This is a genomic window from Streptomyces hokutonensis, assembly GCF_042751305.1.
Lineage (GTDB): Bacteria > Actinomycetota > Actinomycetes > Streptomycetales > Streptomycetaceae > Streptomyces > Streptomyces hokutonensis_A.
In genome coordinates, this window is the sequence record NZ_JBHYWD010000001.1 from 456,289 (window position 1) to 513,597 (window position 57,309).

General features: G+C 70.4%; 51 protein-coding genes (1 of these 51 only partly in view). 35 read left to right on the top strand and 16 right to left on the bottom strand.

Going from position 1 to position 57,309, the window contains the following annotated elements; genetic code table 11:
- Window positions 1-215 precede the first annotated feature (215 nt).
- On the top strand, window positions 216-569 hold the full coding sequence (locus ACFXC1_RS02045) for a VOC family protein (RefSeq protein ID WP_381237453.1): 354 nt from the start codon (window positions 216-218) through the stop codon (window positions 567-569).
- A 42-nt stretch (window positions 570-611) separates the two neighbouring features.
- Here ACFXC1_RS02045 and gndA read toward each other — a convergent pair whose 3' ends face one another.
- A complete protein-coding gene (gndA, locus tag ACFXC1_RS02050) occupies window positions 612-2,051 on the bottom strand; it encodes an NADP-dependent phosphogluconate dehydrogenase (protein ID WP_381237456.1) in 1,440 nt (479 codons plus the stop codon).
- A 255-nt stretch (window positions 2,052-2,306) separates the two neighbouring features.
- Here gndA and ACFXC1_RS02055 point away from each other — a divergent pair, with 255 nt between their 5' ends.
- Complete coding sequence (locus ACFXC1_RS02055; protein ID WP_381237458.1) at window positions 2,307-3,503, top strand: transglycosylase family protein; 1,197 nt, start codon at window positions 2,307-2,309, stop codon at window positions 3,501-3,503.
- Here ACFXC1_RS02055 and ACFXC1_RS02060 read toward each other — a convergent pair.
- Window positions 3,493-4,617, bottom strand: coding sequence for a DMT family transporter (locus ACFXC1_RS02060; RefSeq protein WP_381237460.1), 1,125 nt, complete (start codon window positions 4,615-4,617; stop codon window positions 3,493-3,495). The genes ACFXC1_RS02055 and ACFXC1_RS02060 overlap by 11 nt on opposite strands.
- Before the next feature lie 210 nt (window positions 4,618-4,827).
- On the opposite strand from ACFXC1_RS02060, the gene ACFXC1_RS02065 reads away from it, so the two are divergent.
- The 8 genes from ACFXC1_RS02065 (at window position 4,828) to ACFXC1_RS02100 (ending at window position 16,521) form a co-directional block, all read left to right on the top strand.
- Complete coding sequence (locus ACFXC1_RS02065) at window positions 4,828-5,577, top strand: (2Fe-2S)-binding protein (protein ID WP_381239399.1); 750 nt, start codon at window positions 4,828-4,830, stop codon at window positions 5,575-5,577.
- 39 nt (window positions 5,578-5,616) lie between these two features.
- Complete coding sequence (gene glgA / locus ACFXC1_RS02070; RefSeq protein ID WP_381237462.1) at window positions 5,617-6,768, top strand: glycogen synthase; 1,152 nt, start codon at window positions 5,617-5,619, stop codon at window positions 6,766-6,768.
- Between the two features lie 51 nt (window positions 6,769-6,819).
- Window positions 6,820-8,040 (top strand): glucose-1-phosphate adenylyltransferase, encoded by a 1,221-nt coding sequence (glgC, locus tag ACFXC1_RS02075; protein ID WP_093623686.1) that lies wholly within the window; start codon window positions 6,820-6,822, stop codon window positions 8,038-8,040.
- A 151-nt stretch (window positions 8,041-8,191) separates the two neighbouring features.
- A complete protein-coding gene (locus tag ACFXC1_RS02080; RefSeq protein ID WP_381237463.1) occupies window positions 8,192-10,801 on the top strand; it encodes a PA14 domain-containing protein in 2,610 nt (869 codons plus the stop codon).
- 17 nt (window positions 10,802-10,818) lie between these two features.
- The gene (locus tag ACFXC1_RS02085) at window positions 10,819-13,134 is read left to right on the top strand and encodes a GH92 family glycosyl hydrolase (RefSeq protein ID WP_381237465.1); all 2,316 of its coding nucleotides are present in this window, start codon (window positions 10,819-10,821) and stop codon (window positions 13,132-13,134) included.
- Between the two features lie 155 nt (window positions 13,135-13,289).
- Window positions 13,290-14,615, top strand: coding sequence for a wax ester/triacylglycerol synthase family O-acyltransferase (locus tag ACFXC1_RS02090; protein ID WP_381237467.1), 1,326 nt, complete (start codon window positions 13,290-13,292; stop codon window positions 14,613-14,615).
- A 106-nt stretch (window positions 14,616-14,721) separates the two neighbouring features.
- A complete protein-coding gene (locus tag ACFXC1_RS02095) occupies window positions 14,722-16,215 on the top strand; it encodes an SDR family NAD(P)-dependent oxidoreductase (RefSeq protein WP_381237469.1) in 1,494 nt (497 codons plus the stop codon).
- Between the two features lie 72 nt (window positions 16,216-16,287).
- On the top strand, window positions 16,288-16,521 hold the full coding sequence (locus ACFXC1_RS02100) for a hypothetical protein (protein ID WP_381237472.1): 234 nt from the start codon (window positions 16,288-16,290) through the stop codon (window positions 16,519-16,521).
- A 15-nt stretch (window positions 16,522-16,536) separates the two neighbouring features.
- On the opposite strand, the gene ACFXC1_RS02105 is transcribed toward ACFXC1_RS02100, so the two are convergent.
- A complete protein-coding gene (locus ACFXC1_RS02105; RefSeq protein WP_381237474.1) occupies window positions 16,537-17,346 on the bottom strand; it encodes an SDR family oxidoreductase in 810 nt (269 codons plus the stop codon).
- A gap of 25 nt (window positions 17,347-17,371) precedes the next feature.
- A complete protein-coding gene (locus ACFXC1_RS02110; RefSeq protein ID WP_381237477.1) occupies window positions 17,372-17,947 on the bottom strand; it encodes a metal-dependent phosphohydrolase in 576 nt (191 codons plus the stop codon).
- A gap of 271 nt (window positions 17,948-18,218) precedes the next feature.
- Here ACFXC1_RS02110 and ACFXC1_RS02115 point away from each other — a divergent pair, with 271 nt between their 5' ends.
- A complete protein-coding gene (locus ACFXC1_RS02115) occupies window positions 18,219-18,593 on the top strand; it encodes a hypothetical protein (protein WP_381237480.1) in 375 nt (124 codons plus the stop codon).
- Between the two features lie 19 nt (window positions 18,594-18,612).
- Here ACFXC1_RS02115 and ACFXC1_RS02120 read toward each other — a convergent pair whose 3' ends face one another.
- Window positions 18,613-19,179: a class I SAM-dependent methyltransferase gene (locus ACFXC1_RS02120; protein ID WP_381237483.1), complete on the bottom strand. Its 567-nt coding sequence runs from the start codon at window positions 19,177-19,179 to the stop codon at window positions 18,613-18,615.
- Between the two features lie 131 nt (window positions 19,180-19,310).
- Between ACFXC1_RS02120 and ACFXC1_RS02125 the strand changes: the two genes are divergently transcribed.
- Both ACFXC1_RS02125 and ACFXC1_RS02130 read left to right on the top strand, forming a co-directional pair.
- Window positions 19,311-20,558, top strand: a complete 1,248-nt coding sequence (locus ACFXC1_RS02125; RefSeq protein WP_381237486.1) for a sensor histidine kinase — start codon at window positions 19,311-19,313, stop codon at window positions 20,556-20,558.
- Window positions 20,555-21,262: a response regulator gene (locus tag ACFXC1_RS02130; RefSeq protein ID WP_381237489.1), complete on the top strand. Its 708-nt coding sequence runs from the start codon at window positions 20,555-20,557 to the stop codon at window positions 21,260-21,262. The genes ACFXC1_RS02125 and ACFXC1_RS02130 overlap by 4 nt, the downstream gene beginning before the upstream one ends.
- A gap of 167 nt (window positions 21,263-21,429) precedes the next feature.
- Here ACFXC1_RS02130 and ACFXC1_RS02135 read toward each other — a convergent pair whose 3' ends face one another.
- Window positions 21,430-22,035, bottom strand: coding sequence for a chorismate-binding protein (locus ACFXC1_RS02135; protein ID WP_381237492.1), 606 nt, complete (start codon window positions 22,033-22,035; stop codon window positions 21,430-21,432).
- Between the two features lie 158 nt (window positions 22,036-22,193).
- Between ACFXC1_RS02135 and ACFXC1_RS02140 the strand changes: the two genes are divergently transcribed.
- Window positions 22,194-23,267: a ricin-type beta-trefoil lectin domain protein gene (locus ACFXC1_RS02140; protein ID WP_381237495.1), complete on the top strand. Its 1,074-nt coding sequence runs from the start codon at window positions 22,194-22,196 to the stop codon at window positions 23,265-23,267.
- 150 nt (window positions 23,268-23,417) lie between these two features.
- Here ACFXC1_RS02140 and ACFXC1_RS02145 read toward each other — a convergent pair whose 3' ends face one another.
- From ACFXC1_RS02145 to ACFXC1_RS02155, 3 genes are read right to left on the bottom strand one after another with little or no spacing between them, the layout of a single operon-like run.
- Window positions 23,418-24,530, bottom strand: coding sequence for a sensor histidine kinase (locus ACFXC1_RS02145; protein WP_381237498.1), 1,113 nt, complete (start codon window positions 24,528-24,530; stop codon window positions 23,418-23,420).
- Window positions 24,527-25,189, bottom strand: a complete 663-nt coding sequence (locus ACFXC1_RS02150) for a response regulator (protein WP_381237501.1) — start codon at window positions 25,187-25,189, stop codon at window positions 24,527-24,529. The genes ACFXC1_RS02145 and ACFXC1_RS02150 overlap by 4 nt, the downstream gene beginning before the upstream one ends.
- The gene (locus ACFXC1_RS02155; RefSeq protein ID WP_381237504.1) at window positions 25,186-25,323 is read right to left on the bottom strand and encodes a hypothetical protein; all 138 of its coding nucleotides are present in this window, start codon (window positions 25,321-25,323) and stop codon (window positions 25,186-25,188) included. Before ACFXC1_RS02155 ends, ACFXC1_RS02150 begins: the two co-directional genes overlap by 4 nt.
- Before the next feature lie 44 nt (window positions 25,324-25,367).
- On the opposite strand from ACFXC1_RS02155, the gene ACFXC1_RS02160 reads away from it, so the two are divergent.
- From ACFXC1_RS02160 to ACFXC1_RS02170, 3 genes are all read left to right on the top strand, one after another.
- Window positions 25,368-26,612, top strand: coding sequence for a DUF418 domain-containing protein (locus ACFXC1_RS02160; protein ID WP_381237507.1), 1,245 nt, complete (start codon window positions 25,368-25,370; stop codon window positions 26,610-26,612).
- Window positions 26,613-26,908: 296 nt separating this feature from the next.
- On the top strand, window positions 26,909-27,082 hold the full coding sequence (locus ACFXC1_RS02165) for a hypothetical protein (RefSeq protein WP_019068289.1): 174 nt from the start codon (window positions 26,909-26,911) through the stop codon (window positions 27,080-27,082).
- 66 nt (window positions 27,083-27,148) lie between these two features.
- Window positions 27,149-27,634, top strand: coding sequence for a GNAT family N-acetyltransferase (locus ACFXC1_RS02170; RefSeq protein ID WP_381237510.1), 486 nt, complete (start codon window positions 27,149-27,151; stop codon window positions 27,632-27,634).
- A gap of 9 nt (window positions 27,635-27,643) precedes the next feature.
- Here the strand turns inward: ACFXC1_RS02170 and ACFXC1_RS02175 are convergent, their stop codons facing one another.
- Window positions 27,644-28,987: an amidase gene (locus ACFXC1_RS02175; RefSeq protein WP_381237513.1), complete on the bottom strand. Its 1,344-nt coding sequence runs from the start codon at window positions 28,985-28,987 to the stop codon at window positions 27,644-27,646.
- A 280-nt stretch (window positions 28,988-29,267) separates the two neighbouring features.
- On the opposite strand from ACFXC1_RS02175, the gene ACFXC1_RS02180 reads away from it, so the two are divergent.
- Window positions 29,268-31,127 (top strand): family 20 glycosylhydrolase, encoded by a 1,860-nt coding sequence (locus ACFXC1_RS02180; protein WP_381237516.1) that lies wholly within the window; start codon window positions 29,268-29,270, stop codon window positions 31,125-31,127.
- Between the two features lie 19 nt (window positions 31,128-31,146).
- A complete protein-coding gene (locus ACFXC1_RS02185) occupies window positions 31,147-32,691 on the top strand; it encodes an alpha-L-fucosidase (RefSeq protein ID WP_381237519.1) in 1,545 nt (514 codons plus the stop codon).
- A 4-nt stretch (window positions 32,692-32,695) separates the two neighbouring features.
- Here the strand turns inward: ACFXC1_RS02185 and ACFXC1_RS02190 are convergent, their stop codons facing one another.
- Together ACFXC1_RS02190 and ACFXC1_RS02195 are read right to left on the bottom strand one after the other, a co-directional pair.
- Complete coding sequence (locus tag ACFXC1_RS02190; protein ID WP_381237522.1) at window positions 32,696-33,601, bottom strand: helix-turn-helix domain-containing protein; 906 nt, start codon at window positions 33,599-33,601, stop codon at window positions 32,696-32,698.
- A gap of 159 nt (window positions 33,602-33,760) precedes the next feature.
- The gene (locus tag ACFXC1_RS02195) at window positions 33,761-34,012 is read right to left on the bottom strand and encodes a DUF397 domain-containing protein (RefSeq protein ID WP_381237525.1); all 252 of its coding nucleotides are present in this window, start codon (window positions 34,010-34,012) and stop codon (window positions 33,761-33,763) included.
- Between the two features lie 210 nt (window positions 34,013-34,222).
- Here ACFXC1_RS02195 and ACFXC1_RS02200 point away from each other — a divergent pair, with 210 nt between their 5' ends.
- On the top strand, window positions 34,223-34,771 hold the full coding sequence (locus ACFXC1_RS02200; RefSeq protein WP_381237528.1) for an ATP-binding protein: 549 nt from the start codon (window positions 34,223-34,225) through the stop codon (window positions 34,769-34,771).
- Between the two features lie 65 nt (window positions 34,772-34,836).
- On the opposite strand, the gene ACFXC1_RS02205 is transcribed toward ACFXC1_RS02200, so the two are convergent.
- Together ACFXC1_RS02205 and ACFXC1_RS02210 are read right to left on the bottom strand one after the other, a co-directional pair.
- Window positions 34,837-35,643 (bottom strand): SAM-dependent methyltransferase, encoded by an 807-nt coding sequence (locus ACFXC1_RS02205; RefSeq protein WP_381237531.1) that lies wholly within the window; start codon window positions 35,641-35,643, stop codon window positions 34,837-34,839.
- Between the two features lie 70 nt (window positions 35,644-35,713).
- The gene (locus tag ACFXC1_RS02210; protein WP_381239402.1) at window positions 35,714-36,721 is read right to left on the bottom strand and encodes a LacI family DNA-binding transcriptional regulator; all 1,008 of its coding nucleotides are present in this window, start codon (window positions 36,719-36,721) and stop codon (window positions 35,714-35,716) included.
- 272 nt (window positions 36,722-36,993) lie between these two features.
- Between ACFXC1_RS02210 and ACFXC1_RS02215 the strand changes: the two genes are divergently transcribed.
- From ACFXC1_RS02215 to ACFXC1_RS02245, 7 genes are read left to right on the top strand one after another with little or no spacing between them, the layout of a single operon-like run.
- On the top strand, window positions 36,994-38,286 hold the full coding sequence (locus tag ACFXC1_RS02215) for an ABC transporter substrate-binding protein (protein WP_381237534.1): 1,293 nt from the start codon (window positions 36,994-36,996) through the stop codon (window positions 38,284-38,286).
- Window positions 38,287-38,292: 6 nt separating this feature from the next.
- Window positions 38,293-39,186 (top strand): carbohydrate ABC transporter permease, encoded by an 894-nt coding sequence (locus ACFXC1_RS02220; RefSeq protein ID WP_381237536.1) that lies wholly within the window; start codon window positions 38,293-38,295, stop codon window positions 39,184-39,186.
- On the top strand, window positions 39,183-40,085 hold the full coding sequence (locus ACFXC1_RS02225) for a carbohydrate ABC transporter permease (RefSeq protein ID WP_381237539.1): 903 nt from the start codon (window positions 39,183-39,185) through the stop codon (window positions 40,083-40,085). Before ACFXC1_RS02220 ends, ACFXC1_RS02225 begins: the two co-directional genes overlap by 4 nt.
- Window positions 40,086-40,128: 43 nt before the next feature.
- The gene (locus ACFXC1_RS02230; RefSeq protein ID WP_381237542.1) at window positions 40,129-41,385 is read left to right on the top strand and encodes a glycoside hydrolase 5 family protein; all 1,257 of its coding nucleotides are present in this window, start codon (window positions 40,129-40,131) and stop codon (window positions 41,383-41,385) included.
- A complete protein-coding gene (locus ACFXC1_RS02235; RefSeq protein WP_381237545.1) occupies window positions 41,382-43,400 on the top strand; it encodes an endo-beta-N-acetylglucosaminidase in 2,019 nt (672 codons plus the stop codon). The genes ACFXC1_RS02230 and ACFXC1_RS02235 overlap by 4 nt, the downstream gene beginning before the upstream one ends.
- A 42-nt stretch (window positions 43,401-43,442) precedes the next feature.
- Complete coding sequence (locus tag ACFXC1_RS02240) at window positions 43,443-46,457, top strand: alpha-mannosidase (protein ID WP_381237548.1); 3,015 nt, start codon at window positions 43,443-43,445, stop codon at window positions 46,455-46,457.
- Between the two features lie 47 nt (window positions 46,458-46,504).
- A complete protein-coding gene (locus ACFXC1_RS02245; RefSeq protein ID WP_381237551.1) occupies window positions 46,505-46,972 on the top strand; it encodes a DUF4231 domain-containing protein in 468 nt (155 codons plus the stop codon).
- A 339-nt stretch (window positions 46,973-47,311) separates the two neighbouring features.
- Here ACFXC1_RS02245 and ACFXC1_RS02250 read toward each other — a convergent pair whose 3' ends face one another.
- Complete coding sequence (locus tag ACFXC1_RS02250) at window positions 47,312-48,013, bottom strand: FadR/GntR family transcriptional regulator (protein WP_381237553.1); 702 nt, start codon at window positions 48,011-48,013, stop codon at window positions 47,312-47,314.
- Window positions 48,014-48,176: 163 nt separating this feature from the next.
- Between ACFXC1_RS02250 and ACFXC1_RS02255 the strand changes: the two genes are divergently transcribed.
- Genes ACFXC1_RS02255 through ACFXC1_RS02290 form a run of 8 tightly spaced genes read left to right on the top strand, consistent with a single transcriptional unit; the run spans window position 48,177 to window position 56,047 of the window.
- A complete protein-coding gene (locus ACFXC1_RS02255) occupies window positions 48,177-49,250 on the top strand; it encodes a sugar ABC transporter substrate-binding protein (protein ID WP_381237556.1) in 1,074 nt (357 codons plus the stop codon).
- Window positions 49,247-50,740: a sugar ABC transporter ATP-binding protein gene (locus ACFXC1_RS02260; protein ID WP_381237559.1), complete on the top strand. Its 1,494-nt coding sequence runs from the start codon at window positions 49,247-49,249 to the stop codon at window positions 50,738-50,740. Before ACFXC1_RS02255 ends, ACFXC1_RS02260 begins: the two co-directional genes overlap by 4 nt.
- The gene (locus ACFXC1_RS02265) at window positions 50,733-51,761 is read left to right on the top strand and encodes an ABC transporter permease (protein WP_019068310.1); all 1,029 of its coding nucleotides are present in this window, start codon (window positions 50,733-50,735) and stop codon (window positions 51,759-51,761) included. Before ACFXC1_RS02260 ends, ACFXC1_RS02265 begins: the two co-directional genes overlap by 8 nt.
- Before the next feature lie 60 nt (window positions 51,762-51,821).
- Window positions 51,822-53,162, top strand: a complete 1,341-nt coding sequence (locus tag ACFXC1_RS02270) for an L-fuconate dehydratase (RefSeq protein ID WP_381237563.1) — start codon at window positions 51,822-51,824, stop codon at window positions 53,160-53,162.
- Window positions 53,159-53,914 (top strand): SDR family NAD(P)-dependent oxidoreductase, encoded by a 756-nt coding sequence (locus tag ACFXC1_RS02275; protein WP_381237566.1) that lies wholly within the window; start codon window positions 53,159-53,161, stop codon window positions 53,912-53,914. Before ACFXC1_RS02270 ends, ACFXC1_RS02275 begins: the two co-directional genes overlap by 4 nt.
- Complete coding sequence (locus tag ACFXC1_RS02280) at window positions 53,911-54,900, top strand: aldo/keto reductase (protein WP_381237569.1); 990 nt, start codon at window positions 53,911-53,913, stop codon at window positions 54,898-54,900. The genes ACFXC1_RS02275 and ACFXC1_RS02280 overlap by 4 nt, the downstream gene beginning before the upstream one ends.
- On the top strand, window positions 54,897-55,211 hold the full coding sequence (locus tag ACFXC1_RS02285; RefSeq protein ID WP_381237572.1) for an L-rhamnose mutarotase: 315 nt from the start codon (window positions 54,897-54,899) through the stop codon (window positions 55,209-55,211). Before ACFXC1_RS02280 ends, ACFXC1_RS02285 begins: the two co-directional genes overlap by 4 nt.
- On the top strand, window positions 55,208-56,047 hold the full coding sequence (locus tag ACFXC1_RS02290) for an amidohydrolase family protein (protein WP_381237574.1): 840 nt from the start codon (window positions 55,208-55,210) through the stop codon (window positions 56,045-56,047). The genes ACFXC1_RS02285 and ACFXC1_RS02290 overlap by 4 nt, the downstream gene beginning before the upstream one ends.
- On the opposite strand, the gene ACFXC1_RS02295 is transcribed toward ACFXC1_RS02290, so the two are convergent.
- On the bottom strand, window positions 56,035-57,309 hold the 3' portion of the coding sequence (locus ACFXC1_RS02295) for a lipase maturation factor family protein (RefSeq protein WP_381237576.1). Its footprint extends 153 nt past the window's final position; 1,275 of the gene's 1,428 nt are visible here — the last part of the coding sequence; the start codon falls outside the window, past its right edge — the gene reads right to left on this strand; the stop codon is at window positions 56,035-56,037. The genes ACFXC1_RS02290 and ACFXC1_RS02295 overlap by 13 nt on opposite strands.

Here is a 57,309-nt window from a genome sequence, read left to right on the forward strand (position 1 = left end):
GGTCCCACCCCGTCCGACCCCGGAGCCCTCTCCATCGCCCATCCCGCCGGGCCCGGAACCCGTGCCGAACCCGGAGCCGGGACCGCCGCTCACCTGAAGCCGGCCGCATGAAGCCGGGCACCCGCAGGTCGCCCGGCCGGTCGGTCATGACGCCCGGCCCGACTGAGCCCGCCTGAGCCCGCCGTCCCGGCCACCCTCCTGGCAGGATGGCTGACATGGAACGTGTGCTTGGAATCGGCGGACACTTCATGCGGGCCGGCGACCCGGCGGCCCTGACCACCTGGTACCGCGACTGCCTCGGCCTGGACGTCGACGAGCACGGGTTGTGGCAGCAGGAGGCCGGGCCGACGGTGTTCGCGGCCTTTCCGGCCGACACCGACTACTTCGGGTCCCGGACCCAGCAGACCATGCTGAACTTCCGGGTCCGTGACCTCGACGCGATGCTCGCGCAACTGCGCGCCAAGGGCGCGGACGTGGACGCGGAGACACAGGACATGGACGGTGTCGGACGGTTCGGCTGGGTCACCGATCCCGAGGGCAACCGGATCGAACTGTGGCAGCCCGCCTGACCGGATCCCCGGCAGGCGGGCTCGGCACAGCAGTAGACGGGGTCAGCCCGAGACCTCCGAGCGGTCACCGCCCCAGAGGGTGTGGAACGAGCCGTCCCGGTCCACCCGGCGGTACGTGTGCGCCCCGAAGAAGTCCCGCTGTCCCTGCGTGAGCGCCGCGGGCAGCCGCTCGGCGCGCAGTGCGTCGTAGTAGGCGAGGGCCGCGGAGAAACCGGGCGTCGGGACGCCCTGGCGGGTCGCCGCGACGACTACTTCGCGCCAGTCGTCCTGCGCCGCCGCGATCTCCTGCGCGAAGGTCTCGTCGGACAGCAGGCTCGGCAGGTCCGCGCGGGCGTCGTACGCGGCACGGATACGGTCCAGGAAGGCCGCGCGGATGATGCAGCCGCCGCGCCAGATCGAGGAGACCGCGCCGAGGTCGACGTTCCAGTCGTACTCCTCGCTGCCCGCCGCGATCTCGTGGAAGCCCTGCGTGTACGACACGATCTTCGACGCGTACAGCGCCTGCTCGACCCGGTCCGCGAAGGCCCCCGCCTCGGCCTCGCCCAGCGGGGTCGCCGTCGGTCCGGCCAGACCCCGTGAGGCCTCGCGCAGTGCCGCGTGGCCGGAGATCGAGCGGGCGAAGACCGCCTCCGCGATCCCGGAGACCGGGACGCCGAGGTCGAGGGCGATCTGGACCGTCCAGCGTCCCGTGCCCTTCTGCTCGGCCTGGTCGACGACCACGTCCACGAACGGCTTGCCGGTGGCCGCGTCCACGTGGGACAGCACCTCGGCGGTGATCTCGATCAGGTAGGAGTCGAGCCGACCCGTGTTCCAGGTGCGGAAGATGTCGGCGATCTGCGCGGGGGAGTACCCGGCGACATCGCGCAGCAGCTGGTACGCCTCGCCGATCAGCTGCATGTCGGCGTACTCGATGCCGTTGTGCACCATCTTCACGAAGTGCCCGGCGCCGTCGGGACCCACATGGGTTACACAGGGCGCCCCGTCCTCCGCCTTCGCGGAGATCTTCTCCAGCATCGGACCGAGCGAGTCGTACGACTCCTTCGGGCCACCGGGCATGATGCTCGGCCCGTTCAGCGCGCCCTCCTCGCCGCCGGAGACGCCCATGCCGACGAAGTGGATGCCCTGTTCGCGCAGGTCGCGCTCGCGGCGGCGGGTGTCCGCGAAGTGCGCGTTGCCACCGTCGATGATCATGTCGCCGGGTTCGAGGAGCGGGGCGAACTCCTGGATCACCGCGTCCGTCGGCTCACCGGCCTTGACCATGATGACCAGCCGGCGCGGACGCTCCAGCGCGGTCACGAAGTCCTTGGCCGTCTCCGCCGCGATGAAGTCGCCCTCGCCGCCGAACTCCTCCACCAGGGCGTGGGTGCGGGACGCGGTCCGGTTGTGCACGGCGACCGTATAGCCGTTGCGCGCGAAGTTCCGGGCGAGGTTGCGGCCCATGACCGCGAGGCCCGTGACGCCGATCTGCGCTGAAGTGCTCATTCGGTTGGCTCCTAAAGATCAGGAAGATCAAGCCCAAAGATCAGGAAGGTCCTGAACATCGGTGGTACCGGTCGTGCTCGCCAGTATTGCCGCTCGGTCCATCCTGGCCTGCCGGTACCCCGCCCGCACGCGCTCACCGCAACCGGAGCGGCCCGCTCGCCACTTGAGCCACAGGGCGGCCGGTTGCCGTCTTGTCATGGCCTGTTCGTGGCGCTTACTTTTGGCCCTCCTGACATATGTCGAGGGGGATTCTCCATGGCCGTACGCGGCCGGCACCGCCGGTATCAGCCGAACAGGATCAACCGTTCCTCGCTCCTCACGGTCACGGCGGGCGGTGCGGGCATCGCGATCCCTCTCGTCGGTGCCGGTGCGGGCAGCGCCCAGGCGGCCGATGTGAGCACCTGGAACAAGGTCGCAGCCTGCGAGTCCAGCGGTGACTGGAGCATCAACACCGGCAACGGGTACTACGGCGGGCTCCAGTTCACCCAGTCCACCTGGGAGGCCTACGGCGGCAGGGCGTACGCGAGCCGCGCGGATCTGGCCACCCGGGACCAGCAGATCGCCGTCGCGGAGAAGGTGCTCAAGGGGCAGGGCCCCGGCGCCTGGCCGGTGTGCTCGGTGCGTGCCGGGCTCACCCGGGGCGGCGGCACCCCCGACATCCATGTCGGGGGCACGAAGACCGGCAGCACCAAGGCCGGCAGCACCAAGGCCGAGGACGCCAAGACGCAGACCGTCAAGCGGTCCGTGAAGGACGTACAGCCGCAGACCACACCGCAGTCCCGCGCGGGCACCGTCGAGATGTACACGGTCGTGCGTGGCGACACCCTCTCCGGGATCGCCGAGACCGAGCGCGTCGACGGCGGCTGGCACGGGCTCTACGCCGCGAACCGCACGACCGTCGGCGACGACCCGGACCTGATCCTGCCGGGCCAGCGGCTGAGCCTGCACGCCAAGGCCGAGGCGAAGACCCGTACGACGACGAAACCGGCCACCAAGGCAGCCACCAGGACCGAGACGAAGAAGACCACCACCAAGAAGTCGACGAGTCGCTCCCTCGTCGCCCCCGTCAACGCCCCCATCGGCACGGCGTACCACGCGGAGGGCTCCGCCTGGTCGAAGGGCTACCACACCGGCGTCGACTTCCTTGTCCCCACCGGCACTTCGGTCAAGGCCATCGAGGCAGGGCAGGTGGTCACCGCGGGCTGGGGCGGCTCGTACGGCTATCAAGTGGTGATCCGGCACGCCGACGGGCGGTACTCGCAGTACGCCCACCTGTCCGCGATCTCGGTGCGGGACGGGCAGTCCGTCGGCGCCGGGCAGCGCATCGGGCGGTCGGGGTCCACCGGCAACACCACGGGCCCGCATCTGCACTTCGAGGTGCGGACGGGGCCCGGCTTCGGTACCGACATCGACCCGCTCGCCTATCTGCGGGCCGGTGGCGTCACGATTTGACTCGTGTGCGATGCCGGTCGTGGACCGGCATCATCACGTACAGCCCGGCGTGGAACGGGCCGAAGTAGCTCGGCGCTTCGGCCGAGCCGGCCGGTTCCAGGGTCCCGTAACCCTCGTCGGCCGGGATCGCCGCCGGCGTCGGGACGAGAACGTCCCCGGCCGTGACGCCCAGGTCCACGTCGACGTTCGCGCTCACGTCGACGGGCTGTCCAGGGAGGGCGTCGAGCAACTCCTCGATGGGCGACGGCGCGACGGGAGCCGCCGTGGTGGACGGTGCGTGCTCGCTCTCCAGCCGCTCCGTGGTCAGCAGGATCAGGCCACCGGCGGCGACCACTCCGGCGCTCAGGGCGAGCAGGGTGCCCGTCGTGCCGTAGCGGAAGGTTTCGCCGAACATCGTGATGCCGACGACGGCCGCCACCACCGGGTTCACGACCGTCAGGATCGCCAGCGGAGCCGCGAGGCCCGCGCCCCGGTAGGAGGCCTGCGAGAGCATCAGACCGCCGACCGCGAACACGGCGATCACGGCGAGGAAGGGGATGTCGGTCGCCGATATCGCGCCGTTGTCCCAGTCGACCGTCACCGTCTTCGTGAACACCGAGGACATGCCGAACGCTATGCCGGACGCGGTCGCCAGCAGCACGCTGCGCACCGCCGGGTGCCGGTGTGCCGCGCGGCCCGCGATCATCAGGGTCGCGACCACCGCGCCGGTGAACACCGCCACGGACACCCGCTGGGCGGTGCTCAGCGAGTGGCTGTCGGAGGCGCCGACAAGGGAGAGCAGACCGGCGAGACCGATCGTCGCCATGATGGCGCCGCGCCAGGCGGTGGAACCGGCCTTGCGGCCGACGAAGAGGGCCGCCATCGGCAGCGCGAACACGATGGTCAGCGCGCCCAGCGGCTGCACCAGGCTCAGCGGGCCGTAGGCCAGCGCCACCACGTGCAGCAGACCTCCGGTGCCGTTCAGCGCGACCGCCGCCCACCAGCTCGGGCGGCGCAGCGGCGCGTACTCCTGGTCGGGGGAGGACACCGCGACCCGCTCCTGCACGATCGCTCCACCCGCGTAGGCCACGGCGGAGACGAGCGACAGCACGATGGACAACGCGAGGGCGCTCATCGGCAGCTCCTCTGCGTCAGGCGGGGGCCTCTGGCACCACGCGGCGAACGGTCGGCTTTCATACAGAACACGATGCCGGTCGATGTTCTTCCCGTCGTCGTACCTGAGCACCGATTGGGTAGTACTGCCGATGGAGTACGAAACCCCCCTTGTCCTCCCCAAGGTGGGTGACATCAGGGGGACACCCCCTGGGTGGAACCCCTAGAAGCCTTGGTACTACTGCTGTTCGTGGACCTCGACCCCGAACTCGCCGCGCTCCGCCCCCTCGGCGGCTTCTTCGTACTACGCACGGGCGCAGCCCCGGACGGCCCGCTGCCGACGCTCGCGACGACCTACGAAAACCCGGTGTCGGATGTTTACAGAAATTCCCTGACTTTCCGTGTCCATGACGTCGCGGAACGTCTCCAGGCCCCCGAGCTGCGCATTGCCGCCTCGATCGCCCAACAGGCCCTCGCGGCCCGCCTGTGGTCGGCGGCGCTCGGCTGCGCCGCCCTCTACGGCCGTATCCCGGACCTCGACCCGCACCTGCTGCACTGGGACGCGGGCAGCAGTGCCCCGGACGACCTGTGGCTGGCCGAGGTCCGCCCGCTGCCCGTCGACGCCCTGGCGGACGTCCTGCTCCACGGCCACCTGGAACCCCTGACCGCCGCCCTGGTCGCCCGCCACCGCATGTCCGCGGGCCTCCTGTGGGGCAACGCGGCCTCCGCGCTCGCGGGCGCGGCCCGTGAACTCGACCGCTGGGCACGCGCGCGTGGCCGTACGGAAGTGGCCACGCGCGCGCGTGCCCTCACGGCGGAACTCCTCGCCCACCCCCTCCTCGCCGGCACCGGAATCCTCACCGGAACCGCCTTCCGGCGCCGCAGCTGCTGCCTCTACTACCGGGTCCCCGGGGGCGGGGTCTGCGGCGACTGCTGCTTCACACAGCCGCCCGGCCCTTCCGCGAAAGCCGCTTCTGGGTGACCATGAGTGCAATCAGCCGCCGAGATCAAGGGGTTACGGGTGCGAGTGGGACTGCTGACCCGGGAGTACCCGCCGGATGTGTACGGCGGCGCGGGCGTCCATGTGGAGTTCCTGGCCCGGGAGTTGAGGCCCCTGGTCGACCTGGACGTGCACTGCTGGGGCGAGGGCCGCACGGAGGGCGTCGTGCGCCACCGCTCCTGGCCGACCCTGGACGGCGCCAACGACGCCCTGCGCACCTTCTCCGTGGACCTCTCCATGGCCGCCGCCCTCGAAGGCCGCGAACTCGTCCACTCCCACACCTGGTACGCCAACCTCGCCGGCCACTTCGCCAAGCTCCTCTACGGCGTCCCGCACATCATGACCGCCCACTCCCTGGAGCCACTGCGCCCCTGGAAGGCCGAGCAGCTCGGCGGCGGATACGCCCTCTCCAGCTGGGCCGAGCGCACCGCGATCGAGGCCGCGGACGCCGTGGTGGCGGTATCGGGAGCCATGCGCGAGGACATCCTCAGCTGCTACCCGTCACTGGACCCGGCCACCGTGCGGGTCATCCACAACGGCATCGACACCACGCTCTACCAACCCGACCACGGCACCGACGTGCTCACCCGGCTCGGCATCGACCCCGACCGCCCCTACGTGCTGTTCGTCGGCCGCATCACCCGCCAGAAGGGCGTGCCCCATCTGCTGCGCGCGGTGCGCGGTCTCGATCCGGCCGCGCAGGTCTTGCTGTGCGCGGGCGCGCCCGACACGCCGGAGATCGACCGGGAGTTCCGCGACCTCTTCGAGGAGCTGAGCCGGGTCCGCGAGGGCGTGCACTGGATTCCCCAGATGCTGCCCCGCCCGGAGGTCATCCAGCTCCTCACCCACGCCACCGTCTTCGCCTGCCCCTCGGTCTACGAGCCCCTCGGGATCGTGAACCTGGAGGCGATGGCCTGCGGTACCGCCGTGGTCGCCTCCCGGGTCGGGGGCATCCCCGAGGTGGTGGCGGACGGCGAGACCGGCCTGCTGGTGTCCGTCGAGGAAAACTTCGAGGAGAACCTGGCGACGGCCCTCGACTCCGTGCTCGCCGACCCGGAGACTGCGAAGCGCATGGGCGAGGCGGGGCGGAAGCGCGCGGTGGGCGAGTTCGGCTGGGACGCCGTGGCGCTGCGCACCGCGCGGCTCTACGCGGAGATCCTCAAACAGGCTTAGTGTGCGCTGCTCAGGGGCAGGCTGGGATCAACCAGGGTGAGGGGAGCGGCCATGCGTCGTGGTGGTCCTTCGGTGCTCGGAATCGTGCTCGCGGGCGGTGAGGGCAAGCGACTGATGCCCCTGACCGCGGACCGTGCGAAACCGGCGGTCACGTTCGGCGGGACGTACCGCCTCGTGGACTTCGTGCTGTCCAATCTCGTCAACGCCGACGTCCTGCGCATCTGCGTCCTCACGCAGTACAAGTCGCACTCGCTGGACCGCCACATCACCACCACCTGGCGCATGTCCAGCCTGCTCGGCAACTACGTCACACCGGTCCCGGCCCAGCAGCGCCTGGGCCCGCGCTGGTACCTCGGCAGCGCGGACGCGATCCTCCAGTCGCTGAACCTGATCTACGACGAGCGTCCCGAGTACGTCGCGGTCTTCGGCGCCGACCACGTCTACCGCATGGACCCCCGGCAGATGCTCGCCCAGCACATCGACAGCGGCGCGGGCGTCACCGTGGCCGGAATCCGCGTCCCGCGCGCGGAGTCCTCGCAGTTCGGCGTGATCACGCCGGGCTCGGACGGCCAGACGGTCGAGCGCTTCCTGGAGAAGCCCGCCGACCCGCCGGGCCTGGTCGACGACCCCGAGTGCGTCTACGCCTCGATGGGCAACTACATCTTCACCACCAAGACCCTGATCGAGGCCCTCCAGCGGGACGCCGAGGACATCGGCTCGGTGCACGACATGGGCGGCTCGATCCTGCCCGCGCTCACCGACCGGGGCGAGGCCGCGCTCTACGACTTCAGCGCCAACCACGTCCCCGGCGAGACCACCCGCGACCAGGGGTACTGGCGCGACGTGGGCACCCTGGACGCCTACTACGACGCCCACATGGACCTCATCGCCGAGCGCCCCGCCTTCAACCTCTACAACCGCAACTGGCCCATCTACACCCACTCCGGCCAGCTCTCCCCGGCCCGCTTCAACGCCGGCGGCATGGCCAGCGAGTCGATCATCAGCTCCGGGTGCCTCATCCGCGGCCAGGTCACGCGCTCGGTGCTCTCCCCGGGCGTGGTGGTCGACCCGGGAGCGGTCGTCCAGGGCTCGATCCTGCACGACAACGTCCACATCGGGCGGGGTGCGGTGGTCCGCGGCGCCGTCCTGGACAAGAACGTCGAGGTGCCGCCGGGCGCGACGATAGGCGTCAACCCGGAGCGCGACGCCGACCTGTACACGGTCTCCAAGGGCGGGGTCATCGCCCTCGGGAAGGGCCAACTGGTCACGTAGTCACGTAGTTGCGAACACCGGCCCCGGTGCGTCCCGACCGCACCGGGGCTTTGCCTTGTCGTGACGCAGGCTTGTCATGTCCCTGGACGGAAGGCGGAATCCGTGTTGTCATGCCAACTGCTGCCCATGACAACGTTGTTATGGAGGTTCCGTGCGCATCAGACGTCTCAGAGACCGACTCGCGTTACTGCTCGCGCTGGCACTCGGCATCGCCGCTCTGGCCGCCGTCCCCACCGCGACCGCCGCCGCCGACCCCGTCGAGATCCACGGCCTGAAGGGCGAGTACTACACCCAGTCCGCCCCCGGCGCCTTCGACTTCGCCGACCTCAAGGCCACGGGAGTCGACCCCAACCTCGACTTCGACAACCTCGAACCCCGACTCGCCTTCACCACCGGCCAGTCCGACGACGTCAGCATCCGCTGGACCGGAAAGATCGTCCCGACGAAGTCCGGCCCCCACACCTTCTCGATCATCGGCGACAACGGCTTCCGCCTCTGGATCGGAGGACAGCTCGTCATCGACCACTGGGTCGACGACTGGGACCGCGAACAGACCGCCGCCCCCGTCGAGTTGACCGCCGGCACGGCCTACGACATCAAGGTCGAGTACTTCGAGCACTACGGCGGCTCCAACCTCCACCTCCGCTGGACCGAACCCGGCGGCACCAAGGTCCCCGTCCCGCAGTCGGCCTTCCGCCTCCCCGACGGCTACGACTACGACGGCGCCCTCGCCGCCAAGGTCACCAGCACCGGCCGCACCCTCAAGCTCGACTTCGCCCAGCCCCTCGCCGCACCCCCGGCCGACCTCACCGACCACCTCGAAGCGGTGATCGGCGGCGCCAAGTGGCCCCTGGGGACGGCCGAGTTGGACCCGGCCGACCCGCGAACCCTGCTCGTGCCCCTCACCGAGCCGGTGGTCGGCAACAAAACCGGCACCGCGACCGGCACCGCGGACATCCGCTACGACGGCGAGGCGGGGCTTGCCACGGCCGATGGCAACGTTATCAACGCCTTCTGGAGTACTGGCCCGAACCGCTCCACCTACGAACTGCGCACCCAGTGGGCCGACCAGGTGGGCCCGCGCAACGCCCTCCCCGAGTACCCGCGCCCCCAGCTCACCCGCACCGACTGGCGCAACCTCAACGGGAGTTGGCAGTTCGCGGCGGCCGCAGCGGGCGAGTCCCCGCCCGTCGGCCGGACACTCGCCGAGCGCATCCTCGTCCCGTACCCCGTCGAGTCCCAGCTCTCCGGTCTCGAACGGCACGAGGACCGCATGTGGTACCGCCGCACCTTCACCGTCCCCGCCGACTGGAAGATCGGCTCGGGCAAGCGGCTGATGCTCAACTTCGGTGCCGTCGACTGGCGGGCCGAGGTCTACGTCAACGGCACGAAGGTCACCGAACACCAGGGCGGCTACGACAAGTTCAGCGCCGACGTCACCGACGCCCTGAAGCCCGGCCGCACCCAGGAGCTGATCGTCGGCGTCTACGACCCCACCGACGCGGCGAACGGCGAGAACCCCCCGATCGGCAAGCAACGCCTCGACCCGAGCGGCATCTGGTACACCCCGACCTCCGGCATCTGGCAGACGGTCTGGATGGAGCCGGTCGCCCCCGACCACGTCGACTCCCTCAAGCTCACCCCGGACGTCGCCAGGAGCCAACTCTCCGTCGAGGCGAAGGGAGTTCGGGACGGCGTACCGATCACGGCGACGGCGTACGACGGCAAGCGCGAGGTCGCGACAGCACACGGCCGCACCGGCGCCCCACTCACCCTGACCATCAAGAACCCCCAACTCTGGTCGCCCGACAACCCGTTCCTCTACGACCTGAAGGTCACCGTCGGCAAGGACCGCGTCGGCAGCTACTTCGGGATGCGTTCGATCGCCGTCGAGAAGGTCGACGGCGTCCCGCGCACGGTCCTCAACGGGAAGCCGGTCTTCATGATGGCCACCCTCGACCAGGGCTTCTGGCCGGACGGCCTCTACACCGCGCCGACCGACGAGGCACTCGCCCACGACCTCAAGGTGCACAAGGAGTTGGGCTTCAACGCGGTGCGCAAGCACATCAAGGTCGAGCCCGACCGCTGGTTCTACTGGGCCGACCGGCTCGGCCTCATGGTGTGGCAGGACATGCCCGCGATGACCGCCGGGGTGACCCCGTCGCCCACCGCCCGCGCCGAGTACGAGCGCGAGCTGAAGCGGATGATCGACCAGCACATCAGCAGCCCGTCGATCGTCATGTGGGTGACGTTCAACGAGGGTTGGGGCCAGTACGACGAGGCCCGTATCGCCGACCAGGCGAAGGCCTGGGACCCGACGCGGCTCGTCAACAGCATGTCCGGCATCAACCTGGGCGTGGACGGCGGTACCGGCGACATCATCGACGAGCACGGCTATCCCAGCCCCGCCCTGCCACCCCATCCGGACGGCCAACGCGCCCTGGTGAGTGGCGAGTACGGAGGTCTCGGGCTCGCGGTGCCCGGCCACGCCTGGTCGGTCCAGCAGTCGTACGTGGACGTCGACCCGGCCGCCTACACCGACGACTACCTCGCCAAGCTCGCCGAGGTGCACGCGCTGACCTGCCAGGGGAGCAACGGCGCGGTCTACACCCAGATCTCCGATGTCGAGGGTGAGTTGAACGGCCTGATGACGTACGACAGGCGGGTGCTGAAGCCCGACGCGCAACGGGTGAAGGCCGCTCAGCAGGCCCTGATCCGCGACGCCTCGCAGGCGACCCCCGCAGGGTGCCCCACCACCTGAACTCCCTTGGAGGACCCATGAGATGGACCCGGCGCCTGCGGTTGTGCATGGCGGGGGCGGTGGCAGTGTCCGCGCTGTTCGCCGCCCCCGCCGCAGCCGAGGCCTCTGCCGATGGTCAACTCACCGACCTGGTCAACCCGTTCATCGGCACCGAGAACGACGGGAACACCTATCCCGGTGCCGCCGTGCCCTTCGGCATGGTGCAGTTCTCGCCGGACACCGGCCACAACACCGGTTACGACTACTCCCGGAACCACATCCGCGGCTTCTCCCTCGTGCACCTCTCCGGCGTCGGCTGCGGGCTCGGCGGCGACCTGCCCGTACTGCCCACGACCGGTGAGGTGACACAGACGGACTACGCCCAGTACGCGGCCGAGTTCAGCCACGACGACGAACACGCGAGCCCCGGCTACTACCAAGTCGGTCTGAAAACCGGCATCGAGGCCGAACTGACCGCGACTGCCCGCACCGGCGTCCAGCGCTACACCTTCCCGGCCACCGACAAGGCCAACGTCCTGCTCAACGCGGCCCAGTCGCTGCACTCCGGCGTCTCCTCGAAGGTGGAGGTCCTCGACAACCGGACCGTGCGCACCACCATCACGGGCCGCGGCTTCTGCCAGGACACCAAGCCCTACACCGTCTACACCATCACCCGCTTCGACCGGCCTTTCGCCACCTACGGCACCTGGAACGGTCCAACGGTGACCGCCGGTTCCAGGACCGGGAGCGGCGGCGCGTACGTCCGCTTCGACACGAGCAAGGACCGTACGGTCGAGGCGACGACCGCCCTGTCGTACGTCGACGCGCACGGCGCGGCGGTCAACCTCCGTGCGGAGGGCGGGAGTTCGTTCGACGCGGTGCGCCACCGCGCCCAGCGGGCCTGGGAGGACCGGCTCGACGACGTGCGCGCGCAGGGTGGTTCCGACGGTCTGCGCCGGACCTTCTACTCGTCCCTGTACCGGTCCTTCCTCGCGCCCAACATCGGCAGCGACGCAGACGGCCGCTACACCGGCTGGGACCAACAGGTGCACCGGGCAAGGGACTTCACGTACTACCAGAACTGGTCCCTGTGGGACACCTACCGCACCCAGTCCCAGCTCCTCGCCCTGCTCGCACCCCGCGAGGCCCGGGACATGGCGATCTCGGTGATCAAGATCGACGAGGAGAGCGGCTGGCTGCCCAAGTGGGGCTACGGCACGGTCGAGACGAACATCATGACCGGCGACCCGGTCACACCGTTCCTGACCAACGCCTACCAGCAGGGCCTGTTGAAGGGCTACGAGGAGCGTGCCTACCGGGCGTTGAAGCAGAACGCCGACGGCGTGCCGCCCACCGAATCGGCGGCGGTCGGGCGGGAAGCCAACAAGGAGTACATCGCCGAAGGCTTCGCGCCGTACATCAAGGACCGCCCGCACGCGAAGCCCGGTGACTCCGACTACGACCACGGGGCCTCGGCCACCCTGGAGTACGCCCTCTCGGACGCGATGCTCGCGCAGATGGCCCGTGAGCTGGGCCATGGGGCCGATGCCGCACGCTATGCGGCCCGCGCACAGAGCTACCGGAACATCTTCGACCCCTCCACCGGCTTCTTCCGCGCCCGGGACGCCTCCGGCGCCTTCGTCGGTCCGGCAGACCCGGCGCAGAGCGAGGGCTTCCACGAGGGCACGTCGTGGCAGTACCAGTGGCTGGTGCCGCAGGACCTGCCCGGCATGGTCGACCTCATCGGCGGGCAACAGGCGGCCAACGCCCGGCTGGACTCCTTCTTCGCCTACGACCAATTGCTCGCCGACCCCGCGAAGACCGCCCGCGAGGTGTGGGTCAACGGGCCGTACGACTACTACAACGCGGACAGGTACAACCCGCAGAACGAGCCCGACCTCATCGCCCCGTACACCTATCTGTCGACCGGACAGCCCTGGAAGACGACCGATGTCGTGCATGCCGCGCTGACCCTGTTCACGGACGGGCCGACCGGTATGACCGGCAACGACGACCTCGGCACTATGTCCGCCTGGAACGTGCTGTCGTCGATCGGGATCTTCCCGGTCCAGCCCGGCTACGACACCTGGGGCCTGTCCACGCCCGTCTTCGAACGGGTCGACCTGACCCTGGACCGCCGCTACTACCCGCACGGCGCGCTCACCATCGAGGCGCCCGGCACCTCGGCCGGCGACCGCTACATCCAGGCGGCCCGGACGGACGGGACGTCGTACGACCGCACCTATCTGACCACCGGGCTGCTGAGGTCCGTAAGGTCGCTGGACTTCACGGTCGGCCCGCACCCGTCGGAGTGGGGTACGTCACCCCAGGCGGGACCACCGGCACTGAAGTGATCTCAGGCGCCACTGGAGTCCCGCCCCTCCCGCAGGGGCGGGACCTGGGCGAGTCGTTACCTGCTGTTAACTGTGCGTAGCTTGATCGTACTTGACCGTAATCGCTTGTCGGCGCTTGACTGCTTGCTCACCCCTAGTCGACGCGAGGCAAGCCTTTGACTTCTGACCTGCTCGCTCCTCTCGACCTGGCGTTCTGGAACATCGAGTCCGACCGGAACCCGATGCACCTGGGCGCGCTCGGCGTCTTCTCCGCGCACTCGCCGACCGCGGGAGCCCACGCCGCCGACCTCCTCGCCGCCCGCGCCGCCGCCGTCCCCGGGCTGCGCATGCGCATCCGGGACGTGTGGCAGCCGCTGTCCCTGTCCTTCGGGAGCGCCACCCGCGAGGAGGACCCCGACTTCGACCCGCTGCACCACGTCCGGCTGCACGCCCCGACCGCCGACTTCCAGGAGGTCGCGGGCCGGCTGATGGAACGCCCGCTGGAGCGCAGCCGGCCCCCGTGGGAGGCGCATGTGCTGCCCGGCGAGGACGGTGTCTCCTTCGCCGTGCTGTTCAAGTTCCACCACGCCCTGGCCGACGGACTGCGGGCGCTGACCCTCGCCGCCGCGATCCTCGACCCGATGGACATGCCCGAGCGGCGGCCCCGCCCCGAGGAGCCCGCGCGCGGCCTGCTGCCCGATGTGCGCAAGCTGCCCGGGCTGCTGCGGGGTGCCCTGTCCGACGTCGGGCGGGCCCTCGACATCGGGGCGTCCGTCGCCCGCTCGACCCTCGACGTCCGCTCGTCGGCGGCACTGGCCTCCGAGCCGTCGGGCACCCGCCGTACCGCCGGAGTCGTCGTCGACCTCGACGACGTGCACCGGATCCGCAAGACCGTCGGCGGCACTGTCAACGACGTGCTCATCGCCGTCGTCGCGGGCGCCCTGCGCCGCTGGCTCGACGAACGCGGCGACGGCAGCGAGGGCGTCGCGCCCCGCGCCCTGATCCCCGTCTCCAAACGGCGCCCGCGCAGCGCGCAACCACAGGGCAACCGGCTCTCCGGGTACCTGATACGGCTGCCCGTCGACGACCCGGACCCCTTGGCCCGGCTCGACTCCGTGCGCGCGGCCATGGACCGCAACAAGGACGCCGGACCCAACCGGGGCGCCGGCGCCGTCGCCCTGCTGGCCGACCACGTACCGGCGCTCGGCCACCGGCTCGGCGGACCGTTCGCCGCGCAGGCCGCCCGGCTCTGGTTCGACATCCTCGTCACCAGCGTCCCTCTGCCCAGCATCGGTCTCAAGCTCGGCGGCAACCCGGTCACCGCGGTCTTCCCGTACGCCCCGCTGGCCAGTGGTCAGTCCCTCGCGGTCGCGGTCTCCACCTTCCGCGGACACGTGCACTACGGGCTCGTCGCAGACGCCGAGGCCGTACCGGATCTCGATGTGTTCGCCCGTGCCCTCACCGAGGAGGTGGAGACACTCATCACCGCCTGCGGGTCGTGACGCGGAACGAGTTTGGTGCTGCGGCCCGGCGCTCCGTAAAATTCCCTGTTCGACGGCCGGTGCGCTCTGAGCGCCGCCGCGGACGACCCAAGGAAACGGCAGCGCGATGACGGTGACAGAGAACGGCTCCACGACCCCGGACGAGGTCGTGTACGGGCCCGGCATCGACCCCGAGCGGCTGGCCGTCTGCCTCAGCGTGCTCGACGAACTGGAGAAGATCGACGTCGACCACCCCGACGCGATCACCGTGCGCCGCGCCACCGCGGGCATCTACCGCAGCGTCAAGCAGCGCCGCCGCCAGGAGCGCCGGGCCGCGAAGACCGCGCACGACAAGGCCGTCACCGAGTCCACCGCGACCGGCTCCGCCCAGCGCATCGACGACGAGACCGAGGGCCTGCTCCCGTCGTCGGTGACGGAGGAGGGCCGGATCGCCGGGATACTGCAGCGCCCGCGCTCCTGCTACACCTGCAAGACCCGGTACGTGGAAGTCGACTACTTCTACCACCAGCTCTGTCCCGACTGCGCTCGCATGAACCGCGAGAAGCGTGACGTCCACGCCGACCTCACCGGCAAGCGCGCCCTGCTCACCGGCGGTCGCGCCAAGATCGGCATGTACATCGCGCTGAGGCTGCTGCGCGACGGCGCCCACACGACCATCACCACGCGCTTCCCCAAGGACGCCATCCGCCGCTTCAAGGCCATGGACGACTCCGCGGACTGGCTGCACCGCCTGGAGGTCGTCGGCATCGACCTGCGCGACCCGGCCCAGGCCGTTGCCCTCGCCGACCGGATGGCAGAGGCGGGCCCGCTCGACATCCTGATCAACAACGCGACGCAGACCGTACGGCGGCTGCCCTCCGCCTACGCGGCCCTCGTCGACGGCGAGAGCGCCCCGCTGCCCGCCGGTGAGCTGCCCGCCCACCACGTCATCGGCGCCTTCGGGTCCGGCGCGGTCGACGGCCTCGCCGCGCTGCCCGTCGGGATCTCCGGCCTCGACGCCCAGCAGGTCGCCGACCTCGCCCTGGTCGCGGGCAACGCCAGCGTCGCCCGGCACCTCGACGGCACCGCGATCGACGCCGGCGGTCTGGTCCCCGACGTGGTCGACACCAACACCTGGGTGCAGACCATCGAGCAGATCTCCCCGGTGGAGCTGCTGGAGACCCAACTCTGCAACTACACCGCGCCGTTCATCCTGATCAGCAAGCTCCGCCCGGCCATGGCCGCCGCCGCCAAGGCCGCGGCCAGCGAGCGCGCGTACATCGTCAACGTCTCCGCGATGGAGGGCGTCTTCGGCCGCGGCTACAAGGGCGCCGGTCACCCGAACACCAACGCCGCCAAGGCCGCGATGAACATGGTGACCCGGACCAGCGGCCAGGAGATGTTCCAGACCGACGGCATCCTCATGACCTCCGTCGACACCGGCTGGATCACCGACGAACGCCCCCACTACGACAAGCTCCGCCTCGCCGAGGAGGGCTTCCACGCCCCGCTCGACCTGGTCGACGGAGCGGCCCGGGTTTACGATCCCATTGTGCGCGGCGAGCAGGGCGAGGACCTGTACGGCGTCTTCCTGAAGGACTACGCGCCCGGCAAGTGGTAACCCGCCACCCCGGATCCGAGTCCCGGTGACCGCCGGGTCCCGGCCCTGGTGAGCACCGCGCGAGGAGTTCCCATGGCCAGTGCACACGGCATCGATCCGAGGGCCTTCGAAGACCCGCGCAACCACTACCCGACCGACGAACAGTTCTACGCGAGCGACCGACCGGCACACCCCGTGCTGCCGGAGGACCGCCCGCGCGGCGGCGGGCCCACGACCACGATCAAGCACCGCGGGACCTGGGCCACCGTCGCACTCGTCGCCGGGATCGTCCTGCTGGTCCTCGTGGGGATCGCCCTGTTCCCGTGATCCTCACGGAGACCGCTACGGCCGGGGCGGCACCGCCGACCTCAGCCGGTCGTGGACGGCGTACCCGCCCGACGTGTACGCCGCCCGCACCCGTGTCCCGCCGTCCACCAGCAGATCCGCCCCGGTGATCCACCCGGCCTGGTCGGAGGCCAGCCACAGCACGGCCCGTGCGATGTCGGCCGGTTCCCCGATCCGGCCGAGCGGCAGCCCTGCGGCGACCTCCGCCTCGCCCGGCTCCCATACGAAGCGCGCCATCTCGGTGCGGACGAGTCCGGGGGAGACGGAGTTGACCCGCACCCCGGGCGCCAGTTCCCCCGCGAGCTGCTGCGTGAGGTGAAGGAGCGCCGCCTTGCTGGTGGAGTACGCCCCCACGTTCGGCCCGACATGCCCGGCACCCTCCGTACACACGTTCACCACCGAGCCGCCGTGCTCCCGCATCCACGCCCGCCACGCGCACTGGGTCAACCGCAGCGGCGCCTCGACGTTCACCGCGAACGCCGTCCGCCAGGCATCCGGATCGGCCTCCATCAGCGGGCCGTACGGCTGGTTCGTCGCCGCGTTGTTGACGACCACGTCGATCCGCCCGAACGCGCGCAGCGCGAACTCGGCCAACTCCCGAGGGTGTTCGGGGTCGCCGACATCACCGGCCAGTCCGACCCCGCCCAACTCCTCGGCGGCGCGCGCCACTTCACCGGCGTCCCGCGCGCTCACGCACACCAGTGCCCCGGCTCCGGCGAACGCCTCGGCGACCGCGCGCCCGATCCCGCGCGTGCCGCCGGTGACCAGGACGGCCCGGCCCCGCAGATCGTACGACGACGACGTCATCGCCGTACGATCTCATGACGGACCGTCAGTCGACAGCCCCCAGACGGGAGTTGGGCAGCCATGAGTTCCGGGCGGCCACTATGCCCAGGACCGTGCGCCAGTCCTCCAGGACCCCCGCGTCGAGGCCGACGACCTTGGCCGCGTCGTCGGCCTGGCGGAGGGTGATCGCGTCGTCGGCGAGCGGATCGTGCTCGAAGGCGGCGGCCTCGGAGTGGGACATGGGGCCGCCCTGGGCACGAAGGGTCAGGGTGCTCTGCGCGGACAGGTCGTGGTCCGGTGAGACGGTGGCCAGGTAGCGCTTCGCGGGCACATGCAGCCGGACCAGGTGGGCGACGCGGTCGCCGAGCAGGGCGTGGACGGCGTCCGCCGCGTGGCCGGCGTGTCCGGCGTCGTCCCCGGGTTGCAGGAGATGCCCGATGTCGTGGACCAGGCCTGCGATCTGGAGTTCCTTGTCGGCGGGGCGACTTCGGCGCAGTAGCGCGGCCGTCTGCAGTGCGTGGTCGTGCAGGTCGACCGGATCGCCGCTCCGGTCGGGGGTGTCCCAGGCGCCCCGGCAGGCGTACAGCAGGTCCATCAGCTCCTCGACGCTGCGCAACTCCATGCGTCAGTCCTCCCGCGAGACAGCCTGTGCGGAACGCCAGGAGATCATGCGGAGCTTTCGGAGCGGCCAACGGGACCTGAACTGCGCGACGCCTTCAGTGACGCCGGTCTTGTCCGCGCCGGCGCGGGCGCCGGCGGCGCGGAGATCGTCACCGGGCTGATCGGGCACGCCCGGTCGCTGGGCAACGGCGTGGTCGCGCACCTGGGCATCTCGATGGGCGGATACTTCTCGGCCCGATCGGGTCTCGGGCGGTGAGGTCGACGCCGCAGTGGTGCTGGGCGGGCCGGTCGAGGCGGCGTTCACCGAAGTGCGGACGTACGCCTTCGGGATGGACGGGATCCTCGGCAACACGATGGGCTTCGACGCGCCGCCCACCCCCGACGAACTGGCCCTGCACCGGGCGGAGTCCTCCCTCCGCCCGCTGCTCGACCAGGACAGCAACAGCCCCATGCCGGTGGTCGACGGCGCCGACGACGTCCATGTGCCCCAGCACGACACCCTCGTCTTCCGGGGGCGCCGCGACACCGTCGTGAACCTCGTTCCCGACACCGGACACTGCGCGGTGAGCAAACTGCCCGAGGTGTTCCCGACCATCATTGTCTGGCTGGACCGTGCGCTGGCCGGTACCACGGAGACGGGCCGGTGAGCGGCGGTGTCCCGCCCGGTCACGACTTCTGGGTGGCCCGGTGTACGAACGCGGGTGGAAGGTTCGCCCACACCACGGGCGACCGTTCCAACTCGCCGAAGCGGAGGGCCAGTTCGGCGGTGAAGTGACGGGCGGGCGGGGTCCAGGACGCGTGCAGATAGGCGAAGGTGGTGAACCGGCCTCCGGGCGTGAGGACTTCGGCCACGGCGTCCAGGATGAGCTCGCGCTGTTCCCGGGGCATGACCGTCCAGGGGAGCCCGGAGACCACCGCATCGGCCGGTTCGCCTGCCACGGCCGCCAGTTCGGCGGCCGAACCCCGTACCACGGTCAGGCGTGTGTCGCGCCGGGTCGCCGACAGCCGTGCCGCGAGCACCGGGTTGAGCTCGATCGCGACGAGCCGTGCGGCGGGTGCGAGCCGGGCGAGGATCGCGTCGGTGAACACCCCGGTTCCCGGGCCGAGTTCGACCACGAGCCGGGCCTCCTCCAGACCGATGCCCTCGGTCATCGCGGAGGCGAGCCGTCGTGAACTGGCCGCCACGGCACCGGTCATGAGGGGCCGTCTGAGGAATTCGGTGGTGATCGACATGGCGGCCATGCTGGAAGCGCCAGGCGTGGCCGCACGTCGTGTCCCCGGCCGGTGCGTGTACGACCGTGGGAGGACCCCATGACGCCCGCCGGGACGATGTGGGGGAGCAGCTCCGGCCGTAGCGTGAAGTAGTGCTTCGGCTGATCGAAACCCTGTCCCGCCTGCGGCGGAGCCACCCGTGGCTGGCGGACGCCCTGCTGGTCGTGCTGGTGGCGGTTCCGCCGGTGATCCGCCCGGAGCCGGGGTGGCGGCCGGTGTGGGTTCAGGTGGTCGTCTACGTCGCCCTGGTACTGCCCCTGTTGTGGCGCCGCCGCCGGCCGGTGCTGGTCGCGGCCCTGGTGACGGCGGCGTTCTGGGCGCAGTTCCTCGGACACGTGTGGGGGCAGGAGCCGGGGCGCGGCGCCGTCGCCCTGGCCGCGGTCCTGGCCACCCTCACCGTGCGCGGCCTGCGCCGCGCTGCCGCGGTGACGGTGGTCTGCGCCGCCGCCTGCGTGCTGCTGTGGATCCCCGCGTGGCAGCGGGACTACGGCGGCCAGGGTGCCCGGGGGGAGTGGCTCACTCCGCTCGCGGTGGGGCTTCTGCTGGCCGGGGCCTGGGTGTTCGGCGAGTACGTCCGGGCCCGGCGCGCCTACGTCGCCGAGTTCGAACGGCGGGCCGCGCTCGCCGAGTCGGAGCGCCTCGCCCTGGCCAAGGTCGCCGTCGCCGAGGAGCGGGCGCGCATCGCCCGTGAGATCCACGACGTCCTCGCGCACAGCGTGAGCGTGATGGTGCTGAACGCCGAGGGCGGCAGGCTGATGCGGCACGTCGACCCCGCCGTCGTCGACCGCACCCTCGGCGTCATCAGCGCGACCGGTCGCGAGGCCCTGGGTGAACTGCGCCGACTGCTGGAGGTGTTGCGCACCCCCGACGCGGACGCCCCCGCCGACGACTCCGTCACCGGGCCCGGCGAACACCTCTCGGCCGATCTGCGGCGGCTGGTCGAACGCCTCAACTCGGGCGGCAGACGCGCCCAGTTGGACCTTCGCGGACAACGGGACGGCCTTCCGGCGGATCTCACCGCGCAGACGTACCGCATCGTGCAGGAGGCGCTCACCAACGTCGTCAAGCACGCCCCGCCGGACGCCACGGTCCACGTACGGGTCGACACCGGCAGCCAGGGGCCCGGGCGGCTCGTGCGCGTCAGGGTGGAGAACTCGGCCGGAGCCGATGGCCAATGTCCGGCTCCGCTGCTCCCGTCCGGTCGTGGACTCACCGGCATGCGCGAGCGCACCGCCCTGTACGGCGGCCGCGTCGACGCCGGCCCCACGCCCGACGGCGGCTACCGCGTCGTAGCGATCCTGCGCCCGGCCGAGCCCGAGCCCACCGCGGCAACCGCATGACCGACCTCACTCCGATCCCGCATCGCACCGCGCCATCGTCGTCCTCGTCCCGCGTGCTGATCTGCGACGACCAGGAGCTGATCCGGATGGGGCTGCGCATGGTCGTCGACAGCCAGCCCGATCTCACCGTGGTGGGCGAGGCCGCCGACGGTGACGCGGCGATCGCGGGGGTGGCCGCCCTGGAGCCGGACCTCGTCCTGATGGACGTCCGCATGCCCGGCCTGGACGGCCTCGCCGCGACCGAAATCCTCTGCGCGCTCCCCGATGGGCCGCGCATCCTCCTTGTCACCACCTTCGACCTCGACGAGTACGCCTACGCGGCGCTGCGGGCCGGCGCGAACGGCTTCCTCGTCAAGGACGCCCCTGCCGAGGAGATCCTGGTGACCGTCCGCGCGGTGCTTCGGGGCGACACCATGGTGGCGCCCTCGCTGACCAGGCGACTGGTCGAACGTTTCGTCCTGCACGCCCCCGCGACCGCCCCCGCGCAGCGCGACCGCCTGGCGGCTCTCACCGAGCGCGAACGGGAAGTCCTCGCCCTGGTCGCCAAGGGACTTGCCAACGGCGAGATCGCGGACCGTCTCTTCGTCGGGGAGACGACCGTCAAGACCCACCTCGGCCGGATCCTGACCAAACTCGGCCTCCGGGACCGTATCCACGCGGTGATCTTCGCCTACGAGAGCGGGCTGGTACGGGTCGGGGACTGAGCGGTCACGCACCGAGACGGCTCCGCGTACGGCAGCACCCAGACCGCGTACCTGTGCGCCGACACACCAGGACCGCGCGACACCGAGTTCTCACGTGCGCTCCCGTACGACCGACGCGTACCGCAGTGCCGGCGCGGAACCCGTAACGCGGCCGCGCGGACTGTCCGTCAGGCTGCAGGGTCTGCCGTGAACCCCGTTGTGGCGGCGGGGTTCTGCCCGCTCGCCGGGACGAGATGGTGGGCGACGCTGCGCAACTTCTCGCAGGTTTCCTCGTGTTCGCGTTCGGGCCGGGACTGCCGTACGACGCCGGCCCCGGCCTGGATCCAGCACCGTCCGTCCTGTAGGAAGACGCTGCGCAGCACGAGGGCGGCGTCGAGGGTGCCGTCGGCGTCGCAGGTCAGGACCGCGCCCGCGTACAGGCCCCGGGGCCTTCCCTCGAGGGTCCGGATCAGGGGATATGCCGGAGCCTTGGGGATACCGGTCGCGGTGACCGCGGGGAAGAGGGTCGCGAACGCGTCCCAGGGGCCGAGGCCGGGTCGGAGACGGCCGGTGACGGTGGAGGCCGGATGCTGCACGGTGCCGCGGTCGAGGACCGTCATGTATTCGCTGACACCGGTGTCGTCGCACACCGTGTCGAGCTCTTCCAGTGCGAGCCTGACCGAGATCGCATGCTTGTGGATCTCCTTGGGGTCGTCGAGGCACACCGAACTCCGCGAACCGCCGGCACCGGACGGCCCCCGCGTGTCGCCCTTTGCGTAGGCGGTCGTGGGCACGACAGAATCGCCATCGAGCGTGAGGACGGTGATCGCCGGCGCCCGCTCAAGGCCGTCGCGGACCAGCGCGGGCGACCACGGACGACCACGACGTCCTCGACACTTCGACGTCGTAGCGGCCGCGCAGGAATCCCCGACCCCAGTACCGGAAGGACGACATGACGGCCTCCTCCGAGGACCCGACGGCGGAGGCCGCCACGGCCGCCCGGACCGATCAGCCCGACACCGCGCCGCTGCCCCTGCCGCGCCGGTCGAGGGGACCGTCGGCGATCGCCGAGGCCGCCGCCGCGCTGGGACCCGCTCCCGCCTCGGGGGAGGGGCCCGTGTCCCCGCCGCCCATGTCCGCGGCGGCGGCCGAGTTCGCGGCATTCACCGAGCGCGCGCCGGACACCGGGACATCAGGGAGACGTACCGACTTCTTCGCCGGGGATTTGACCGACCGTCGAGCCGACATCACGACTGCTCCGAGCCGGTCCGTTTCCCGGCTCGCACAGCGCCGCAGGGTGCTGCTCGCCGTCGCCGCTACCGCCGTCGTCCTGCTGACCGGTGCCCTCTTCCTCATGGACGGCGACGACGGCAAGGGGCCTTCGGCGGCCGGCAGCGGTTCGGCCACCGTCCGGGGCAGCGGACAGAACGAGGACGTGACCGACTCGTCCGACTCCGCCTCGCCGTCGGGCGAATCCTCCGCGCTCGAAGCCGACTCCACCCGGCAGCCGACCCCGACGGCCGGTTCATCGGCATCAGGGAAGAACACCGCTGGTGCCAAGGCCACTTCGAAGGGCGGCGCCAAGAACGGCGGTGCGCCGTCCGGGAGTTCCTCGCCGGCCGCCGACTCCGCCGCCGCTGCCCAGGGCGTACTGATCCGGGGGCACGGCTCCAGTCGGTGTATCGACGTGACCGGAGGCAAGCCGGTGGACCACACCCGCCTGCAGATCTGGGACTGCACGGGCGCCGCCCGGCAGAAGTGGCGGTTCGGATCGGACGGAACGGTCCGCTCCCTGGGCAAGTGCATGGACGTCGACGGCGGTTCACGCACGGACGGCGCGTGGATCAAGCTCGTCACCTGCAACGGCACCGGGGCCCAGCAGTTCCGGCTCACCGCCGCGCACGATCTGGTCAACGTCCAGGCCGACAAGTGCGTCGACGTCACCGACGCGGGGACCGCCAACGGCGCGGAGCTGCAACTCTGGAGCTGCACCGGCGGGGACAACCAGAAATGGAGCACCGGCTGACGGCACGCCCCGTGGGTGTGTTGTCCGGAGAGGTCGGCTGACATGGATACGCGGGGGCCTGTAGCAGCGCGGACATGGTTCTCGAGCCCCGGACCACCGGCGGTACCTCGCCGAGCGGATCGGCCCCCGGAGCCCGGCCGAACAGCCGCCTCAGGACGCGTCCCGCACCGGGAACTCCAGCCGCAGTTCGTAGCCGCCGTCGAGTGTTGGTCCCGCGCTGACGCTGCCGCCGAGCAGTTCGGCGCGCTGCCGCAGGCCGACCAGACCGTGGTGGGAGCCCGGGAGGGGGAGCGCGGGGCGTTGCGGGGCGGAGTTGACGACCACGACGTGCACGGTCCCGTCCTCCTGCCCGATCCTGATCGTGGCCCTGGAACCGGGGGCGTGCTTGCGTATGTTGGTCAGCGCTTCCTGGACGGTGCGGTAGACGGCGCGCTGCACCGAGGGCGGGAGTTCCTGGGGCAGTTCGGCCCGCAGTTCGGCCTCGATGCCGCTGCCGTCGACCAGTTGCGGCAGATCGGCGAGCAACGGCTGCGGAGTCAGTTCGGTGGGGCGGCTGCCGGCCGCGCGCAACACGCCGACCATGTGCCGCAGTTCGTCCAGCGTCTGCACGGCGAGCCGCCGGATGTCGGCCGCGGCCTCCTTCACCTCCGGGTCCCGGTTGCCCACTTGAAGCGCGCCTGCCCGTACGGCGATCAGGCTGACCTGGTGGGAGACGACGTCGTGCATCTCCCGGGCCAGTTGGGCGCGTTCCTTGGCCAGCACGTTCTGGGCGAGCAACCGGCGTTCGTGCTCGCGCGCCTCGGTGATCTCGGAGAGGCGCAGACCGAGTTCGCGCCGGGCCTGGACGAGCTGACCGAGGAAGACGGGGGCCGTCGCCGTAGCCAGGCTGTAGGTGATCGTGATGAGGGTCGGGGCGTCCGTCGGGTCGGCGAACTCGGGTACCGGCCACGACCATGCGGTGGTGTCGCCGACCGTGAACACCGCCGCGCAGCAGGCCAGCAGGACGCGACGGCGGGAGAGCGAGGCCAGCGTGTACAGCGCGGCGAGGGTCGCGAGCACCGAGTCCGTGACGAACGTGGCCGGCAGCGCCAGCAGGTACGTCAGCAGCGGCAGCCGGTGACGCAGTACGAGGGAGAAGGCGCCCAGCAGGGCGCAGGCCATGGCGATGCGGTCGCCGGGGTCGACGTGGACCCAGACGTCCAGCAGTGCGGCGGCGAGCAGCGCGGCGTCGAGCCAAGGCGCGGTCGGGCGGCGGGGAGTCATCGGCCCTCCGGCGGCGATTCCCTGAGCAGGCCGGCACGGTCGGCGAGCAGCGCCGCCTGGACCCGGCTGCCCACCTCCAACTTGGCCAGCACGGCGCTCACATGGTCCTTGACCGTCGCGGAACTGAGGTGCATCCGCTCGGCGATCCCGGTGTTGGACAGCCCCTCGGCGACCAGGACGAGCACGGCCCGTTCGCGCTCGGTCAGCCGGCCGATGCCGAGGGCGGCCGGGCCGCGCGGATCGGCTTCCAGATAGCCGCCGACGACGGTGCGGGTGACCTTGGCCGACAGGACGACCCCGCCGTCGGCCAAGGAACGTATGAGATACGGCAGTTGCTCCGGATCGGTGTCCTTCAGCAGAAAGCCGGACGCGCCGGATCGCAGGGCCGCCGCCACGTACTGGTCCATGTCGAAGGTCGTGAGCATGGCGACCACCGGCGGCTCCGGCAGCCGGCGCAGCTCGGCCAGCACGGTGAGCCCGTCCACATCCGGCATCCGGATGTCGAGCAGCACGACGTCCGGACACGTCTCCCGCACGGTGCGGACCGCCGCGCCGCCGGACACGGCCGCCACCACCTCGATGTCGTCCGCGGCATCGAGGATGTGCCGGAAGCCCGTACGGACCATGGCCTCGTCGTCGACCACCAGAACCCGGATCATCCGTGCACCGCTCCCCGCCCGATCACTGCCGGATCGCTACGACGCCGGGATCCGCCCACCGGTTCCACGAGTGCTTCCGCGCGCCGCCGGTCGGCGGCGGTGCCCCGCCGGTCGGCGGGGTCAACTACGGTCACCTGCGGGATGGTTGGGAAGCCCGCCGCGCCCGATCCTGAAACGCATGACACAACCAGCGCCGCCGGTCTTACCTCATCCGCCCCCGGCACCGCCCTCGCACACACCGGACCCTCCGCCGCCCTCGCGCACCCCGCCGACGGGACGGCTCGTGGCCGTCGACCTGGCCCGCGGACTCGCGGTCCTCGGCATGTACGCCGCGCACGTCGGCCCCGATCCCGCCGTCGGCGGGCCACTGGGCTTCGTCATGGAGCTGGCACGCGGCCGTTCCTCCGCGCTGTTCGCCCTCCTCGCCGGCTTCTCGCTGGTGCTCATCACCGGTCGCCCGGAACCCCGCACCGGAAGTGCCGGCCGGCAGGCCATGGCCAGGATCGTCATCCGCGCCCTCGTCCTGATGGCACTGGGCTACGCCCTGACCGCGCTGGACACCGACGTCGACGTGATCCTGTCCTGCTACGGCCTTCTCTTCCTCCTCATCCTGCCCCTGCACCGGCTGAGCGCACGGACACTGGCGGCCGTCGCCGCCGCGGGCGCGCTCGTCCTGCCCCAAGTGCTGTATGCGGTGCGGCAGTTCATCGAGGGTGGCGACTGGGCCGACGCCGTCGTCGCCGCCGATCCACTCGCCAGGGTCACCGGCACGGACGGCCTCATCGAGCTGTTGTTCACCGGCGCGTACCCGGTGCTCACCTGGATGCCGTTCATGGTCACGGGCATGGCACTGGCCCGCCTCGACCTCACCCGCCCTGGCCTCCAATCCCGCCTGCTCCTCGCCGGCGGTGCCCTGGCCGTGCTCGGCTACGGCGGTTCCTGGCTGGCCCTGCACCTCGTCCCGCACGCGCTCACCGCGATCGGCGCCGCGACGAACGGCGGTCCCGCGTCCTCGGCCTGGTGGTCCGACACAGTAGGAGACCTCGGCGACAACACCCCGGCCGCCTGGCTGCTGGTGGCCGCACCGCACAGCCAGACGACGTTCTCCGTCCTCGGCAACACAGGCGTCGCACTCACCGTCGTAGCCCTCTGCCTCTGGACGACGCACCGGCTGCCCCGACTCACCCGACTGGCCGCACCCGTGGCCTCGGTCGGTATGACCGCGCTGACCGCCTACGTCCTCCACATCCTGGCCATCCGTGCCGTCGGCACGGAGGAGTCGACGGGCCCGGCACTTCTCTCCCTGCTCGTCTTCATCGCCGCCTCGATGCTCCTGGCGACCGCCTGGACCCGACGGTTCCGTCGCGGCCCGCTGGAACACCTGCTCCACGGCACGACCCGCATCGCCGACCGCATCAGGTGATTCCGCCGGCCGGCCGCGGTGGCTGAGCGTTGCTAATTTTTACTCCATGTTTTCAGCCCCATCGAGCGGCGGCCCGCTCATTTGGTTAGTCTGAGGCGGACGGGCAGCAACAAGGGGTCCCACCCACACCCATGGTCCGTCCCGGGGCAAGCCGTTCACAACGGCCTGCTCTCACACGAGTAACCGGCGCCACCGCGTCCGAACTGCCTTCAACCCACACCCGAGCGGGCCTCAGGTACCGGACCGGAGAACGGCCGGTATGCCCCGAGGGTGACCCGACACATAAGGAGTGCGCGGTGACACCGGAGAAGACGAATCGCGAGCAACGCCCCAAGGAACCCACGGAGCGTGCGGGCCACCGGTCCGACGAGCTCGGCAGCCTGGCCGTGTGGGCACGGTCCGCCCCCATCCGACTCGCGGGCTACGAGGACGACCTCGCCGAGCCCCACATCCTGCCCAGCGTGGACTGACCCCCCAAGGGCCCCCACGGGGCCCATCGCGATCGCCGACGGCATGGGCGTGCGAAAATCGCGCCCATGCTGATCAGAGAAGCCGCGGCCGACGACTGGCCGCGGATCTGGCCTTTCTGGCACCGGATCGTCGCCGCCGGCGACACCTACACCTGGGCCCGGGACACCTCCGAAGAGGCGGCCCGGGCCCTGTGGACGTCTCCGCCCAAGCGCGTGTACGTCGCCGAGGACGAGACGACGGGGACGATCGTCGGCTCCGCCTTCGTCACCCCCAACTACGGCGGCCCCGCCGACCGCATCGCCAACGCCGGCTTCATGGTCGACCCCGACCACGGCGGCCGGGGCATCGGCCGCGCCCTCGCCGAACACATCCTCGCCGCCGCCCGTGAACAGGGCTTCCGGGGCATGGTCTTCAACGCGGTCGTCGAGACCAACCCCGCGGTCAAACTCTGGCGCTCCCTCGGCTTCACGATCCTGGGCACGGTGCCGGACGCCTTCGACCATCCCCGGGACGGCCGCGTGGGCCTGCACATCATGTACCGCGCCCTCTGATCAGGACCTTCAGTCGAGCGGCGCGGTCCGCACCCACGGGCGCAGCTGCTCCAACTGCTCCGCCAGCTCCAGCAGCGCCGCCTCCGAACCGGGCCGCCCCACCAGCTGTACGGCACAGGGCGCGCCCGAGGGCAGCGTGCCGAACGGGACCGACATCGCGGGCCAGCCGGTGAGGTTCCACGGGGGAGTCATCGGCGAGTAGTTGGTATTGGCCAGCACATTCCGCAGCCAGCCCCGCTCGTGCCACGGCCCGGCCTTGGGGGAGCGGCGGGCCAGCGCCGCCGTCAGCAGGACGTCGTACTCGGCGAAGAACGGTGTGAGCCGCTCCTGCAGCTGCTCCCGGCTCCTCCCGGTACGGACGGTCTTCACGAACCGCCGCCCGATCGCCGCGTGCACCCGGGTCCGTCGCGCCAGCTTCCGCGGGTCGAGCCCCGCCGCGTCCACCGAGGTGCCCGCCGTCCAGTGTGCGAGCGAGGTGGTGCTCAAGGAGAGGGGATACGGCGGGTCGGCGCGGTGCAGCGCGTGGCCCGCCTTGGCCAGCAGCCCGGCCGCCTCCCGGACGGCGGTCGTATACGGCTTGCTGACGGCGACCCCGGCGAGCGGGCTGCGCACGGACACGGCCACCTTGCGGGAAGCGGACTCGTCGGGACGTACGACCTCGGTGTCCGCGATGACCGAAAACATCAGCCGGGCATCCTCGACGGTCGTCGCGAGGGGGCCGTTTTCGGACATTCCGAACCAGTCGCCGTCGCCGATGCCGGCGGGCACCACCCCGAAGCCCGGCTTGATCGTGACCAGACCGCAGTTGGCCGCCGGTATGCGCAGGGAGCCCATACCGTCGTTGCCGAGCGCGATCGGCACCATGCCCGCCGCGACCGCCGCCGCGCTGCCGCCCGATGAACCCCCCGCGGTGCGGGCGGTGTCCCACGGGTTGCGGGCGGTGCCGTAGACGCCCTCGGTGGTGCCGAAGACACACAGTTCGGGCACGTTCGTCAGCCCCACGACCACCGCGCCCGCCGCCCGCAGCCGGGCCACGGTGACATGGTCGTGGTCGGCGGGCGTGTCCGGGGTCGCGGCGGAGCCGACCCGGGTGGACTCGCCGGTCACGGCGAGGTTGTCCTTCACGGCCACCGGCACGCCCGCGAGCGGCAGTTCGGCCAGATCGGCCCGTGCGCCCACCGCGTCGGCCTCCGCGAGCGCGGCCTCGGCCCGCACCACCCGGAACGCGCCGATCCGCCCGTCGAGCCGCTCGATCCTGGCGAGATGCTCGGCCACCACCTCACGGGGCGTGGCCCGCTTCTCGCGTACGGCGGCGGAGATCTCGGCGGCGGTACGGCCGATCCAGCTGGTCACGGGCGCGCTCCTTCAATCTACTGGCGAGTATGTAGAGAGAACTGTGCCTCGGACAAGGCGTCGCGTCGAGAGGCCACGGAGCCTGGGCGGGAGTGGCGGTTCGTCTTGGACATTCGCGGCCGTCTTCTTGGACTTTTCACGAGCCGATGCCGGGCAGGTGCCGACTGATCTGCTGGTCATCCGATCAATGGCGCAACTCGGCTACTCCCGGTGCCCGTTGACAGCCCCCGAGCGCAGTCCAATCATCAGTCGTCCGATCAATCGCGACCGGTGGAGTGTCATGGCTGAGCGAGGGAAGAGACGGTTCCGGCTAGCCGGCTTCGCGGCGGTGTTCGCGCTGCTCGCGACGCCCGCTGCGCCGGCGGTCGCGGCGCAGCAGGAGCAGGCGGCACCCCCGGTGACCGTCCCCGCACTGTCCAACTGGACTCCGGAGTCCGGGAGTTACGACTTCGGCGCCGGGACCCGACTGGTGGCCGGCAGCGCGAGCGAACGCAGGGTCGCCGACACCCTCGCCGACGACCTGAAGGCGGCGGGCCACGGAACAGTGCCCGTAGTGCGGGGTGCTACCTCCCGGCCCGGCGACATCGTGATCGAAGTCCGGCCGAAGCAGGGCTCGTTGGGTGCGGAGGGTTATCAACTCCAGGCGGGCAGACGGCTGTCGGTCACCGGCGCGACCGAGACCGGCGCCTTCTACGGCACCCGCACCCTCCTCCAACTCCTCGCCCAGGGTGACCACATACCGGCCGGACGCACGGTCGACGTACCCCGGTACAAGGAGCGCGGCGTCGGCGTCTGCGCCTGCTACATCCACATCTCCCTGCCCTGGCTGGAGAACCTGGTGCGCGAGATGGCGTACCACAAGCTCAACCAACTTCTCCTGGAAATAAAGGTGAAGAGCGACGCGCACCCCGAGGCGAACACCTGGGGCTACTACACCAAGGACGAGCTGCGCCGCCTCGTCGCCCTCGGCGACAGGTACCACGTCGAGATCGTCCCCGAGATCAACTCCCCGGGCCACATGGACCCGTGGATAGAGAACCGCCCCGACCTCCAGCTCACCGACAGCGACGGCAACAAGCAGCCGGCCCGGCTCGACGTCACCCAGCAGGCGGCGTTCGACTACTACACCAGCCTGATGGACGAGTACGCGCAGGTCTTCACCGCTCCGTCCTGGCACATGGGCGCCGACGAGTACATGCTCGGCTCCGACTACTCCAAGTACCCGCAGATGCTGCGCTACGCCCAGGAGAAGTACGGCGCGAACGCCACCCCGCAGGACGCCTACATCGACTTCATCAACCGCGTCCGGGCCTACGCCGCGAGCAAGGGCAAGAAGCTGCGCATCTGGAACGACGGGCTCACCGGCGCCAACACCGTGCCCGTGGCGCCGGGCACGACGGTCGAGCACTGGCTCGACGTCCAGACGAAACCGAGCCAACTCATCGCCCAGGGCTACCCGTTGATGAACGCGTCCTACTCCCTCTACCTGGTACGCGGCGGCTTCCACAGCGACACCGAGTCGCTGTACGACCAGAGCTGGGACCCGCGCAGCTTCGAGGGCGAGAAGCTCACCTCCAGCACCGGTATCACCGGGGCGAAGATCAGCCTCTGGCCCGACAACGGGCGCGGCGAGACCGAGAACGAGGTCGCCGCCGACACCGAGCCCGCGCTGCGCCACCTCGCCCAGGCGACCTGGGGCGACCCCCACCCCGACGCCACTTACGCCCAATTCACCGCACGGGGCACGGCAGTCGGTCACGCCCCCGGATGGCGGGACCTGACCCGGGTGCCGGTGGCGGACGGGACGTACACCTTCCGGACGGCGGGTGCCTCCTTTGGCGCCACCGTGCAGCGCACGGCCGACGGCTACGCGACGGTGCGGACCGCCGACGGCTGCCTGGAGATACAGGGCGGCAAACTCACCCTCAACGTGCCGCTCCAGCCGGGAGTCGCGGCCACCCCGCAGCCCTGCGACACCGCGAACACCATGCAGCGCTGGGAGTTGGCACCCGAGGCGGGCGGCTACCGGCTCGTGAACGCCATCACGCAGATGGCGCTGAGCGTCGCCGACGACGGCCGGCTCGTCCAGTACCCGCCGGACCAACACCAGCCCGCCGTCTGGCACTTGACCGCCCCCTGACCAGAGGAGTCCCACCCCCATGGCCCTCTCCAGACGTCTCTTCGTCCTCTCCGCCACCGCGCTCGCCGCGACCGCCACAACAACCAACGCCCTCGCGACGCCCCTGTCTCCGTCCGACTCCCGCTACCGCATCCCCGTCAGTCCGGACGACACCGAAGCCGACCTGGTCCGCAAGGCCTCCCAAGTCCGGCCCACCGCACGGCAGGTGGCCTGGCAGCAGCTGGAGCGGACGGCGTTCCTGCACTTCGGCGTCAACACCTTCACCGGTCTGGAGTGGGGGACCGGCGACGAGGACCCGAACGTGTTCCAGCCGACCGGCCTCGACACCGACCAGTGGGCCCGCGCCCTGCGCGACGGCGGCTTCAAGCTCGCCATCCTCACCGTCAAGCACCACGACGGCTTCGTCCTCTACCCCTCCCGCTACACCAACCACACGGTGGCGTACAGCAGCTGGCGTGCGGGGCAGGGCGACGTACTGCGCTCCTTCGCCGACTCCATGCGACGGTACGGCCTCAAGGCCGGCGTCTATCTCTCGCCCGCCGACGAGAACCAGTACCTCCACGGCGTCTACGCCAACGGCAGCGCACGCGCCACACGCACCATCCCCACGCTCGTCGACGGCGACGACCGCACACCGGACGCCTTCTACACGCTGGACGCCACCGACTACGGCGCCCATATGCTCAACACCCTCTACGAAGTGCTGACCGAGTACGGCCCGATCGACGAGGTGTGGTTCGACGGTGCCCAGGGCCGCATCCCACCGGGCCACGTCGAGGACTACGACTGGGACAGCTGGTACACCCTGGTCAGATCACTCGCCCCGGACGCGGCGATCGCCGTGACCGGCCCTGACGTGCGGTGGGTCGGCAACGAGGGCGGCACCGCGCGGGAGGACGAGTGGAGCGTCCTCCCGGTCAAGGAGGAGCAGTACGGCCGCACGGACTGGGCGCTGTCCTACGACACCCCCGACGAGGGCAGTCGCGGCGCGCTCGTCGCGGCACAGCCGAACACCGACTACCTCCAGTGGTGGCCGGCCGAGTGCGACGTGTCGATCCACGACGGCTGGTTCTACCACCCGGGCCAACTCCCCAAGAGCGTGGAGGAGTTGATGGACATCTACTTCGGCTCCGTGGGCCGCAACGCGGTGCTGCTGCTCAACGTGCCGCCGGACACCGACGGCCTGCTCGCGGACCCGGACGTGGTGCGGCTGCGCGAGTTCCGTGAGCGCGTGGACCGGGAACTGCCCGAGGACCTGGCACACGGAGCCCGGACGGTCACGTCACCGGGGCGGGTCACCGTCGACCTCGGGACGCAACACGAGGTGGACCGCGTCCGGTTGGCGGAGGACATCAGGCGCTATGGCCAGCAGGCCGAGGCCTTCGTCGTCGAGGCGTACGTCGACGGGACCTGGACCGAGGTGACCCGGGCCGGGACGATCGGCGCCAGCCGCATCCTGCTGCTGCCCGCACCCGTACGCGCCCGGCGCTGGCGGGTCCGCGTGACGGCGGCCCGGGACACAGTGAGGATCGCGGAGTTCGGGCTGTACCGGTCCCGGACCTGAGGACTCACATGTCCCTGAGAAGCTTCTCCACGAAGACCACCGACTCGGGGCCGGGCAGCGCCACCAGGCTCAGCCGGTCCATGACCGCGAGATAGCGGTCGACCTCCTCCGCCTTGTCCAAGTACAGGGCGCTGGTGAGCTGTTCGAGATAGACGATGTCCGGCAGGTCCGGGACCGGGAAGCGCAGCACGGTGATCGGACCGCCGGCCGCCGCATGGCCGCCCACCTCGAAGGGCAGCACCTGAAGGGTGATGTTCGGCAGGGCGGCCGTCTCGACGAGATGCCGGAGCTGGTCGCGCATCACCTCGGCCCCGCCGAGCGGCCTGCGCAGCGCCGCCTCGTCCACCACGACCCACAGCCGCGGCGCTCCGGGGCGGGTCAGCAACTCCTGGCGGGTCATGCGGAGTTCGACGCGGCGCTGGATCGAGTCCGGGGAGTCCACGGGGCGGCCGAGCCGGATGACGGCCTCGGCGTACGCGGCGGTCTGCAACAAACCCGGGATGAACTGGACTTCATAGGTGCGGATGAGGGAGGTGGCCTCCTCCAGCCCCAGGTGCTGCTCGAACCAGGCGGGGAAGGAGTCGCCGTAGGCGCGCCACCAGCCGGGTTCGTTGGCGCGGCGGGCCGAGTCCAGGAACTCCTGGCGGGCGTCCGGCTCGTGGAGGCCGTACAGCGTCAACAGGTCGGCCACGTCACGCTCTTTGAAGCCGACGCGGCCCAACTCCATACGGCAGAGCTTGGCGTCCGAGGCGCGTATGGCCGAAGCGGCCGTGTCCCGGGTTATGTTCAGGGACTCGCGCAGCCGGCGGAGCCGGGTGCCCAGCATGATGCGCTGGACCGTCGGACCACCGCGCTGAAGGCTCAGCACGTCCGTACCCAGGGGGGCGTGTTCCGGTTGAGCTGCAGTCATGTTCATCCCCTCGGCGGTCGCGCCGATACTGCCCGCAGGAATTCGGGACTCAAAGGAGGATCGTAGCACCGAGGTTCCGGATAACTGCGGGGAGTGAAGGAGCCGGAAGGTGCCGGCCTGTGTCCGGCGCCTTCCGGCCATCCGCGGGTCTGCCTGACTTCAGCGGCCGGGGAGTAGGCCGTCGAAGTCGCCGTCCTTCACACCGCGGACGAACGCGGAGATCTCGGCGCTGGTGTAGACGAGCGCCGGACCTTCGGGATGGCGCGAGTTGCGCACGGCGATGTGGCCGTCGGAGAGCGCGGCCAACTCGACACAGTTGCCTTCGGGGTTGCTGTGGTGGCTCTTGCGCCACTCCGCGCCGCTCAGCAGGGTCGCCGCCATGCCGTTCCTGTGCTGGTTCTGAGGCCTCATCGCTCCCCCGGAAGATCGAATGCAATTGCAGCTTCAATTGCACCCATTGGTGATGTGGAGGACGATAGCCCTCGGGAGGACCGCTCGCAAGATCGACTGCAATTGCAGCGGTAATTGCCGATGCACTTGCGTTCGCAGGGTCAGTCGGAGGACCATGTTCCGGACAGGTGTAGCGCGCGCAGTTGTTCTCTTGGGGTCTCAGGGGTCGCGATGTCCGCAGAGCAAGTCGTACGGCCGGTCGACTCCCTGCGAATCGAGGGCACTTGGGAGTGGCTGTGCCGCGCCGTCGACGAGGTGGGCCGACCCGCACCGGGGCAGACCGTCACCCTGGTCCCGGCCGTCGGGGACGGGGCCGACCCGGCTCTCTGTTCCGTCCTGGTCGTACCCCCGATGCCTCAATCGGCGCACGTGGCACGGGACTTCACCCGCGCCGCGCTGGCCGACCGGGCCGGGGACGAAGTCGTCGACGACATGGCGGTCACCGTCTCGGAACTGGTGAGCAACGCGCTGCGCTACGGCCGGGCGCCCAACTCCCTTGCGGAGCCCCAGCCTTCGCTCTGGCTCGCGGTGTGGGACCGGCTGCCGTACGCGGTGTGCGCGGTCACCGACGACAGCGACCGCATACCCGTGGAGGGGCACCCGGACGAGTTCGCGGAGTCCGGGCGCGGCCTCCAGGTGGTCTCCGCGCTCAGCGACTCATGGGGCTGGAACCTGCGGGCGGGCGGCGGCAAGACGGTCTGGGCGCTGTTCCGGCTCTGACCCGACGGACAAGAAAAGAAGCGGGGTACCGGCCCAACGCCGGTACCCCGCTTCTGTGTTGCCGCTCAGACCTTGCGGCCGATGCCGCAGATCGTGTCCACGACGTCGGACGTGCCACGGCCCACGTCGACCGGCTCGGGCCGCCACCGTGAAATGGGGACGATGCCCGGCTCGACGGGCTCGAGACCGTCGAAGAAGGACGTCACCCGCGCGGGGCTGCGCAGGTAGTAGGAGCTGGCGGAGTTGGCGTTGTACACCGAGATCGCCTGGTTGAGCGCCGGGTTGGTGTCGGTGCCGTCGGTCAGCGCGAGATAGCTGCCCGGGGGCAGGGCGTCGAGGAAGCGGGCCACGACGGCCTCGGGCTCGTCCGAGTCAGGGATCTGGCCCAGGATGCCCAGCATCGTCAGCGCGATCGGCTTGCTGAAGTCCAGTGTCCTGGCCGCGGCTTCGAGGATCGTGTCGGGATCGCGGACATCGGCCTCGACGTAGGCGCAGGCGCCTTCGGGCGCGCTGGTGAGCAGCGCCTGCGCGTGCACCAGCACCAGCGGATCGTTGTCGACGTACACGATCCGGCTCTCGGGCGCGATGCGCTGCGCGACCTCGTGCGTGTTGTCGACGGTCGGCAGGCCGGTGCCGATGTCGAGGAACTGGCGGATGCCCGCCTCCTCGGCGAGATAGCGCACGGCCCTTACCAGGAAGCCTCGTTGGAGGCGGGCGAGCAGGGCGATGTCCGGGAACATCTTGATGATCATTTCGCCGGCTTCCCGGTCGGCGGCGTAGTTGTCCTTGCCGCCCAGGAGGAAGTTCCACACACGGGCGGAGTGCGGCCGGTCGAGCTGGAGCCGGTCGGCCAGCGGGTCTTCGGAGGTCATGGGCAAAGCCTCACACGAAGTACCCGGCGGTGTCCGGCGATTCGGGCCCGAACCGGGAGACACGGCACTTTCACACCCGTGCGGGTCCCGTACTGTCCCGCTCGATCAGCCGCGGCACCGGCACCCGCACCGTGCGCGCCGGTCCGCCGTCCAGCAGTGCCGTCAACTCCTGGGCCGCCGTACGGCCGAACTCCACACTGTCCCGCGACAGCGCCGACAGCCACGGCCGGACCATCCTGCACAGCGCGGAGTCCTCCCAGGCGACCACCGACACGTCCCCCGGTACGGAGAAGCCGAGTTCGGTCGCAGCGGCCACCCCGGCGACGGCCATCACGTCGTTGTCGTAGATCAACGCCGTTGGGGGAGAAGCGACTTCGAGGACCCGGCGGGTCACGGCGGCGCCCGCCGCGTCCGAATAGTCGGTCGTCACCGAGTGCACCTCGGTCAGCCCGCGCCGCGCGGCCTCGCCGCGCAGGGCGCGGATCCGGCGCTCGGTGTGCGCGAGGCCCGGCAGACCCGCGATGTGCGCGATACGGCGGTGGCCGCGCGCGTACAACTCGTCGACCACCGACGCCATCGCGCCCGCGTCGTCCGCCCACACCGTCGACAGACCGGGATGACGTTCGTCCGGCGCGCCCCCGATCACCACGGCGGGCAGGCCCAGTTCGTCGAGGAGGTCGGGCCGTGGATCGGAGGTGCGCGGGTCGGCCACCAGGACGCCGTCCACCCGGTGCTCGGCCCACCAGCGCCGGTACACCGCGCACTCGTCGTCGACGTCCTCGGCCATCTGGAAGAGCAGCCCGAGATGACGCTCGGCCAGTATCTCCTGGATGCCCGAGACGAGTTGGAGGAAGAAGGAGTCGACGCCGAGGGTGTCCGCGGGCCGGGCCAGCACGAAACCGACCGTCGCCGCGCCCTCCCCGGACAGCGCCCGCGCGGCCGTGCTGGGGCGCCAGCCGAGCTGTTCCGCGACCCGGCGCACCCGGTCGCGGGTGATCTCGGAGACGCCGGGACGGCCGTTGAGCGCGAAGGAGACCGCGCTCTCGGACACCCCGGCGCGCTGCGCGATGTCCTTCATCGTCGGCCGACGCGCGGGTGACCGCTTGCGTGACAAGCCCGCTCTCCATTCCCTCGGTGCCGTGCACTAAAGCGCTTGATCCAGCACACCCTAAAGCGCATTAGTGATCCACCGCAAGAATGCGAACACACCTTGCTGACCTGGGATGTTGGCCGGATCGGGTCAACTAATGAATTTAGCTGAGCGGAATCCATTGACGCGCCCCGCGAAGAGCGTGCAAGGTCTGCCCCGGCATGATTGGCCAACCCCCACTGCAAAGGAGCGACCCCGCCGTGCGCATCTCCCGCAGAGCCTTCGCCGCCGCTGCCGCCGCCGTAGTCCTCATGCCGCTGAGCGCCTGCGGCTCCGGAGGAGACGACGGCGGATCGACCGACGCCTCGGGCAAGGTCGAGGGCGACATCACCTTCCAGACCTGGAACCTCCGCGCCAACTTCAAGTCCTACTTCGAGGGCGTGATCTCCGGTTTCGAGAAGCAGTACCCCGGCACCCATGTGAAGTGGATCGACCAGCCCGCCGAGGGCTACGCCGACAAGATCAGCGCCGACGCGGCCGGCGGCACCCTGCCCGACGTCGTCAACGTCTCCCCGGACCTGGTCGCCCCGCTCGCCAAGGCGGGCCTCGCGATGGACCTCGACAAGGCGGCCGCGAAGTACAAGAGCGAGTACCTGCCCGGCGCCTGGGCCGGTCACCAGATACCGGGCATGACCGGGACCTACGCCTTCCCCTGGTACCTCAACACCGGCCCGCTCTTCTACAACAAGTCCCTCTTCAAGCAGGCCGGACTCGATCCCGACCAGCCGCCGAAGACGTACGACGAACTCTTCGCCCAGGCACTCCAGTTGGCGAAGAAGACCGATGGCAAGGTCGCCACCCTCGCCAACGTCCCCACCGTCGAGGACTTCGGCCGCTACGGCGTCGAGCTCATGAACAAGGCCGGCACCGCCTTCGCCTTCAACGACGCCAAGGGCATCGAACTCCTCACCAGGTACAAGGAGTTGTACGACGCGAAGGCCCTCGACCCGCAGGCGCTCACCGCCACCCCCGAGTCGTCCGGCAAGAAGTTCCTCACCGGGGCCGTCGCCATGAACCCGGGCAGCGCCCTGGACCTCGACAACTTCAAGAAGCAGGCGCCCAGCCTGTACAAGAACATCGGCATCACCGACCAGATCACCAGCACCGGCCACGTCAACATGTACGTGATGGGCGTGATGGTCAACTCCAAGACCAAGCACACCCCCGCCGCCGTGGCCTTCGCGCACTACGTCACCGACGCCCAGCAGCAGATGTCGTTCGCGAAGAAGGTCGCCATCTTCCCGAGCACCGCGGGCTCCCTCGACGACCCGTACTTCACCAAGGAGGACGGCACCGACGAGACCCGGGTACGGATCGCCGCCGCCAAGTCCCTGAAAAACGCGGTGAATTACACGCCGGTGCTGTTCAGTGAGCAGATGAAGACCGCGCTGCGCAACGAGGTGGCCAAGGCGTTGCAGGGCAAGGAGAGCCCCAAGACGGCTCTTGACAACGCTGTCAAGCAGTGCGACACGCTCCTCCAGCAGCAGGGGTAGTCCACGATGGCTCTCTCCACCGTGTCCCGGGTGCGGCGCCAACTACCCACCAGCCCCTGGCTGTTCGCCGCCCCCGGACTGCTGATCACCGGCGTCTTCATCCTCTACCCGTTCGGCGCGACGCTGGCCAACGCCTTCACCGACCGGCGCACCCTGCTCCCGGGCCACTTCGTGGGCTTCGCCAACTTCCGCGAGCTGTGGCACGACGACATGTTCTGGACCGGCCTGCGCAACAGCACGCTGTACATCGTCGGGGTGGTCCCCGCACTCGTCGTACTCCCGCTGCTGCTCGCCCTGTTGGTCCAGAAGAACATCCCCGGCATCACGTTCTTCCGGTCCGCCTTCTACACACCGGTCGTCGCCTCGATCGTCGTGGTCGGACTGATCTGGGTGTGGCTGCTGGACGAACGCGGCCTGGTCAACTCGCTGCTGGAGTCGATCGGTGTCGGCCGGATCGGGTTTCTGAGCGACCAGTGGCTGTTGCTGCTGAGCGCCATGGCCGTCACGGTCTGGAAGGGGCTCGGCTACTACATGATCATTTACCTGGCCGCGCTCGCCAACGTGCCGCGCGAACTGCACGAGGCCGCCTCGGTCGACGGCGCGGGCGCGGTGCGCCGCTTCTTCACGGTCACCGTGCCCGCCGTCCGCTCCACCATGGTCCTCGTCGGCGCCCTGTCCTCGGTCGCCGCCTTCAAGGTGTTCTCCGAGGTCTATCTGATGGCGGGCCCCAGCGGCGGCCCGGCCGGCGAGGACACCACCCTCGTGATGCTCGTCCAGCGCACCGGCACCGGCCTGACCGGCCGCGTCGGTTACGCCTCCGCGCTCTCGGTCGTCGTCTTCGTCGTCACCGTCGCGCTGATGCTGCTCGTCCTGCGGGCCGACCGGAAGGAGGACGCTTGAGCGTCATCGAGCGCACAAGACCCGTCCAGGCAACGGCGGTTCGCGAACCCCGCGTCACCGACGAGCACGGCCGCCGCATCCGCTTCTGGGAACTCGCCCTGCGCTACACGCTGTTGCTCGCCGTCCTCGCCATCACCGTCGGCCCTTTCCTGTGGCAGCTCGCCACCTCGCTCAAGGGCCCGACCGAGGACATCTACAGCTCACCGCCGACCTTCCTGCCCGAACACCCCACCCTCCACAACTACCAGCGGGTCGCCGACACCATCCCGGTGTGGGACTACGCGTTCAACTCGCTGAAGGTCGCCTCCGCCAACGTCGTGACCAACTGCGTCGGTTCGGCCCTCGCGGGGTACGCGCTCGCCCGGCTGCGCTACCGGGGCCGCCGCGTCGCCACCCTCGTCTTCATCCTCGCGATGCTCGTGCCGGTGGAGGGCATCATCATCGCCCAGTTCACCACCATGCGGGAGCTGGGCCTGAACAACACCCTGATCGGGGTGGTCCTCCCGGGTTGCATCGGCGCGATGAACGTGCTGCTGATGCGCAACGCCTTCCTCAACCTGCCGTACGAGATAGAGGAGGCGGCCTACGTCGACGGCGCCAACGTGTGGCAGCGGTTCCTGCGGATCGCCCTGCCGTCCGTGAAGGGAACCGTCGCCGTCGTCGCGATCTTCGCCTTCATGGGCGCCTGGGACGACTTCCTGTGGCCGCTCATCGTGCTCAGCGACCCGTCCAAGTTCACGCTCACCATCGGCCTCAACTATCTGCACGGCACCTTCGCCAACGACGAACGCCTTGTCGCCGCCGGCACGGTGATCGCCGTGGCCCCGCTGATCGCCCTCTTCGCCTGCCTCCAGCGGTACTTCTTCCGGGGCGTGGGCGAAGGCGCGGTGAAGGGCTGACGTCCCCTTGCCTTCGGACACGCACTACAGAACCAGGATCCCGATGTCTTCTGCCGTGCGCTTCGGCGTCAACTACACCCCCAGCCAAGGGTGGTTCCACCACTGGCTCGACTTCGACCTCGACTCCCTACGCGCCGACCTCGACTCGATCGCCGAACTGGGCCTCGACCACATCCGGGTCTTCCCGCTGTGGCCGTACTTCCAGCCCAACCGCACCCTGATCCGCCCGAAGGCCGTGGAGCAGCTCGTGCGGCTCGTCGACGCGGCCGGCGAGCGCGGGCTCGACGTCAATGTGGACGGTCTGCAAGGGCACTTGAGCAGCTTCGACTATCTGCCGGCCTGGACCCGCACCTGGCATCGGCGCAACCTCTTCACCGACCCGGACGTCCTCGACGGCCAGGCCGCCTACCTGCGGACGCTCGCCGCCGCCCTCGCCGACCGGCCGAACTTCATCGGCATGACCCTCGGCAACGAGATCAACCAGTTCTCGGCGGGCCCGCATCCGGACCCCGACGGGGCGAGCGAGGAACAGGTCGACGTCTGGCTGGAGCGCATGCTCGCCGCCTGCGTGGAGGGGGCGCCCGGCAAGCCGCATCTGCACGCCGAGTACGACGCGACCTGGTACCAGGACGACATGCCGTTCACCCCGGCCCAGGCCGCCCGCCGGGGCGCGATGACGGCCGTCCACTCCTGGGTCTTCAACGGCACCGCCCAACGCCACGGCCGTACGTCCGTGCCCAGTGAGCATCACGCCGCCTATCTCGTCGAGTTGAGCAAGGCCTGGGCCGACGAACCGCACCGGCCAGTCTGGCTCCAGGAGGTCGGCGCGCCCCAGCCGCTCGTACCAGCCGAGCACGCGGCCGACTTCGCCTCCGCGACCATCGCCAACGCCCTGGACTGTCCGGACCTTTGGGGCATCACCTGGTGGTGCTCGCACGACGTGTCGCGCGAGCTCGCGGACTTCCCCGAACTCGAATACGGGCTGGGCCTGTTGACCAACGACCGGCAGGCCAAGGACATCGCGCTCGTGCTGGCCGAGGCAGCCCGCGAGCCCACGTACGAGCCCGCCCCCCGCAGCACGGCGCTCGTGGTGCCCGCCGATCCGTCGGTCCGCTCGGTCTGCGGTCCCGGCGGGCCGGTCTTCGACGCCTACTTCCGACTCGTCGCCGACGGAGCCCGCCCGGCGACCGTCCTCGACGTGCGCGCGGACGACAAGGAACACCTCGCCGCGCGCGGCATCACCGAAGTCGTCACTCCCGATCAGGTACTCCCCACCCCACAAGGAGACACCAGCTCGTGAACCCCACCAGACGCACCGTCCTGCTCGCCGCCGGCGCGGCGGCCCTGCTGCCCCAACTGCCCCTGCCCGCCTATGCGTCAGGGCAGGCCGCGGCCACCGCGACCCAGCCGTACGCCAGTTACTGGTACCCGGACTCCCTGCCCTCCGGTACCCCGGGGACCGGCATCGCCTGGCGCAGCCTGAAGACCTGGACCGCCGCCTCGGACACGGACCTCGCCTTCAACGCCGCCGCCGTCCCGCTGGCCGCGCGCTTCACCCCGACCCCCGTGAACAGCACCGCCCGCTCCGGCCAGGCCCGCATCCAGTCCCTGGTCTCCTTCGGGCCGACGTCGAGCAACCCCTCCCAGGGCGCGGCCACCGCCGACTACTACGCGCTCACCCACTGGTCGTACCTCGACGAACTCGTCTTCTGGGGCGGCTCGTCGGGAGAGGGCATCATCCTCGCTCCCAACGCGCCGATCGTGGACGCCGCCCACCGGCACGGCGTACCCGTCCTCGGCAACATCTTCCTGCCGCCCGTCGCCTACGGCGGACAACTCCAGTGGACCCGCGACCTGGTCCAGAAGGATGCCGCCGGGCACTACCCGCTCGCCGCCCAACTCGTCGCGGTGGCCGCCGCGTACGGCTTCGACGGCTGGTTCGTCAACGCCGAGACCAGCGGCGGGAACACCGCGCTCGGCACCGACATGCGGGGCTTCGTCGGCGAGTTGAAGTCTCTCGCCGCCGCCCAGGGGCAGCGGGTCACCTGGTACGACGCGATGACCGTGAACGGCACGGTCAGTTGGCAGGGCGCGCTGAACACCTCGAACCAGGCGTTCTTCCAGGCCGCGAACGACATGTTCATCGACTTCCGGTGGAGCACGAGCACACTGGCCGCCTCCGGGACGAAGGCCGACGGACTGGGCCGCAGCCGCTACGAGTTGTGGGCGGGCGTCGACGTCGAGTCCAACGGGTCGAGTACGTCGGTGGCTTGGGACGCGATGGTGCCGACCACCAAGGCACACATCACGTCCATCGGCTTCTACCGGCCCGAGTGGACCCGCAACCACCTCCCCGCGACCCGCACCCCGGGTGACTTCCACGCGGCCGACGACCGCTTCTGGACCGGGCGTTCACTCGACCCGTCGACACCGGACAGCACCGATCCCTGGCGGGCACCGGCGGTGTCGGTCGCCGACCGGTCCACGGTGGGCGGCGCACTGCCGTTCGCCAGTGTCTTCAACACCGGGCACGGGCTGCGCTGGTACGAGGACGGAGCGGTCACCTCGGACGCGCAGTGGAACCACCTAGGACTCCAGGACCGGCTGCCGTCCCGCCGCTGGTCGGTGCGCACGACGGGCCAACGACCCACCGTGACCTTCGACTTCGCGGACGCGTGGCGCGGCGGCAGCAGCGTGCTGGTCTCCGGCGCACTGGACCAGCCGACGACGCTGGACCTGTACGCAGCCCGGCTGCCGATCACCGATGACACCGTGGTCGACCTGACCTTCCGCACCGACAGCGGCAGTGCGACCGTCGAACTGGCCGTCGCCACCGCCGAACCGGGCACGGCGGGTGCGACACCCCCGTACACCTATCTGCCAGTTGCTGCCTCGGGCAGTGGCTGGCAGACGGTGACCATGCCGCTCACCGGGCTCTCCGGCACACTGCACGCCATCGGGGTACGGCTCACCGCGACGCAGGGACCGGTCAATTGGCGGCTCGGCGGACTCGCCGTGCGCGATGGCGACGCGGCACCGACGCCCGCCGCTCCCGCCAACTTCCTTGTCAGCGCGGCCACCGGCGGCAACCTGCGCTTCGCCTGGGACGCCGCGCCCGGCGCCGTACGCCACTACACGCTGCACCGGCTGCTGCCGGATGGCACCCGGCGCTTCCTCGGCGGCACCTGCCAGCGTGCCTTCTACGTCGGCGGGCTGACGGCCGAACAGGGCGAGCAGCAGGCGTGGTTCGAACTGCGCGCGACAGGGGAGCTGTACACAGCGTCGGCCCCCGTGGCCGTCGCCTACGCCTGGTAACACCCGTAGTCCCACCCGCAACCGAGCCACGGAGCACCCCACATGCATGACGACCGCAGCCTGGTCGAAGCCCGCCTCAAGCGTGTTCTCGAAGAGCGCATCCGTCCCGCCGTGTACCCCGAGTCAGTGCCGCTGGAAGTGGCCGTCTGGCACGCGCCCGACGAGCCGGTGCCCGTGGCCGAGGGGCTCGCGGGCACTCCCGAACCGATCGAGGTGGGCGCCCGGTGGGGTGCTCCCTGGGGGACCAGCTGGTTCCGTGTCACCGGGACCGTCCCGCAGAAGTGGGCAGGGAAGACCGTCGAGGCGCTGCTCGACCTCGGCTTCGACGAGAACATGCCCGGCTTCCAGTGCGAGGGCCTCGTCTACCGGCCCGACGGCACCCCCGTGAAGGGCCTCAACCCACGCAACCAGTGGGTCAGGATCGGCGCGCCCGTCGCCGGCGGCGAGGAGGTGCGGCTGTACGTCGAGGCCGCGTCCAACCCGGTGGTGATGGACTACCACCCGTTCGTGCCAACGCAGCTGGGCGACAAGGAGACCGCCGGCAGCGAGCCGCAGTACACGCTCACGCGCATGGATCTCGCGGTCCTCGACGAGAACGTGTGGAATCTCGTCCTCGACCTGGAGGTGGTCGGCGAGCTGATGGCCGAGCTGCCGGTGGACTCGGCGCGCCGCTGGGACCTGCTGCGGGCCGTCGAGAAGACCCTCGACGCGGTGGACCTCCAGGACGTCAACGGCACGGCGGAGCACGCCCGTTCACAGCTGACGGCCGTCCTGTCGACACCCGCCGTCCCGTCCGCGCACCGCATCAGCGCCATCGGGCACGCGCACATCGACTCCGCGTGGCTGTGGCCGTTGCGCGAGACGGTCCGCAAGGTGGCCCGGACGACGTCGAACATGACGGCACTCCTTGAGGACGAACCCGACTTCATCTTCGCCATGTCCCAGGCCCAGCAGTGGGCCTGGGTGAAGGAGCACCGGCCCGAGGTGTGGGCGCGGGTCAAGAAGGCGGTGGCGGACGGGCGGTTCGTGCCGGCCGGCGGCATGTGGGTGGAGTCCGACACCAACATGCCGGGTTCGGAGGCGATGGCCCGTCAGTTCGTGCACGGGAAGCGGTTCTTCCTCGACGAGTTCGGCATCGAGAACGAGGAGGCCTGGCTGCCCGACACCTTCGGCTTCGCCGCCGGACTCCCGCAGATCATCAAGGCCGCCGGCTCCAAGTGGCTGCTGACACAGAAGATCTCCTGGTCGCAGACGAACAAGTTCCCGCACCACACCTTCCGTTGGGAGGGCATCGACGGCACCCGGATCTTCACCCACTTCCCGCCCGTCGACACCTACAACTGCTCCATGCAGGGCCGTGAAATCGCCCACGCGGCCCGCAACTTCAAGGACAAGGGTGTCGCCCGCCACTCCCTCGCACCCACCGGCTGGGGCGACGGAGGCGGCGGCACCACCCGCGAGATGGTCGCCAAGGCGGCCCGCCTGCGAGACCTCGAAGGCTCCGCGACCGTGGCCTGGGAGACCCCGAAGGAGTTCTTCGAGAAGGCAGAGGCCGAGTACCCCGAACCCCCGGTCTGGGTCGGCGAGTTGTACCTCGAACTCCACCGCGCCACCCTCACCAGCCAGGCCAAGACCAAGCAGGGCAACCGGCGCAGCGAACACCTCCTGCGCGAGGCGGAACTGTGGGCCGCCACGGCCGCCGTACGGACCGGATTCCCCTACCCCTACGAGGACTTGGACCGGATCTGGAAGACGGTGCTGCTGCACCAGTTCCACGACATCCTCCCAGGCTCCTCGATCGCCTGGGTGCACCGCGAGGCCCGGAAGACGTACGAGGGACTGGCCGCCGAACTGAACGCCATCATCGACGCGGCCCAGCGCGCGCTGGCGGGCGAGGGGACACGGGAGCTGGTGTTCAACTCGGCGCCCCACACCCGCGACGGCGTCCTCGCGGGCGGCGCCCAAGTCCCGGCGGTGGAGGGTGAGTCGGCACTCGCGACACGGGTCGGCGGCGGACACGTCCTGGAGAACGGCCTGCTCCGCATCGAGATCGACGCCCGAGGACTCGTCGTCTCCGCCTACGACATCGAGGCCGACCGCGAGACCATCGCACCCGGCCGGGCCGCCAACCTGCTCCAACTCCACCCGGACTTCCCGAACATGTGGGATGCCTGGGACGTAGACGAGTTCTACCGCAACACGGTCACGGACCTCACCGGCGCGGACGAGGTCGTCGCCGACGGGGACGCGGTGCGGATCGTACGGTCCTTCGGCGCGTCCAGGGTCACCCAACTGCTGTCCCTCGCACCCGGGGAGCGGCGGCTGCTCATCGACACCGAGGTCGACTGGCACGAGACCGAGAAGTTCCTCAAGCTCGCCTTCCCGCTCGACGTGCACGCCGAACGGTACGCGTCCGAGACGCAGTTCGGGCACTTCCACCGCCCCACGCACACCAACACCTCATGGGAGGCGGCCAAGTTCGAGGCCTGCAACCACCGCTTCGTCCACCTGGAGGAACCCGGCTGGGGCGTAGCCGTCGTCAACGACTCGACGTACGGCCACGACGTGACCCGTACGGTCCGTACCGAGGGCGACGCCGGTACGACCACCACGGTCCGCGTGTCCCTGTTGCGCGCCCCGCGCTTTCCGGACCCCGAGACCGACCAGGGCGTCCACCGTTTCCGGCACGCGCTGGTGCCGGGCGCGGGCATCGGGGACGCCGTGCGGGAGGGCTGGCGGATCAATCTGCCGGAGCGGCGGGTCACGGGCGGGCAGGAGGTCGCGCCGCTGGTGAGCGTGGACCGGGACGCGGTCGTCGTCACGGCGGTGAAGCTCGCGGACGACGGGAGCGGGGATGTCGTGGTCCGGTTCCACGAAGCCCACGGGGGACGGGCCAGGGCGACGCTGACGGTGGGCTTCCCCTTCGACTCCGTCGAGGTCACCGACCTGCTGGAACGTCCGTCGGCAGATGCCGCAGAGGTGACCCGTGAGGGTGAGCAACTGGCCCTGCGGCTACGGCCGTTCGAGCTGGTGACGCTGCGGTTCGGTCGGTCCTGAGCCGGTGCCGCTTCTCACGGCGGCCGTGATCCCCCGATGATGGGGCGATGAGACGAAGAACGGCCGCCGGACAGGCCTGGGCCTCGCAACCGGATCCGCTTCTGGCCCTCGCGCGGCAGGAGTTGGAGTTCTACGCGCGGGCGTGCGACCGGGCGAGGTGGCTGCACCACACGACGGAACTCGGCGCGCTCGCCGCCACGTCCGCGACGGTTGTGGCGGCGGGGCTGCACGCACCCGCCTGGCTCACCGCCCTGATCGCGGGCGGCGCCGTCTTCTTCACCGGCATGCGCCAGCTCTTCAGCCCGGGCTCACGCTGGGTCCTGGCCGCACAGGCGCGGGAAGGCCTGCGGCGGGCGATCGACCGCTACCTGCTGCTCCCGTCGGCCGAGCGCGACGCGAACGCGCGGGCCACGCTTCAGCGCGCGATCGAAGAGGTGGGCACCAGCGAACTACGGGGTTGGGCGGAGGTCCAGGGCCAGCGGGGCGAACCACCACTGCCCACCGGGGGCGCCTGAGTGCCGGGGCGGGGCGGCATCCTGTGTTGTCTGCCGCGGGCGCCTGAGTGTGGGGACGGTGCGGGTGCCTTTGTCGTCCGTTGCCGGGGTCTTCGTGCCGGGGCGGGCCGGTGTCCTGTGTTGTCTGCCGCGGGCGCCTGAGTGCGGGGACGGTGCGGGTGCCTTTGTCGTCCGCTGCCGGGCCTTCGTGCCGGATCGGGCCGGTGTCCTGTGTTGTCCGCCGCGGGCGCCTGAATGTCGGGACGCGCAGATACCCTCCGCTGTTTGCCGCAGGCGCCGGAAGGCCAGGACGGCGCGGATGATCTTCGCTGTTCGCCCCGGACCGCTGAACCCCCGCGGTCACGCCCCGAGTTGCGCCCGCAGCCACTCCTCGACCTCGCCCACGTGCGAGGCCGCAGCCGCCCGGGCCGCCTCCGGGTCGCGGGCCACCAAGGCGCGGTGGATGGCGGCGTGTTCGCGGCGGGTGCGGGTGAAGGCGCCCTCTTCCTGGTAGCCGCGCCAGACCCGGGCGCGGAACGTTCGCGACGACAGGCCCTCCAAGATCGCGGCCATGGTGTCGTTGCCCGCGGCGGCGGCGATCTCGCGGTGGAAGGCGAGGTCGTGGGCGAGGATCTCCTCGGGGTCGTCGGTGGCGTTCATCGCCGTGAGGTGTTTCTCCACCTCGGCCAGCTGGTCCGGAGTGATGCGGGCGGCGGCCAGGGCGGTCGCCGTCGACTCCAGGATGCGGCGGACTTCGAGGAGTTCCACCAGTTGCGGGCCGCGTGACAGGTCGGCGACGACACCGAAGGTCTCCAGCAGGTCGCCGGCCTCCAGCTGAGTGACGTAGATGCCCGAACCGTGCCGGGCCTCAAGGACGCCCAGCACCGTGAGCGCGCGGATCGCCTCGCGCATCGAGCTGCGGGAGATGCCCAGTTGGGCCGCGAGATCGCGCTCGGTGGGCAGCCGCTGTCCCGGCTCCAGACGGCCCTCGCCGATCAACGCCTTGATCGAGTCGATGGCGCGCTGCGTCACGGTGCCCTTCGGCGGAGCCGTCTCGTCCACGCAATCCTCCACTCAGCGGGTGCGCCGCAGTCTAACCGCTGAGGTGGTCCGACCACTACGGTGGAAATCCAGGAAAAACTGCCTCTGCGGGGTGTTGTTTCGGGGAAGTGGTCTGATAAATATGCGGTCATCTGCTCGGACACGCTCAACGAGGAGCCACCAAATGCTCGGCAGGACAGTGGGGATACGCAGCAGTTTGCGCATGGTCGGTGCGGTGGCCGCGGTCACGGGCACCGCGCTCGTGCTCACCGCGTGCGGCAGCACCAAGGACACCGGCGCGAGCAGTGCCGGCGGCAGCAGCGGCACCGGCAAGGTGGGGGTGATCCTGCCCCTGCTGACCTCGCCGTTCTGGCAGTCGTACAACGACTACGTGCCGAAGATGGCGAAGTCCGAAGGCGTCGACGCGCTGAAGACGGTCAACTCCAACAGTGACCCGTCGCAGCAGATCACCGACATCAACAACGAGCTGAACCAGGGCGTCAAGGGCCTGGTCGTCGCCCCGCTGGACAGCGCCGCCATCGAAGCCGGCCTCGACCAGGCGGACCGCAAGGGCGTGCCCGTCGTCGCGGTCGACGTGGCTCCCGACAAGGGCAAGGTCGCGATGGTCGTGCGCGCCGACAACGTCGCGTACGGCGAGAAGGCCTGCGAGTACCTCGGGGCGCACATCACCAGCGGCAAGGTCGTGCAGATCATGGGCGACCTGGCGTCCGTCAACGGCCGTGACCGGTCCGAGGCGTTCAGGGACTGCGTCAAGAAGAAGTACCCGAAGCTGAAGGTCCTGGAGATCCCCGCCAAGTGGGAGTCCGACACGGCGGCCTCCAAGCTCGACACGCTCCTCAACGCCAACCCCGACATCAAGGGCATCTACATGCAGGCGGGCGGCGTCTACCTCGCGCCCACCCTCCAGACCCTCAAGTCCAAGGGCATGCTGAAGACGGCGGGCCAGGCCGGGCACATCACGATCGTCTCGAACGACGGTATCCCGCAGGAGTTCGACGCGATCCGCAAGGGCGAGATCGACGCCACCGTCTCCCAACCGGCCGACGCCTACGCCAAGTACGGCATGTACTACATCAAGGCCGCCATGGCGGGGAAGACCTTCCAGCCCGGCCCCACCGACCACGACTCCACGATCGTCAAGCTGCCCAGCGGCATCCTCGAGGACCAGCTGCCCGCGCCCCTGGTCACCAAGGACAACGTCGACGACCCCAAGCTCTGGGGCAACACGGTCAAATGAGTACCCCACTTGTTGAGGCGCGGGGCATCGTCAAGCGGTACGGCCCGACCGTCGCCCTCGCCGACGGCCAACTGACCGTGCTGCCGGGCGAGTCCCACGCGCTCGTCGGCCGCAACGGCGCCGGGAAGTCCACCCTGGTCACCGTCCTCACCGGACTCCAGGCCCCCGACGAGGGCACGGTCCGCTTCGACGGCGAGCCCGCGCCCGCGCTCGCCGACCGCGACGCCTGGCGCGCCAAGGTGGCCTGCGTCTATCAACGGCCTACCGTGGTCCCCGAGTTGACGGTCGCCGAGAACCTGTTCATCAACCGTCAGCCGACCTCGCGCGGCGGAGTCATCAGCTGGCGCAGGCTCCGCACCGAGGCCGCCGAACTCCTCGACACCTGGGACGTGCGCGTCGACCCCGAGGCGCGCACCGCCGACCTCAAGGTCGAGGACCGCCAAATGGTCGAGATAGCAAGGGCGTTGAGCTTCGGCGCCCGGTTCATCGTCCTCGACGAACCGACCGCCCAGCTCGACAACCGGGAGATCGAACGGCTCTTCACCCGCATGCGGGCGCTCCAGGAGTCGGGCGTCACCTTCCTGTTCATCTCGCACCACCTCCAGGAGGTGTACGAGGTGTGCCAGACGGTCACCGTGCTGCGCGACGCCCGCTGGATAACCACCGCACCGGTCGCCGACCTCCCGCGCCAGGCCCTCGTGGAGGCCATGGCGGGGGAGTCGATCGCCGAACTGGAGGTGCAGCTAAGGGAGTTGGACGACGCGGCACCCGTCCTCCTCGACGCGCGCGGGCTCACCTCCGAGTCGTACGAGAACGTCGACCTCACCGTCCGTCGCGGCGAGGTCGTCGGACTCGCCGGATCCAGCGGCAGCGGCAAGATCGAGCTGGCCGAGTCCTTGACCGGGCTGTACACGCCGACCGGCGGGACCGCTCAACTCGACGGCGAGAAACTGCCGTTCGGGGATGTGCAGGCCGCGCTCAAGGCCGGTGTCGGGTGCGTGCCGCGCGACCGCCATGGCCAAGGTCTGGTCTTCGGTATGTCCATCGGCGACAACGCCACCATGACCGTCCTGGACCGGCTCGGCCGCTTCGGGTTCGTCGGCACCGACCGCAAACGCGGCTTCGCCACCGAGCTGATCGACCGCCTCGACATCCACGCCGAGGGCCCCGACCAGCCCGTCTCCGATCTGTCCGGCGGCAACGCGCAGAAGGTCGTCATGGCCCGCGCCCTCGCCTCCGACCCCAGGCTGCTGGTGCTCATCAACCCCACGGCGGGCGTCGACGTGAAGTCCAAGGAGTCACTGCTCGCCCGCATGGACAGCGCCCGCGACGACGGCACCGCCGTGCTCGTCGTCTCCGACGAACTCGACGACCTGCGGCGCTGCGACCGCGTCCTCGTCCTCTTCCACGGCCGTGTCGTCGCCGAGCACCCGGCGGGCTGGCGCGACCACGAGCTGATCGCCTCCATCGAAGGAGTGGACCATGGCTGACACCAAGGCGGCCCCGCCGCTCGCCGCCCCGCGCGCCACCGGGGCGGCCTCGGCCCGTACGGTCCTGCTCCGCCGGGCCCGTGAACTAGCCCTCGTACCGGCCCTGTTGGTGCTCCTGGTGCTCGGCGCGATCGTCAACGACTCGTTCCTCACCGAACGGAACCTGATCTCCATCCTCGGTGCCTCCGCCGCGCTCGCGATGGTGGTCCTCGCCGAGTCGCTGATCCTGATCACCGGAAAGATCGACCTGTCCCTCGAATCGGTGGTCGGCATCGCGCCCGCCATCGGCGCCCTGCTGGTCCTGCCGTCCGCCGAGTCAGGCTGGGGCACGGAGTGGTCGGCGCCGCTCGCCCTCGTCGCGATCCTCGTCGTGGGCGGGATCATCGGCGCCTTCAACGGCATCCTCGTGGTGAAGTTCAAGCTCAACGCCTTCATCGTCACCCTCGCCATGCTGATCGTGCTGCGCGGACTGCTGGTCGGCGCCACCAAGGGCAAGACGCTGTTCGGGATGCCCGACTCCTTCTTCACCCTGGCCACCAGCACCTTCCTCAGCGTCCCGATGTCTGTGTGGCTGGCCGCGGTCTGCTTCGCGGTCGCCGGGTTCGTGCTGAAGTACCACCGCGTCGGCCGCGCCCTGTACGCGATCGGCGGCAACCAGGAGGCGGCCCGCGCGGCCGGCATCCGCGTCGACCGCATGCTCCTCGGGGTGTCGATCGTCGCCGGCGTCCTCGCCTCGGTCGGCGGGATCATGCAGACCGGCTATGTCGGCGCGATCAGCGCCAACCAGGGCAACAACATGATCTTCACCGTGATGGCGGCGGCGGTCATCGGCGGCATCAGCCTCGACGGTGGCAAGGGCACCATGTTCGGCGCCCTGACCGGCGTACTGCTCCTGGGAGTTGTGCAGAACCTGCTCACCCTCGCCCAGGTCCCGTCCTTCTGGATCCAGGCCATCTACGGCGGGATCATCCTGGTCGCCCTCATGATCGCCCGCGTAACAACGGGCCGAGCCCAGGACTGACCGCCCGGCTTCCGGCACCCGCACGGCACCGGATCCCTGTACCCGACCGAAAGGCCTTCCGTGTCACCGATCCCCGCCCGCGTCACCGCGGTCGACACCTACGACATCCGTTTTCCCACCTCGCGCGAACTCGACGGTTCCGACGCGATGAACCCGGACCCCGACTACTCGGCGGCCTACGTCGTCCTGCGCACCGACGCGGCCGACGGGCACGAGGGGCACGGATTCAGCTTCACCATCGGGCGGGGCAACGAAGTCCAGGTCGCCGCGATCCACGCGCTGCGGGACCATGTGATCGGCCGGCCTGTCGACGAACTGTGCGCGGACCCGGGGACGTTGAACCGCGACCTGATCGGCGACAGCCAACTCCGCTGGCTGGGGCCCGAGAAGGGCGTGATGCACATGGCGATCGGCGCCGTCGTCAACGCCGCCTGGGACCTCACCGCCAAGCGCGCGGGCAAGCCGCTCTGGCAGCTCCTCGCCGACGCCGACCCCGAATGGCTCGTCAACCAGATCGACTTCAGGTACATCACCGACGCCCTCACCCCGGACGAGGCCCTGGACATCCTGCGGCGCGGCCGGGCGGGCGCCGAAGACCGCCGAACCCGCCTTCTGGAGCGGGGATTTCCCGCCTACACCACCTCCGCCGGCTGGCTCGGCTACGACGACGAGAAGCTCACCCGGCTCGCCGTGCAGGCCGTACGGGACGGCTTCCGGCAGATCAAGCTGAAGGTCGGCGCCGACCTCGACGACGACATCCGGCGCTGCCGCGCGGCCCGTTCGGCCGTCGGCCCCGACATCCGGATGGCGATCGACGCCAACCAGCGCTGGAACGTGGACGAGGCCATCCGCTGGACCAAGGCCCTCACCGAGTTCGACCCGTACTGGATCGAGGAACCCACCAGCCCCGACGACGTCCTCGGCCACGCCGCCATCCGCGCCGCCGTGGCCCCCGTGAAGGTCGCGACCGGCGAACACGTCCAGAACCGCGTCGTGTTCAAGCAGCTGCTCCAGGCCGGCGCCCTCGACATCCTCCAGATAGACGCGGCCCGCGTCGGCGGAGTCAACGAGAACCTCGCGATCCTGCTGCTCGCCGCCAAGTTCGGCATTCCCGTCTGCCCGCACGCGGGCGGCGTCGGACTGTGCGAACTCGTCCAGCACCTCTCGATGTTCGACTACCTCGCCGTCGCCGGCACCACCGACGACCGCGTCATCGAGTACGTCGATCATCTGCACGACCACTTCCTCGATCCGGTGGTGATCCGCGAAGGTCACTACATGGCACCCACCACACCCGGCTTCTCGGCCACCATGCGGCCCGAGTCCATCGCGCGCTACACGTTCCCAGACGGCACCTTCTGGGCCGCCGACCTCAACAGCCAGAAGGGACACGCGGCATGACCGACTTCGAGGGCCTCAAGGCCCTGGTCACCGGCGGCGCCTCCGGTATCGGCCGCGCGACCGCCGAACTCCTCGCCGAGCGGGGCGCGTCGGTCGCCGTCCTCGACCTGGACCCGAGCAGTGTCGAGAAGCCGCTGCTCGGCTACCGCGCCGACGTCACCGACGACGCCTCCGTACGGCAGGCCGTCGCGTCCGCCGTCGCCGACCTCGGCGGACTCGACATCGTCGTGAACAACGCGGGCATCGGCGCCCAGGGCACCGTCGAGGACAACGACGACGACGAATGGCAACGAGTCCTGGACGTCAACGTCATCGGCATGGTCCGTGTCACCCGCGCCGCGCTCCCGCAGCTGCGCGAGTCCTCTCACGCGGCCATCGTCAACACCTGCTCCATCGCCGCCACCGCCGGACTGCCCCAACGCGCCCTCTACAGCGCCACCAAGGGCGCCGTGCAATCCCTCACCCTCGCCATGGCCGCCGACCACCTCCGCGAGGGCATCCGCGTCAACTGCGTCAACCCCGGTACGGCGGACACCCCTTGGGTCGGCCGCCTCCTCGACTCGGCTCCCGACCCGGCCGCCGAGCGCGCCGCCCTGGCCGCCCGCCAGCCCTCCGGCCGACTCGTATCGGCGGCCGAAGTCGCTGGCGCCATCGCCTACTTGGCGAGCCCGCTGTCCGGCGCCACCACCGGCACCTCGCTCGCTGTGGACGGCGGCATGCAGGGCCTGCGACTGAGGCAGGTGGGCCAGTGAGCAGGCTCGGCGGCAGCGGGGTCGAGGTGGGCGGGCTCGGTCTGGGCGCCGCCCCGCTGGGCAACCTGTTCACCGAGGTCGACGACGAGCAGGCGTACCGGGCCGTCAACACCGCCTGGCAGCAAGGCATTCGCTACTTCGACACCGCACCCCACTACGGCATCGGCCTTTCCGAGCGCCGCCTCGGCGCGGCGCTGCGCGACCGCCCGCGCGCGGAGTACACGATCTCCACCAAGGTCGGCCGCCGCCTCGAACCCGTGGAGACGGTGACGGGCGACGACCTCGCCAACGGCTTCGCCGTGCCCGCCACCAGCCGCCGCGTCTGGGACTTCACCGCCGACGGGATACGGCGCACCCTGGACGCCAGCCTGGAACGGCTCGGCCTCGACCGCGTCGACATCGTCTACCTCCACGACCCCGACGACCACGCCGAACAGGCTTTCCACGAGGGTTATCCCGCCCTGGAGAAGCTCCGTGCCGAAGGTGTCGTCGGCGCGATCGGCGCGGGCATGAACCAGGCCGGGATGCTCACCCGCTTCATCCAGGACACGGACGTGGACGTGGTGCTGTGCGCGGGCCGTTACACCCTGCTCGACCAGAGCGCCCTCAGCGAACTGCTCCCGTCCGCCGTCGCACGCGGCAAGTCGGTGGTCGTCGGCGGCGCCTTCAACTCCGGCCTGCTGGCGGACCCGAAGCCGGACGCGACCTACAACTACGCCCAGGCACCGGCGGAGTTGCTGGACCGGGCGCTCCGCATGAAGGAGGCTGCCGAGCGGCACGGCACGACCCTGCGCGCCGCCGCCCTGGCCTTCTGCGCCGCGCACCCGGCCGTGGCGAGCGTCCTGGTCGGCGCCCGATCGGAGGCCGAAGTCCGCGACTGCGCCGCGCAGTTCGCGGCCGAGGTGCCGGGCGCGTTCTGGCAGGAGCTGCGGGACACGGGACTGCTGTCCACCGACGCCCCGGTCCCGACCGAGGAGCCGAGATGAGAGTGGCCCTCCACACCAAGGTGCGCGCCGACCGCATCGATGCGTACGAGAGCGCCCACCGCGAGGTCCCCAAGGAGCTCACCGCCGCGATCCGGGCCGCAGGGGCCACCTCCTGGACGATCTGGCGCAGCGGCACCGACCTCTTCCACGTCCTGGAGTGCGCCGACTACGCCCGCCTGCTGGCCGAGCTGGACCAGCTCCCGGTGAACGTCGCCTGGCAGGCCCGCATGGCCGAACTCCTGGACGTGGTGCACGACTACACGAGCGAGGGCGCCGACGCCGGCCTGCCCGTCGTATGGGAGCTGCCATGACCGTCGACGCCCACCACCACGTCTGGGACCTCTCCGTCCGCGACCAGGACTGGATCACCGGCCCCGAACTCCAGCCGATCCGCCGCGACTTCACCCTCGCCGACCTCGAACCCGAGGCGCGCGCGGCCGGCGTCGACCGGACCGTCCTCGTCCAGACGATCACCGTCGCCGCGGAGACCCCGGAGTTCCTCGCCCTCGCCGACACGCACGACCTCGTCGCCGGAGTCGTCGGCTGGACCGACCTCACCCGCCCCGACATCGCCGACGAACTGGCCCGGCTGCGCGAACTCCCCGGCGGCCACTACCTGAAGGGCATCCGCCACCAGGTACAGGGCGAACCCGATCCGAACTGGCTGCTGCGCCCCGACGTACGCCGCGGCCTCGCCGCCGTGGCCGACGCGGGGCTCGTCTACGACCTGCTCGTGCTGCCCCACCAGTTCCCGGCCAGTGTCCAGGCAGCCGCCTCCCTGCCCCAACTCACCTTCGTCCTCGACCATTTGGGCAAACCGCCCATCGCCTCCGGCCGGCTGGAACCGTGGGAGGCGGCCCTCCGCTCACTCGCCGCGCTCCCCAACACCCACTGCAAACTGTCCGGCCTGGTCACGGAGGCCGACTGGAAGAACTGGAGCACCCGGGACCTGCGCCCCTACACGGACGTCGCACTCGACACCTTCGGGCCGGACCGGCTGATGTTCGGCACCGACTGGCCGGTGTGCACCCTGGCCGCGAGCTACGGCGAAGTCGCCGCGGCGGCAAGTGAGTTGACCGAAGGTCTGAGCGAGGCGGAACGGGCCGGGGTCTTCGAGGGCACCGCAACCCGCGTCTACGGCCTCTGAACCACCTTCGCCAGCCTGGTCGGCGGGAAGTACTCCCGCACGAACGTCCGCTCCCAGCACGCGCCCGTCTCCCTCAACTCCCGCCAGGTCGTGTAGCGGTAGCGGAAGAGACGGGCCCGGACGTAACGCGGGGGCGCGTCGGTCGGGAACGGCGAGCGGCGCAGCAGCCGTAGTGTGTCCCGGTCGTTCTCCAGGAGCCGCTCCACCAGCGCGCCGAACCACGGCTCGGCGTAGCCGGGGGAGAGCGCCGCGAACCACATCATCCAGTCCAGCCGCAGGTGGTAGGGCGCGAACTGGCGCGGCCAGTGGTGCGGTTGGCCCGGCTTGCCCCTGAACTCGTACTCCCGCCAGCCGGAGTCCTCACGCGGGACGGCGTCCGTCGTGCCCTCGACGACCACCTCGTAGCGGATGCGGCTGACGTTGCCGAACGCGCCGTAGCTGTTGACCAGATGGAGCGGGTCGAAGGAACGGTTCATGATCTGGCGGCGCGAGAGCATGTTGCGGACCGGGCGGTGACTGAGCCAGAGCAGCAGGGCGGCGACGGCCAGGACGACGACCTCGTACCAGACGGGCGGTGGGCCAGGGGCGGACGACGGCGCGGTGTGGGGGAGTTGGACCGCCGAGAGGGCCAGCGCGATGGTGATCCAGTTCAGCCAGGCGAAGTTGCCGGACAGGACCAGCCACAGCTGGGTGGCGATCATCAGGGAGGCGGCGGCCGTCGCGACCGGCTGCGGGGTGAACAGCAGGACGGGCACGACGAGTTGGGTGAGGTGGTTGGCGGCGACCTCGATCCGGTGCAGCGGGCGGGGGAGATGGTGGAAGAACCAGCTCAGCGGGCCCGGCATCGGCTGTGTCTCGTGGTGGAAGTCCAGACAGGTCAGCTTCCGCCAGCACGCGTCGCCGCGCAGCTTGATCAGGCCCGCGCCGAACTCGACCCGGAACAGGATCCAGCGCAGCAGGAACAGCACCACGACGGGTGGCGCCACTTCGTCGTTGCCGAGGAGTACGGCCAGGAAACCGACCTCCAGCAGCAGCGACTCCCAGCCGAACGCGTACCAGGTCTGGCCGACGTTCACGATCGACAGATACAGCGCCCACGGCAGCAGCCACAGCAACATACCGCCCCAGAGCGGCAGTTGGGAGTCGAGCCCGGCGGCGAGTGCAAGCGACACCGCACAGCCCGTCCACGCGCAGAGCGCGAAGAAGCGGTCCGAGTAGCGGAGTTGGAAGAGGCTCGGGGCCTGCCCGAACGGCATCCGGCG

Bases quoted from the DNA above. Each gene is read 5' to 3' on its own strand.
- ACFXC1_RS02230 (WP_381237542.1), top strand. From the start codon at position 40,129: ATGTCTTCTGCCGTGCGCTTCGGCGTCAACTACACCCCCAGCCAAGGG.
- ACFXC1_RS02100 (WP_381237472.1), top strand. From the start codon at position 16,288: ATGGCCAGTGCACACGGCATCGATCCGAGGGCCTTCGAAGACCCGCGC.
- ACFXC1_RS02105 (WP_381237474.1), bottom strand. From the start codon at position 17,346: ATGACGTCGTCGTCGTACGATCTGCGGGGCCGGGCCGTCCTGGTCACC.
- ACFXC1_RS02220 (WP_381237536.1), top strand. From the start codon at position 38,293: ATGGCTCTCTCCACCGTGTCCCGGGTGCGGCGCCAACTACCCACCAGC.
- ACFXC1_RS02200 (WP_381237528.1), top strand. From the start codon at position 34,223: ATGTCCGCAGAGCAAGTCGTACGGCCGGTCGACTCCCTGCGAATCGAG.
- ACFXC1_RS02240 (WP_381237548.1), top strand. From the start codon at position 43,443: ATGCATGACGACCGCAGCCTGGTCGAAGCCCGCCTCAAGCGTGTTCTC.
- ACFXC1_RS02205 (WP_381237531.1), bottom strand. From the start codon at position 35,643: ATGACCTCCGAAGACCCGCTGGCCGACCGGCTCCAGCTCGACCGGCCG.
- ACFXC1_RS02210 (WP_381239402.1), bottom strand. From the start codon at position 36,721: ATGAAGGACATCGCGCAGCGCGCCGGGGTGTCCGAGAGCGCGGTCTCC.
- ACFXC1_RS02110 (WP_381237477.1), bottom strand. From the start codon at position 17,947: ATGGAGTTGCGCAGCGTCGAGGAGCTGATGGACCTGCTGTACGCCTGC.
- ACFXC1_RS02150 (WP_381237501.1), bottom strand. From the start codon at position 25,189: ATGATCCGGGTTCTGGTGGTCGACGACGAGGCCATGGTCCGTACGGGC.
- ACFXC1_RS02055 (WP_381237458.1), top strand. From the start codon at position 2,307: ATGGCCGTACGCGGCCGGCACCGCCGGTATCAGCCGAACAGGATCAAC.
- ACFXC1_RS02130 (WP_381237489.1), top strand. From the start codon at position 20,555: ATGACCGACCTCACTCCGATCCCGCATCGCACCGCGCCATCGTCGTCC.
- ACFXC1_RS02160 (WP_381237507.1), top strand. From the start codon at position 25,368: ATGACACAACCAGCGCCGCCGGTCTTACCTCATCCGCCCCCGGCACCG.
- ACFXC1_RS02140 (WP_381237495.1), top strand. From the start codon at position 22,194: ATGACGGCCTCCTCCGAGGACCCGACGGCGGAGGCCGCCACGGCCGCC.
- ACFXC1_RS02145 (WP_381237498.1), bottom strand. From the start codon at position 24,530: ATGACTCCCCGCCGCCCGACCGCGCCTTGGCTCGACGCCGCGCTGCTC.
- ACFXC1_RS02255 (WP_381237556.1), top strand. From the start codon at position 48,177: ATGCTCGGCAGGACAGTGGGGATACGCAGCAGTTTGCGCATGGTCGGT.
- ACFXC1_RS02060 (WP_381237460.1), bottom strand. From the start codon at position 4,617: ATGAGCGCCCTCGCGTTGTCCATCGTGCTGTCGCTCGTCTCCGCCGTG.
- ACFXC1_RS02195 (WP_381237525.1), bottom strand. From the start codon at position 34,012: ATGAGGCCTCAGAACCAGCACAGGAACGGCATGGCGGCGACCCTGCTG.
- ACFXC1_RS02170 (WP_381237510.1), top strand. From the start codon at position 27,149: ATGCTGATCAGAGAAGCCGCGGCCGACGACTGGCCGCGGATCTGGCCT.
- glgC (WP_093623686.1), top strand. From the start codon at position 6,820: ATGCGTCGTGGTGGTCCTTCGGTGCTCGGAATCGTGCTCGCGGGCGGT.
- ACFXC1_RS02085 (WP_381237465.1), top strand. From the start codon at position 10,819: ATGAGATGGACCCGGCGCCTGCGGTTGTGCATGGCGGGGGCGGTGGCA.
- ACFXC1_RS02045 (WP_381237453.1), top strand. From the start codon at position 216: ATGGAACGTGTGCTTGGAATCGGCGGACACTTCATGCGGGCCGGCGAC.
- ACFXC1_RS02260 (WP_381237559.1), top strand. From the start codon at position 49,247: ATGAGTACCCCACTTGTTGAGGCGCGGGGCATCGTCAAGCGGTACGGC.
- ACFXC1_RS02190 (WP_381237522.1), bottom strand. From the start codon at position 33,601: ATGACTGCAGCTCAACCGGAACACGCCCCCCTGGGTACGGACGTGCTG.
- gndA (WP_381237456.1), bottom strand. From the start codon at position 2,051: ATGAGCACTTCAGCGCAGATCGGCGTCACGGGCCTCGCGGTCATGGGC.
- ACFXC1_RS02275 (WP_381237566.1), top strand. From the start codon at position 53,159: ATGACCGACTTCGAGGGCCTCAAGGCCCTGGTCACCGGCGGCGCCTCC.
- ACFXC1_RS02180 (WP_381237516.1), top strand. From the start codon at position 29,268: ATGGCTGAGCGAGGGAAGAGACGGTTCCGGCTAGCCGGCTTCGCGGCG.
- ACFXC1_RS02120 (WP_381237483.1), bottom strand. From the start codon at position 19,179: ATGTCGATCACCACCGAATTCCTCAGACGGCCCCTCATGACCGGTGCC.
- ACFXC1_RS02245 (WP_381237551.1), top strand. From the start codon at position 46,505: ATGAGACGAAGAACGGCCGCCGGACAGGCCTGGGCCTCGCAACCGGAT.
- ACFXC1_RS02265 (WP_019068310.1), top strand. From the start codon at position 50,733: ATGGCTGACACCAAGGCGGCCCCGCCGCTCGCCGCCCCGCGCGCCACC.
- ACFXC1_RS02285 (WP_381237572.1), top strand. From the start codon at position 54,897: ATGAGAGTGGCCCTCCACACCAAGGTGCGCGCCGACCGCATCGATGCG.
- ACFXC1_RS02095 (WP_381237469.1), top strand. From the start codon at position 14,722: ATGACGGTGACAGAGAACGGCTCCACGACCCCGGACGAGGTCGTGTAC.
- ACFXC1_RS02185 (WP_381237519.1), top strand. From the start codon at position 31,147: ATGGCCCTCTCCAGACGTCTCTTCGTCCTCTCCGCCACCGCGCTCGCC.
- ACFXC1_RS02290 (WP_381237574.1), top strand. From the start codon at position 55,208: ATGACCGTCGACGCCCACCACCACGTCTGGGACCTCTCCGTCCGCGAC.